At 71.1% G+C, this 51,642-nt stretch carries 49 protein-coding genes and 1 pseudogene (1 of these 50 cut by a window edge); 20 read left to right on the forward strand and 30 right to left on the reverse strand.

The annotated features are described in order from the left end of the window. A protein-coding gene (locus IEY79_RS12985) for a glycerol-3-phosphate dehydrogenase/oxidase (RefSeq protein ID WP_189107593.1) crosses the window boundary here: on the reverse strand, window positions 1–1,286 show its 5' portion. 421 nt of this gene lie to the left of the window's left edge; the window shows 1,286 of its 1,707 coding nt (coding positions 1–1,286); it begins with the start codon at window positions 1,284–1,286; the stop codon falls past the left edge of the window. A 257-nt stretch (window positions 1,287–1,543) separates the two neighbouring features. On the opposite strand from IEY79_RS12985, the gene IEY79_RS12990 reads away from it, so the two are divergent. Together IEY79_RS12990 and IEY79_RS12995 are read left to right on the forward strand one after the other, a co-directional pair. Beyond that, a complete protein-coding gene (locus IEY79_RS12990) occupies window positions 1,544–2,806 on the forward strand; it encodes a nucleotide sugar dehydrogenase (protein ID WP_189107594.1) in 1,263 nt (420 codons plus the stop codon). A 118-nt stretch (window positions 2,807–2,924) separates the two neighbouring features. Continuing rightward, entirely contained in the window at window positions 2,925–3,413 is a 489-nt protein-coding gene (locus IEY79_RS12995) for a hypothetical protein (RefSeq protein WP_189107595.1), read from the forward strand. A 73-nt stretch (window positions 3,414–3,486) separates the two neighbouring features. On the opposite strand, the gene IEY79_RS13000 is transcribed toward IEY79_RS12995, so the two are convergent. From IEY79_RS13000 to IEY79_RS13015, 4 genes are all read right to left on the reverse strand, one after another. Beyond that, the gene (locus IEY79_RS13000; RefSeq protein WP_189107596.1) at window positions 3,487–4,611 is read right to left on the reverse strand and encodes a GuaB3 family IMP dehydrogenase-related protein; all 1,125 of its coding nucleotides are present in this window, start codon (window positions 4,609–4,611) and stop codon (window positions 3,487–3,489) included. 114 nt (window positions 4,612–4,725) lie between these two features. Continuing rightward, window positions 4,726–6,228 carry an IMP dehydrogenase gene (guaB, locus tag IEY79_RS13005; RefSeq protein ID WP_189107597.1) on the reverse strand — a complete coding sequence of 501 codons (1,503 nt, stop codon included), beginning with the start codon at window positions 6,226–6,228 and terminating at the stop codon, window positions 4,726–4,728. Window positions 6,229–6,355: 127 nt separating this feature from the next. Next, window positions 6,356–6,931 (reverse strand): sigma-70 family RNA polymerase sigma factor, encoded by a 576-nt coding sequence (locus IEY79_RS13010; protein WP_189107598.1) that lies wholly within the window; start codon window positions 6,929–6,931, stop codon window positions 6,356–6,358. A 278-nt stretch (window positions 6,932–7,209) separates the two neighbouring features. After that, entirely contained in the window at window positions 7,210–7,821 is a 612-nt protein-coding gene (locus IEY79_RS13015; protein ID WP_003948568.1) for a response regulator transcription factor, read from the reverse strand. Window positions 7,822–8,258: 437 nt separating this feature from the next. Between IEY79_RS13015 and IEY79_RS13020 the strand changes: the two genes are divergently transcribed. Continuing rightward, window positions 8,259–8,582 (forward strand): WhiB family transcriptional regulator, encoded by a 324-nt coding sequence (locus IEY79_RS13020; RefSeq protein ID WP_189107599.1) that lies wholly within the window; start codon window positions 8,259–8,261, stop codon window positions 8,580–8,582. A 162-nt stretch (window positions 8,583–8,744) separates the two neighbouring features. On the opposite strand, the gene IEY79_RS13025 is transcribed toward IEY79_RS13020, so the two are convergent. Beyond that, the gene (locus IEY79_RS13025; RefSeq protein ID WP_189107600.1) at window positions 8,745–9,641 is read right to left on the reverse strand and encodes a LysR family transcriptional regulator; all 897 of its coding nucleotides are present in this window, start codon (window positions 9,639–9,641) and stop codon (window positions 8,745–8,747) included. Window positions 9,642–9,735: 94 nt separating this feature from the next. Here IEY79_RS13025 and IEY79_RS13030 point away from each other — a divergent pair, with 94 nt between their 5' ends. The 7 genes from IEY79_RS13030 (at window position 9,736) to IEY79_RS13060 (ending at window position 17,091) form a co-directional block, all read left to right on the forward strand. Next, complete coding sequence (locus IEY79_RS13030) at window positions 9,736–10,491, forward strand: MOSC domain-containing protein (protein ID WP_189107601.1); 756 nt, start codon at window positions 9,736–9,738, stop codon at window positions 10,489–10,491. A gap of 107 nt (window positions 10,492–10,598) precedes the next feature. Continuing rightward, the gene (locus IEY79_RS13035; protein WP_189107602.1) at window positions 10,599–11,402 is read left to right on the forward strand and encodes an SDR family NAD(P)-dependent oxidoreductase; all 804 of its coding nucleotides are present in this window, start codon (window positions 10,599–10,601) and stop codon (window positions 11,400–11,402) included. A 133-nt stretch (window positions 11,403–11,535) separates the two neighbouring features. Next, window positions 11,536–12,627, forward strand: a complete 1,092-nt coding sequence (locus IEY79_RS13040) for a substrate-binding domain-containing protein (RefSeq protein WP_189107603.1) — start codon at window positions 11,536–11,538, stop codon at window positions 12,625–12,627. A gap of 159 nt (window positions 12,628–12,786) precedes the next feature. Beyond that, a complete protein-coding gene (locus tag IEY79_RS13045; protein WP_189107604.1) occupies window positions 12,787–14,127 on the forward strand; it encodes an ABC transporter substrate-binding protein in 1,341 nt (446 codons plus the stop codon). Further along, window positions 14,124–15,074: a carbohydrate ABC transporter permease gene (locus IEY79_RS13050; protein ID WP_189107605.1), complete on the forward strand. Its 951-nt coding sequence runs from the start codon at window positions 14,124–14,126 to the stop codon at window positions 15,072–15,074. The genes IEY79_RS13045 and IEY79_RS13050 overlap by 4 nt, the downstream gene beginning before the upstream one ends. Continuing rightward, on the forward strand, window positions 15,071–16,000 hold the full coding sequence (locus tag IEY79_RS13055) for a carbohydrate ABC transporter permease (protein WP_229700841.1): 930 nt from the start codon (window positions 15,071–15,073) through the stop codon (window positions 15,998–16,000). The genes IEY79_RS13050 and IEY79_RS13055 overlap by 4 nt, the downstream gene beginning before the upstream one ends. A gap of 56 nt (window positions 16,001–16,056) precedes the next feature. Next, complete coding sequence (locus IEY79_RS13060) at window positions 16,057–17,091, forward strand: hydroxyacid dehydrogenase (protein ID WP_189107606.1); 1,035 nt, start codon at window positions 16,057–16,059, stop codon at window positions 17,089–17,091. Window positions 17,092–17,223: 132 nt separating this feature from the next. On the opposite strand, the gene groL is transcribed toward IEY79_RS13060, so the two are convergent. The 3 genes from groL to IEY79_RS13075 all read right to left on the reverse strand — a co-directional run bounded on the left by groL (window position 17,224) and on the right by IEY79_RS13075 (window position 20,490). After that, a complete protein-coding gene (gene groL, locus IEY79_RS13065; protein WP_189107607.1) occupies window positions 17,224–18,849 on the reverse strand; it encodes a chaperonin GroEL in 1,626 nt (541 codons plus the stop codon). Between the two features lie 100 nt (window positions 18,850–18,949). Further along, the gene (gene groES / locus IEY79_RS13070) at window positions 18,950–19,258 is read right to left on the reverse strand and encodes a co-chaperone GroES (protein WP_189107608.1); all 309 of its coding nucleotides are present in this window, start codon (window positions 19,256–19,258) and stop codon (window positions 18,950–18,952) included. Between the two features lie 233 nt (window positions 19,259–19,491). Beyond that, window positions 19,492–20,490 (reverse strand): polysaccharide deacetylase family protein, encoded by a 999-nt coding sequence (locus tag IEY79_RS13075; protein ID WP_189107609.1) that lies wholly within the window; start codon window positions 20,488–20,490, stop codon window positions 19,492–19,494. 57 nt (window positions 20,491–20,547) lie between these two features. Here IEY79_RS13075 and IEY79_RS13080 point away from each other — a divergent pair, with 57 nt between their 5' ends. The 4 genes from IEY79_RS13080 (at window position 20,548) to IEY79_RS13095 (ending at window position 25,505) form a co-directional block, all read left to right on the forward strand. Continuing rightward, window positions 20,548–21,819: a THUMP-like domain-containing protein gene (locus tag IEY79_RS13080; protein WP_189107610.1), complete on the forward strand. Its 1,272-nt coding sequence runs from the start codon at window positions 20,548–20,550 to the stop codon at window positions 21,817–21,819. Window positions 21,820–22,023: 204 nt separating this feature from the next. Continuing rightward, window positions 22,024–24,246 carry a Tox-REase-5 domain-containing protein gene (locus tag IEY79_RS13085; protein ID WP_189107611.1) on the forward strand — a complete coding sequence of 741 codons (2,223 nt, stop codon included), beginning with the start codon at window positions 22,024–22,026 and terminating at the stop codon, window positions 24,244–24,246. 36 nt (window positions 24,247–24,282) lie between these two features. After that, the gene (locus tag IEY79_RS13090; RefSeq protein ID WP_189107612.1) at window positions 24,283–24,996 is read left to right on the forward strand and encodes a hypothetical protein; all 714 of its coding nucleotides are present in this window, start codon (window positions 24,283–24,285) and stop codon (window positions 24,994–24,996) included. Then, entirely contained in the window at window positions 24,993–25,505 is a 513-nt protein-coding gene (locus IEY79_RS13095) for a hypothetical protein (protein WP_189107613.1), read from the forward strand. Before IEY79_RS13090 ends, IEY79_RS13095 begins: the two co-directional genes overlap by 4 nt. 219 nt (window positions 25,506–25,724) lie before the next feature. Here the strand turns inward: IEY79_RS13095 and IEY79_RS13100 are convergent. Together IEY79_RS13100 and IEY79_RS13105 are read right to left on the reverse strand one after the other, a co-directional pair. After that, window positions 25,725–26,081, reverse strand: a pseudogene (locus IEY79_RS13100) (hypothetical protein); the annotation flags it as partial. 143 nt (window positions 26,082–26,224) lie between these two features. Beyond that, window positions 26,225–26,863: a hypothetical protein gene (locus tag IEY79_RS13105; RefSeq protein WP_189107614.1), complete on the reverse strand. Its 639-nt coding sequence runs from the start codon at window positions 26,861–26,863 to the stop codon at window positions 26,225–26,227. A 155-nt stretch (window positions 26,864–27,018) separates the two neighbouring features. Between IEY79_RS13105 and IEY79_RS13110 the strand changes: the two genes are divergently transcribed. Next, window positions 27,019–27,822: an ArsR/SmtB family transcription factor gene (locus tag IEY79_RS13110; RefSeq protein WP_189107615.1), complete on the forward strand. Its 804-nt coding sequence runs from the start codon at window positions 27,019–27,021 to the stop codon at window positions 27,820–27,822. Window positions 27,823–27,849: 27 nt separating this feature from the next. Here IEY79_RS13110 and IEY79_RS13115 read toward each other — a convergent pair whose 3' ends face one another. From IEY79_RS13115 to tsaB, 6 genes are all read right to left on the reverse strand, one after another. Next, on the reverse strand, window positions 27,850–29,112 hold the full coding sequence (locus tag IEY79_RS13115; protein ID WP_373292532.1) for an RNA polymerase sigma factor: 1,263 nt from the start codon (window positions 29,110–29,112) through the stop codon (window positions 27,850–27,852). A gap of 51 nt (window positions 29,113–29,163) precedes the next feature. Further along, the gene (locus IEY79_RS13120; RefSeq protein WP_189107617.1) at window positions 29,164–29,517 is read right to left on the reverse strand and encodes a YciI family protein; all 354 of its coding nucleotides are present in this window, start codon (window positions 29,515–29,517) and stop codon (window positions 29,164–29,166) included. A 105-nt stretch (window positions 29,518–29,622) separates the two neighbouring features. After that, window positions 29,623–29,874: a hypothetical protein gene (locus IEY79_RS13125; protein ID WP_189107618.1), complete on the reverse strand. Its 252-nt coding sequence runs from the start codon at window positions 29,872–29,874 to the stop codon at window positions 29,623–29,625. After that, window positions 29,871–30,968: a tRNA (adenosine(37)-N6)-threonylcarbamoyltransferase complex transferase subunit TsaD gene (tsaD, locus tag IEY79_RS13130; RefSeq protein WP_189107619.1), complete on the reverse strand. Its 1,098-nt coding sequence runs from the start codon at window positions 30,966–30,968 to the stop codon at window positions 29,871–29,873. Before tsaD ends, IEY79_RS13125 begins: the two co-directional genes overlap by 4 nt. Next, window positions 30,961–31,446, reverse strand: a complete 486-nt coding sequence (gene rimI, locus IEY79_RS13135) for a ribosomal protein S18-alanine N-acetyltransferase (protein WP_189107814.1) — start codon at window positions 31,444–31,446, stop codon at window positions 30,961–30,963. Before rimI ends, tsaD begins: the two co-directional genes overlap by 8 nt. Window positions 31,447–31,466: 20 nt before the next feature. Then, window positions 31,467–32,126: a tRNA (adenosine(37)-N6)-threonylcarbamoyltransferase complex dimerization subunit type 1 TsaB gene (gene tsaB, locus IEY79_RS13140; RefSeq protein WP_189107620.1), complete on the reverse strand. Its 660-nt coding sequence runs from the start codon at window positions 32,124–32,126 to the stop codon at window positions 31,467–31,469. Window positions 32,127–32,240: 114 nt separating this feature from the next. On the opposite strand from tsaB, the gene IEY79_RS13145 reads away from it, so the two are divergent. Then, the gene (locus tag IEY79_RS13145) at window positions 32,241–32,798 is read left to right on the forward strand and encodes a hypothetical protein (protein ID WP_229700842.1); all 558 of its coding nucleotides are present in this window, start codon (window positions 32,241–32,243) and stop codon (window positions 32,796–32,798) included. 49 nt (window positions 32,799–32,847) lie between these two features. Here IEY79_RS13145 and IEY79_RS13150 read toward each other — a convergent pair whose 3' ends face one another. After that, window positions 32,848–33,015, reverse strand: coding sequence for a hypothetical protein (locus tag IEY79_RS13150; RefSeq protein WP_189107621.1), 168 nt, complete (start codon window positions 33,013–33,015; stop codon window positions 32,848–32,850). A 179-nt stretch (window positions 33,016–33,194) separates the two neighbouring features. Here IEY79_RS13150 and IEY79_RS13155 point away from each other — a divergent pair, with 179 nt between their 5' ends. Next, window positions 33,195–34,073 (forward strand): RNA polymerase sigma factor, encoded by an 879-nt coding sequence (locus IEY79_RS13155; RefSeq protein WP_189107622.1) that lies wholly within the window; start codon window positions 33,195–33,197, stop codon window positions 34,071–34,073. A gap of 17 nt (window positions 34,074–34,090) precedes the next feature. Here the strand turns inward: IEY79_RS13155 and tsaE are convergent, their stop codons facing one another. The 7 genes from tsaE to IEY79_RS13190 form a co-directional block, all read right to left on the reverse strand. Next, on the reverse strand, window positions 34,091–34,663 hold the full coding sequence (gene tsaE / locus IEY79_RS13160) for a tRNA (adenosine(37)-N6)-threonylcarbamoyltransferase complex ATPase subunit type 1 TsaE (protein WP_189107623.1): 573 nt from the start codon (window positions 34,661–34,663) through the stop codon (window positions 34,091–34,093). Then, window positions 34,635–35,891, reverse strand: a complete 1,257-nt coding sequence (locus IEY79_RS13165; RefSeq protein WP_189107624.1) for an alpha/beta fold hydrolase — start codon at window positions 35,889–35,891, stop codon at window positions 34,635–34,637. The genes tsaE and IEY79_RS13165 overlap by 29 nt, the downstream gene beginning before the upstream one ends. Further along, window positions 35,888–37,123: an alanine racemase gene (gene alr / locus IEY79_RS13170; protein WP_189107625.1), complete on the reverse strand. Its 1,236-nt coding sequence runs from the start codon at window positions 37,121–37,123 to the stop codon at window positions 35,888–35,890. The genes IEY79_RS13165 and alr overlap by 4 nt, the downstream gene beginning before the upstream one ends. A gap of 53 nt (window positions 37,124–37,176) precedes the next feature. Continuing rightward, on the reverse strand, window positions 37,177–37,515 hold the full coding sequence (gene cutA, locus IEY79_RS13175) for a divalent-cation tolerance protein CutA (protein WP_189107626.1): 339 nt from the start codon (window positions 37,513–37,515) through the stop codon (window positions 37,177–37,179). A gap of 40 nt (window positions 37,516–37,555) precedes the next feature. Then, window positions 37,556–38,659 carry a COG1470 family protein gene (locus IEY79_RS13180; RefSeq protein ID WP_308426667.1) on the reverse strand — a complete coding sequence of 368 codons (1,104 nt, stop codon included), beginning with the start codon at window positions 38,657–38,659 and terminating at the stop codon, window positions 37,556–37,558. A 74-nt stretch (window positions 38,660–38,733) separates the two neighbouring features. Then, a complete protein-coding gene (locus tag IEY79_RS13185; RefSeq protein WP_189107627.1) occupies window positions 38,734–40,710 on the reverse strand; it encodes a purple acid phosphatase family protein in 1,977 nt (658 codons plus the stop codon). A gap of 167 nt (window positions 40,711–40,877) precedes the next feature. Beyond that, window positions 40,878–42,119 (reverse strand): HupE/UreJ family protein, encoded by a 1,242-nt coding sequence (locus tag IEY79_RS13190; protein ID WP_189107628.1) that lies wholly within the window; start codon window positions 42,117–42,119, stop codon window positions 40,878–40,880. A gap of 188 nt (window positions 42,120–42,307) precedes the next feature. Between IEY79_RS13190 and IEY79_RS13195 the strand changes: the two genes are divergently transcribed. Then, window positions 42,308–42,976 carry a type 1 periplasmic-binding domain-containing protein gene (locus tag IEY79_RS13195; protein ID WP_189107629.1) on the forward strand — a complete coding sequence of 223 codons (669 nt, stop codon included), beginning with the start codon at window positions 42,308–42,310 and terminating at the stop codon, window positions 42,974–42,976. 67 nt (window positions 42,977–43,043) lie between these two features. Here IEY79_RS13195 and IEY79_RS13200 read toward each other — a convergent pair whose 3' ends face one another. The 3 genes from IEY79_RS13200 to glmS are packed head-to-tail and all read right to left on the reverse strand — an operon-like array spanning window position 43,044 to window position 46,788. After that, window positions 43,044–44,498, reverse strand: a complete 1,455-nt coding sequence (locus IEY79_RS13200; RefSeq protein ID WP_189107630.1) for an NAD(P)H-hydrate dehydratase — start codon at window positions 44,496–44,498, stop codon at window positions 43,044–43,046. Between the two features lie 30 nt (window positions 44,499–44,528). Next, a complete protein-coding gene (locus tag IEY79_RS13205; protein WP_189107817.1) occupies window positions 44,529–44,897 on the reverse strand; it encodes a holo-ACP synthase in 369 nt (122 codons plus the stop codon). A gap of 43 nt (window positions 44,898–44,940) precedes the next feature. Beyond that, the gene (glmS, locus tag IEY79_RS13210) at window positions 44,941–46,788 is read right to left on the reverse strand and encodes a glutamine--fructose-6-phosphate transaminase (isomerizing) (RefSeq protein ID WP_189107631.1); all 1,848 of its coding nucleotides are present in this window, start codon (window positions 46,786–46,788) and stop codon (window positions 44,941–44,943) included. A 175-nt stretch (window positions 46,789–46,963) separates the two neighbouring features. On the opposite strand from glmS, the gene IEY79_RS13215 reads away from it, so the two are divergent. After that, window positions 46,964–48,862, forward strand: a complete 1,899-nt coding sequence (locus tag IEY79_RS13215; RefSeq protein WP_229700843.1) for a hypothetical protein — start codon at window positions 46,964–46,966, stop codon at window positions 48,860–48,862. Between the two features lie 52 nt (window positions 48,863–48,914). Here the strand turns inward: IEY79_RS13215 and IEY79_RS13220 are convergent, their stop codons facing one another. Both IEY79_RS13220 and IEY79_RS13225 read right to left on the reverse strand, forming a co-directional pair. Continuing rightward, complete coding sequence (locus IEY79_RS13220; RefSeq protein WP_189107632.1) at window positions 48,915–50,090, reverse strand: sensor histidine kinase; 1,176 nt, start codon at window positions 50,088–50,090, stop codon at window positions 48,915–48,917. Further along, window positions 50,087–50,761, reverse strand: coding sequence for a response regulator transcription factor (locus IEY79_RS13225; protein WP_189107633.1), 675 nt, complete (start codon window positions 50,759–50,761; stop codon window positions 50,087–50,089). The genes IEY79_RS13220 and IEY79_RS13225 overlap by 4 nt, the downstream gene beginning before the upstream one ends. A gap of 149 nt (window positions 50,762–50,910) precedes the next feature. Between IEY79_RS13225 and IEY79_RS13230 the strand changes: the two genes are divergently transcribed. Further along, window positions 50,911–51,621 (forward strand): M15 family metallopeptidase, encoded by a 711-nt coding sequence (locus IEY79_RS13230; RefSeq protein WP_229700844.1) that lies wholly within the window; start codon window positions 50,911–50,913, stop codon window positions 51,619–51,621. The last annotated feature ends 21 nt before the right edge of the window (window positions 51,622–51,642 follow it).

A 51,642-nucleotide genomic window follows, 5' to 3' on the forward strand; every position in this document is an offset into this window, starting at 1 on the left:
GCGGCGATCCCCGCGCGCGCGTTCCACAGGGCGCGGTAGCCCTCGGCGCCGAGCAGCGGGGTGTCCTCCGTGACACAGTCCGCCACCCGCTGGTCGAGGCCGTGCACCACCTCGTCCACCGCGTCCTTGGCCATGACGCGGTACGTCGTGTACTTGCCGCCCGCGACGACGACCATGCCCGGCACCGGGTGCGCCACCGTGTGTTCGCGCGACAGCTTGCTCGTCGCGTCGGACTCGCCGGCCAGCAGCGGGCGGAGTCCCGCGTACACCCCCTCCACGTCGTCACGCGTCAGCGGTACGGCCAGGACCGAGTTGACGTGTTCGAGGAGATAGTCGATGTCCGCGCTGGAGGCGGCCGGATGCGCCTTGTCGAGGTCCCAGTCGGTGTCGGTGGTGCCCACGATCCAGTGCCTGCCCCACGGGATGACGAACAGCACCGACTTCTCGGTCCGCAGGATCAGCCCGGTGGAGGAGTGGATGCGGTCCTTGGGGACGACGAGGTGGATGCCCTTGGACGCCCTGACGTGGAACTGTCCGCGCTCGCCGATCAGCGCCTGGGTGTCGTCGGTCCACACGCCGGTCGCGTTGACGATCTGCTTCGCCCGGATCTCGTACTCACCGGCGCCGTCCACGTCCCGCACACGCGCCCCCACGACCCGCTCGCCCTCGCGCAGGAAGCCGACCACGCGGGCCCTGCTGGCGACACGCGCGCCGTAGCTCGCGGCCGTACGCACCAGGGTGGCCACATAACGCGCGTCGTCCATCTGCGCGTCGTAGTACTGCAACGCGCCCACCAGCGCGTCCTTCTTCAGCGCGGGAGCCGCGCGGAGCGCGTGGCGGCGGGAGAGATGGCGGTGCGCCGGCAGGCCCCGGCCGTGGCCCGAGGAGAGCGACATCGCGTCGTACAGCGCGACGCCCGATCCCGCGTAGAGCCGCTCCCACCCCTTGTGCCGCAACGGGTAGAGGAACGGCACCGGCTTCACCAGGTGCGGGGCCAGCCGCTCCAGCAGCAGGCCGCGCTCCTTGAGCGCCTCCCTGACGAGGCCGAAGTCGAGCATCTCCAGATAGCGCAGACCGCCGTGGATCAGTTTGCTCGACCGGCTCGACGTGCCCGAGGCCCAGTCGCGCGCCTCCACGAGCCCGGTCGAGAGTCCGCGGGTCACGGCGTCGAGCGCGGTCCCGGCACCGACCACGCCCGCGCCCACGACCAACACGTCCAGTTCACGCTCGGCCATCTCCGCCAGAGCCGTGGCACGCTCCTCCGGTCCCAGTGTCGCTGTCCTCACCGCTGCCTCCCGTCGCCCCCCGTGTTGTTCGGGCTCTTCGATTCTGTCCGCACTCACCGACTTCAGCCACCGGCTGTGGACAACACCGGCTGAAGATCGGATCGGACCCAATAATTCGGCAGACATGTCCACCAATATCCGGCCATGTAATGACGCATATCGGTCATATTTACGCCTAGTCTGACATTGCGCTCGCTCGTTCTGTCCACAGGGGTTGCGCTCTCTGTCCCCTCCGGTTAAGGGAAAGGACGGCCCACATGCCCGCAGACCTCGCCGTCATCGGACTCGGCCATCTCGGCCTCCCCCTCGCCCAGGCCGCCGTGGCCGCCGGCATCGAGACCATCGGCTACGACTCCGATCCACGGCCCGTCGCCGAACTCGCGGCGGGCCGCACCCCGGTCGACGGCTCGCTCACCGCCTCCGACGTGCGCCGTATGCTCTCCGGCGGCTTCCGGCCCACCACCAACCCGACCGAACTGGGCCGGGTCCGTACCGCCGTCATCTGCGCGCCCACCCCGCTGGGCCCCGACCGCACGCTGGATCTCACCGCCGTCGGCGAGGCCGCGCACGCCCTGGCCGCCCGGCTGCGCCCGCACACGACCGTTCTCCTCGAATCACCGGCGGGCCCCGGCACCACGGAGGGGTTTCTGCGCACGATCCTGGAAGAGGGCTCGGGCCTGCGCGCCGGACGCGACTTCCACCTCGCGTACTCCCCCGGCCGTCTCGACCCCGGCCGGCGCACCCACGGCCACACCAACACCCCCAAGGTGATCGGCGGACTCACCCCGGCCTGCACCGAATCGGCCGCCGCCTTCTACGGACGTCTCACCGACAAGGTGGTCCGCGCGCGCGGCCCGCGCGAGGCGGAGACCGTCAAGCTCCTCGAAACGAACTTCAGACACGTCAACATCGCCCTGGTCAACGAGATGGCCGTGCTCTGCCACGATCTCGGCGTCGACCTCTGGGACGTCATCCGGTGCGCCGAGACCAAGCCGTTCGGCTTCCAGGCCTTCCGCCCCGGCCCCGGCGTGGGCGGCCACGGCGTCCCCATGGACCCCAGCTACCTCCCGCACGCGGGCCGCACCCCCGGCCACCCGCTGCGCATGGTCGGGCTCGCGCAGGAGATCAACACACGCATGCCGCAGTACGTGATCCAGCGCTGCGCCACGCTCCTCAACGAGCACGGCAAGTCCGCGCGCGGCGCCCGTGTCCTGCTGCTCGGCGTCACCTACAAGCAGGACCACGCCGACCAGGAGAGCTCACCGGCCACCGAGATCGCCTGCCGGCTGATGGACCTGGGCGCGACGGTCAGCTACCAGGACCCGTACGTCCCCGACTGGCGCGTACGTGATCTGCCGGTCCCGCGCGCCGACTCTCTTTACGAGGCCGCGGCGCAGGCGGATCTGACGGTGCTGCTCCAGCACCACCGTACGTACGACCTCCAGGGCCTCGCCGTGAAGGCGCAGTTGCTGCTCGACACCCGGGGAGCGAGCCCGGCGGGCGCGGCGCACCGGCTCTGAGACGGCGGGCCCGTCCGCCGTCCACCTCCGGACAATTGCCTGGGGCGGTGTCGTAGCGGACTGCTATGGTCCAGGGCGCTCGCACAACGGTGCGAGCTTTCCTTGGGGGATTCTTCACATGAGCCAGCAATTCCAGCCGCCCGGAAACCCGTTCGCCGGCGGTCCGGTCCCGCCCGGCCCGGGCAACCCCTTCGCGCCGGCCCCGCCGGTCCGCGACAACGTGGGCCTCGGGCTGGCGGCGGCGGCCGTCACCGCGATCGCCGCCGCCGCGATCTACGGCGGCATCGCCGGTGCGATCGAGAGCGAGATCGGTTTCGCCGCGATCGCTGTCGGCTTCGTCATCGGTCTGGTCGCGGGCAAGGTCGGTGGACCCAACCCGATCCTCGGCGTCGTCAGCGCCGTATTCGCGCTGGCAGCTGTCTACCTGGGCCAGATCTTCGGCATCGCGATCATCGGGGCCGAGGAGCTGGGCCTGTCGACGACCGAGATGCTGTTCGACCACTTCAGCCTGCTGACCGACGCGTGGAACGCGGGCAAGGAAGCGATGACGTTCCTCTTCTTCGCCCTCGCCGCGTTCGCCGCGTTCTCGGCGGCCAAGAAGGCCTGACCGCGCGGCGGCAGCGGTCCACGAACGCGAAGGGTGCCCCGGACACGTACGGTCCGGGGCACCCTTCGCGCGTTCAGCGGCTGTGCTGCGAGTCCGCGACCGTCACCTCGACGCGCTGGAACTCCTTGAGTTCGCTGTAACCGGTCGTCGCCATCGCCCTCTTGAGCGCGCCGAAGAAGTTCATCGAGCCGTCCGGGCTGTGCGAGGGGCCGGTCAGGACCTCCTCGGTGGTCCCGACGACGCCCAGGTCCACCAACTTGCCGCGCGGCACGTCCTCGTGGACCGCCTCCATGCCCCAGTGGCGCCCCTTGCCCGGCGCGTCGCTCGCGCGCGCCAGCGGGGAGCCCATCATCACCGCGTCCGCCCCGCACGCCACGGCCTTGGGCAGATCGCCGGACCAGCCCACGCCGCCGTCGGCGATCACGTGCACGTACCGGCCGCCGGACTCGTCCATGTAGTCGCGCCGCGCGGCGGCCACGTCCGCGACGGCGGTCGCCATCGGCACCTGGATGCCCAGCACGTTGCGGGTGGTGTGCGCCGCCCCGCCGCCGAAGCCCACGAGCACACCGGCAGCGCCGGTACGCATCAGGTGCAGCGAGGCGGTGTACGTGGCGCAGCCCCCGACGATGACCGGGACGTCCAGCTCGTAGATGAACTGCTTCAGGTTCAGCGGCTCGGCCGCGCCCGACACATGCTCGGCGGAGACCGTCGTCCCCCGGATGACGAAGATGTCGACCCCGGCGTCCACAACCGCCTTGGAGAACTGGGCGGTTCGCTGCGGCGACAGCGCGGCGGCCGTGACCACGCCCGAGTCGCGCACCTCCTTGATGCGCCGGCCGATCAGCTCCTCCTGGATCGGCGCGGAGTAGATCTCCTGGAGCCTGCGGTTGGCGGTCGCCCGGTCCAGCTCGGCGATCTCGTCCAGCAGCGGCTGCGGGTCCTCGTAACGGGTCCACAGACCTTCGAGGTTGAGCACCCCGAGACCGCCCTGCTCACCGATGCGGATCGCGGTGCTCGGCGAGACGATGGAGTCCATGGGGGCGGCCAGGAACGGCAGCTCGAAGCGGTAGGCGTCGATCTGCCAGGCGATCGAGACCTCCTTCGGGTCGCGGGTGCGCCGGCTGGGGACGACGGCGATGTCGTCGAAGGCGTACGCCCGGCGTCCGCGCTTGCCGCGGCCGATCTCGATCTCAGTCACGATGTGTGGCCTTTCCTCTGCGTCTGCGGCTTCAGTATCCCCGACCCGCCCCGGCACACCGGTGAGGGGCGGCCCCGAATCGAGCGGGGCCGCCCCTCACCGACGAGCCGGAGGTCAGCGCCTGGTGTAGTTCGGCGCCTCGACCGTCATCTGGATGTCGTGCGGGTGGCTCTCCTTGAGACCCGCGGAGGTGATCCGTACGAAGCGGCCGTTCTCCTGAAGCTGCGGGACGGTGCGGCCACCGACGTAGAACATCGACTGCCGCAGTCCGCCGGTCAGTTGGTGCACGACCGAGGAGAGCGGACCGCGGTAGGGCACCTGGCCCTCGATGCCCTCGGGCACCAGCTTCTCGTCGGACGCCACACCCTCCTGGAAATACCGGTCCTTGGAGAACGAACGCTGCTCGCCGCGGGTCTGCATCGCGCCCAGCGAGCCCATGCCGCGATACGACTTGAACTGCTTGCCGTTGATGAACATCAGCTCGCCCGGCGACTCCTCGCAGCCCGCGAGCAGCGAGCCGAGCATCACCGTGTCGGCGCCCGCGACCAGGGCCTTCGCGATGTCGCCGCTGTACTGGAGACCGCCGTCACCGATGACCGGGACGCCGGCGGCCTTCGCGGCCAGCGACGCCTCGTAGATCGCCGTGACCTGCGGGACGCCGATACCGGCGACGACGCGCGTCGTACAGATGGAGCCGGGGCCCACACCCACCTTGATGCCGTCGACACCGGCGTCGATCAGGGACTGGGCGCCGTCGCGGGTGGCGATGTTGCCGCCGATGACATCGACGGTGCTGTTCGACTTGATCTTGGCGACCATGTCACCGACGAGCCGGGAGTGGCCGTGCGCGGTGTCGACGACGATGAAGTCGACGCCCGCCTCGACGAGCGCCTGGGCTCGTTCGTACGCGTCACCGGCGACACCGACGGCCGCGCCGACGAGGAGCCGGCCGTCCGCGTCCTTGGCCGCGTTGGGGTACTTCTCGGCCTTGACGAAGTCCTTGACCGTGATGAGGCCCTTGAGGAGACCGGCGTCGTCGACGAGCGGCAGCTTCTCGATCTTGTGGCGGCGCAGCAGCTCCATGGCGTCCACGCCGGAGATGCCGACCTTGCCGGTGACCAGCGGCATCGGCGTCATGACCTCGCGCACCTGGCGCGTACGGTCCGACTCGAAGGCCATGTCACGGTTGGTGACGATGCCGAGCAGCTTGCCCGCGCGGTCGGTGACCGGGACGCCGCTGATCCGGAACTTGGCGCAGAGCTGGTCCGCCTCGCCGAGCGTCGCGTCGGGGTTGACCGTGATCGGGTCGGTGACCATGCCGGACTCGGAGCGCTTCACGAGGTCGACCTGGTTCGCCTGGTCGGCGATCGACAGATTGCGGTGCAGTACGCCGGCGCCGCCCTGCCGCGCCATGGCGATGGCCATGCGCGCCTCGGTGACCTTGTCCATCGCCGCGGAGAGCAGCGGGATGTTCACCTTGACGTTCTTCGAGATGTGCGAGGAGGTGTCGATCTCGTCGGGCGTCATGTCGGACGCGCCCGGGAGCAGCAGCACGTCGTCGTATGTCAGCCCGAGCGTCGCGAACTTCTCGGGCACTCCGTCGACGTTTGCAGTCATGACACCTTCCCCAAATGGCCTTGATCGGTGCGGATGTCCATGCTAACGGGAAGCGGAGGCGTCTGATTCCACGGTCCCCGCTCCCGCGGAGTCGCCCGCCGTCGTCCGGCCCGGCGGCCGGGTGCGGCTACTGCTCGGCGAGCGCGCGCAGTCTGCTGAGCGCGCGGTGCTGCGCGACCCGTACGGCGCCGGGCGACATCCCCAGCATCTGGCCGGTCTCCTCGGCGGTCAGCCCCACGGCGACCCGCAGGACCAGCAGTTCGCGCTGGTTGTCCGGGAGGTTGGCGAGGAGCTTCTTCGCCCACTCGGCGTCGCTGCTGAGCAGCGCGCGCTCCTCCGGGCCGAGGGAGTCGTCGGGCCGCTCGGGCATCTCGTCCGAGGGCACCGCCGTCGATCCGGGGTGCCGCATGGCGGCCCGCTGGAGATCGGCGACCTTGTGCGCGGCGATGGCGAAGACGAAGGCCTCGAAGGGCCTGCCGGTGTCCCTGTAGCGCGGGAGCGCCATCAGGACCGCGACGCAGACCTCCTGCGCGAGGTCCTCCACGAAGTGGCGGGCGTCACCCGGCAGTCGGTTGAGCCGGGTGCGGCAGTAACGCAGCGCGAGGGGGTGTACGTGGGCCAGAAGATCGTGCGTGGCCTGCCCGTCCCCCTCGACGGCACGGTGAACGAGCGCACCGATCACCGTGGTCTCGTCATCGCGCATCCGCCCATGGTGCCTCGGAGCCTGCCGATCCGTGGCGCCGCGTTCATAGTTGTGCACCGAAGCGTTATGAGCAGGTGCGCCGGAACTCATCTCCTGCGCCCTCCTCTTCCGCTCGCCCGACTCGTCCCCGAGGAACTCCACATCTCAAGGATGCGGCATCGGGCGGGAAACTGTGGCGGGCGGGCACCGGTGACCCTCTCCGCCGCCCCGTCCGCCGCACGGGCAGACGGGGTTACGCGACTGTCCGGACGAGCTGCCCGTACGGCTCCGACCAGCGCCTAACGGACCAGACCCCAGCGGAATCCGAGGGCCACCGCGTGTGCGCGGTCGGATGCGCCGAGCTTCTTGAAAAGCCTCCGGGCGTGTGTCTTGACCGTGTCCTCCGAGAGGAAGAGCTCGCGCCCGATCTCCGCGTTCGACCGGCCGTGGCTCATGCCTTCGAGCACCTGGATCTCACGCGCGGTGAGCGTGGGCGCGGCGCCCATCTCGGCCGACCTGAGCCGGCGCGGGGCGAGCCGCCACGTCGGGTCGGCGAGCGCCTGTGTGACGGTCGCGCGCAGCTCCGCGCGGGACGCGTCCTTGTGCAGATAGCCGCGGGCGCCGGCGGCGACCGCGAGCGCGACACCGTCCAGGTCCTCGGCGACCGTGAGCATGATGATCCGGGCGCCCGGGTCGGCGGACAGCAGCCGGCGGACGGTCTCGACGCCGCCCAGACCGGGCATGCGTACGTCCATCAGAATCAGGTCCGAGCGGTCGGCGCCCCAGCGGCGGAGGACTTCCTCACCGTTGGCCGCGGTCGTCACGCGCTCGACGCCGGGCACGGTCGCAACCGCGCGGCGCAGCGCCTCTCGGGCAAGCGGGGAGTCGTCGCAGACGAGGACGGATGTCATGGCCGCCCTCCGCAGCTGATGCGCGTCACCTTGAGCCTCCAGGCTGAGTACATGTGGTCACCTGTGCGATTGACGCCACCGGACATGTGCCCGATCGCTTCTTCCTTCAACCGCCTCGATCACTCAACGACGGTCACTCGAAAGAGTTACGGGTCCTGAATCGCCTTCGGCACTCTACGTGAGGAGGTGCACACAGAGCAGAGCCTCGCAGGTCATCGCGCGATCACTCCGAGCCATGCCCCATTTAGCGCCATTTCTTCCCTTTTGCTGGTGTCTGTGGCTAGATTCGCAATGAGTCATATTTACATCTACTTACACAGGAGATGTACGGTCGTGAGCAGGTGTGGTCGGCACGTCGGGCTCGTACCGGCGTCTCGGGGCGCGTCTGACGGCTTGGCGACCCATATCCGCCTCCACGGATGCAAGGGACATGAGCAATGGCAGATTTCTCCCGCCTTCCCGGACCGAACGCAGATCTGTGGGACTGGCAGCTCCTCGCGGCCTGTCGCGGCGTCGACAGTTCACTGTTCTTTCACCCCGAGGGAGAGAGGGGTGCGGCACGCAGCGCTCGCGAAACCTCCGCGAAAGAGGTGTGCATGAGATGCCCGGTCCGCGCGCAGTGCGCGGCGCACGCGCTGGCGGTGCGGGAGCCGTACGGCGTGTGGGGCGGGCTGACGGAGGACGAACGCGAAGAACTGATGGGGCGCGCGCGCACCCGGCTGATCACGACCACGGGGACGAACGGGTCGGAACGCACCTGACCTGCGACAAACATTGCGCAGAAACGTTTCTGCACTGACCGCGCCGCACACGCTCCGAGAATCGCGCTCCCGTCACCGGCGGGAGCGGGGCAGAGGGCGGGGGCAGGGGCGGGGGTGGGGGCGGGACCGGCGGGTTGGGGACAGGGCCCGCGGTGGACGGTGTCAGCGCGACGCGGCCCGTTCCAGTTCATCCAGCGTCGCCGCCACCGCAGGGACCCGCGCCAGATCGGGCAGGGTGAGCGCGACGATCTCCCGCCGGACCGCGGGCTCGACAGTGACCGTACGGGCGGCCTTCGGCAGCACCGACTCCATCGCCAGCTCCGGCAGGAAAGCCACCCCGAGCCCGGCCCCGACCAGGCCGATCACCGCGGGGTAGTCGTCCGTCGCGAAGTCGATACGGGGGGTGAAGCCCGCCTTCTCGCAGGCTTCCACCAGTTGGTGACGGCAGCGCGGACAGCCCGCGATCCAGGACTCGTCGGCGAGGTCCCCGATGGAGACGGTCGTGGCCCCGGCCAGCGGATGGCCCACGGGGAGCAGCCCCACCAGCCGGTCGGTGAGCAGCGGGCGTACGACCAGGTCGTCCCACTCCTCGAATCCGCCGGCGGAGTCGTAACGGAACGCCAGCGCCACGTCGCAGTCGCCGTCGCGCAGCATCTCGACGGAGCGTGGCGGTTCCGCGTCGACCAGCGAGACCTGGGTGCCGGGGTGGGCGGCGCGCAGGGCGGCCAGTGCGGCGGGGACGAGTGTGGAGCTGCCGCTCGGGAACGAGACCAGCCGGACCCGGCCTGCCCGCAGGCCCGCGATGGCGGCGACCTCCTCCTCGGCGGCGGTGAGTCCCGACAGGATGCCCGTCGCGTGCCGTACGAGTACTTCGCCGGCCTGGGTGAGGCGCATCTCCCGGCTGGTCCTGATCAGCAGGGTCGTACCGACCGAGGCTTCGAGGACCTTCATCTGCTGGCTCACGGCGGGCTGGGTGCAGCCCAGCTCCCGCGCCGCCGCGGAGAAGGAGCCGGTGGCGGCGACGGCGCGCAGGACACGGAGATGACGGGCTTCGAGCACCCTCCAAACATAAGGGATGCTTGGGGGGACGAAGAAATTGGAGGCGGAGCATTTGAGAGGCGTGGGACCGGGGCGGCGGGTTAGCGTGCCTGGCATGAGAGTTCTGACCGTCAATGTGGGCCGTCCCAAGACCGTCGCGTACACGGACGCGCCGGGGGGCGAGACCGGTATCGACAAACAGCCGGTGGACGGCCCGGTCGCGGTGCGCGATCCCGGCCGGAAAGGCACGGGCGCGAGCGGTCTCGTCGGGGACACGGTGTGCGATCTGCGCCATCACGGCGGCAGCGACCAGGCCGTGTACGTGTACGCGCGGGAGGATCTCGACTTCTGGGAGCGGGAGTTGGGGCGCCCGCTGGCCAACGGCGGCTTCGGCGAGAATCTCACGACGTCCGGTCTCGATCTCAACGGGACAAAGATCGGGGAGCGTTGGCGGGTCGGTCCCGATCTGGTGCTGGAGGCCACGAGCGGCCGGATCCCGTGCCGTACGTTCGCCGGCTGGCTCGGTGAGAGGGGATGGGTCAGGCGGTTCACCCAACAGGGCGTCACCGGTGCGTACTTCCGGGTCCTGGTGCCCGGTGAGGTCCGGGCGGGCGACCCGGTCGAGATCGTGCACCGGCCCGACCACGAGGTGACGGTGGCTCTCGCCTTCCGGGCCGTGACCACCGAGCGTGAGCTGCTGCCGCACGTGCTGGCCGCCGGAGAGGCGCTGCACATCGAGGAGTTGAGGACCGCGCGGGAGTACGTGGCGAAACACGGCGGCGGGGCGGTCGGCGCCGGGAGGGTCCCGGGCCCGGCCGGCGGTGGTGCCGACGGCGCGGTCGGCAGCACCGAGAGTGCCGGGGCCGTGTAACGCGAAGCCCGGGGACAGCAGCGGGACGGCGAGAGGTACGCCGGGGGCGCCTTCCGCCCGTCGGACAGCCGTTCGCGCCGGGCGCGCGACCGTCTAACGTGCCGCCTATGACGACTGCTTTGATTACGGGCGCGACAGCGGGGATCGGCGCCGCGTTCGCGCGGCGGCTGGCGGCGGGCGGGACCACCCGGTCCGGCGGGGTGGGAAGCGGCCACAACCTGGTCCTGGTCGCGCGCGACACCGAGCGCCTTCAGCACCAGGCGACCGAACTCCACGACCTGCACGGCATCGAGGCGGAGGTACTGACCGCCGACCTCTCCACGGACCTGGGCATCGCCGCGGTCGAGGAGCGTCTCGGGGACCGTAAGCACCCCATCGATCTGCTGGTCAACAACGCGGGGTTCGGGAACAAGGGCCGGTTCCTCGACGTCTCGATGGCCGACGAGCTGACGATGCTGAAGGTGCACTGCGAGGCGATGCTGCGGCTGACGTCGGCGGCCGTCATCGGAATGAGGGAGCGCGGGCGGGGCGGGGTGGTGAACGTCTCGTCGGTGGCCGCGTTCGTGCCGCGCGGGACGTACGGCGCGTCGAAGGCGTGGGTCGTGCAGTTCACACAGGGCGCTGCCCGGGACCTGGAGGGAACAGGGGTGCGGCTGATGGCGCTCTGTCCCGGCTTCACGCGGACGGAGTTCCACGACCGGGCGGGCATGGGGACGGAGAACATCCCCAACTGGATGTGGCTGGACGCCGACAAGCTGGTGACGGCCGCGCTGGACGACCTGGCGCGCGGCAAGGTGGTGTCGGTGCCCGATCCCCGGTACAAGGCGCTGATGAGCGCGGTGAAGCTGGCGCCCCGCGGGCTGCTCGGCGGGCTCACGTCGAAGACCGGGCGGAAGTACGGCCCGCAGTAGCGCGGGGCGGTCGGAGCGGCCGAAGGGCGATCACTTGGCGATCGAATGACCGGAACTTCCGTCGTTCGATCACGCTGCACTAGAGTCGTCGCGCCGGGCCATCACCGCATCACCCTCCGGAGGGACTGCCACCGTGCGCGAAGGTGCCGCCGAACGTCATGACCGACTGCTGAATCTGGTGCGTGAGCGCGGCACCGTACGGGTGTCGGATCTCGCCGAGCGACTGGGTGTCGCGCCCGTCACCGCGCGCCGGGACGTGGAGGCTCTGGCCGCCCGCGGGCTGCTGGACCGTGCGCACGGCTCGGTGTCCTGGCCGCGCGGGCAGGGGCCGGCCGGGAGCGCGCCGGGGGCCGGCAGCCCGGTGATCGGAATGCTGGCGCCGGCCGCCGCGTACTACTTCGCCGAGGTGATCCGCGGCGCCCACGAGGCGGCGGCCCGGCTCGGCGCCCGCCTCATCCTGCGCGTCTCCGACTACCGGTCCGAGGACGACGCCTCGCACGCGGCCGGGCTGCTCGCCGCCGGTGCGCAGGGGCTGCTGGTCGCCCCCAGCTGGACGGCGCCGGACCACCCCGAACGGTACGGCGACTGGGTCGCCGCGCTGCCGGTCCCCACGGTGCTCGTGGAGCGGCTCGGTGTGCCGGGCGGGCCGCTGGACGATCTGGACCGGGTCCGTTCCGACCACGCGCACGGGGTGCTCCTGGCCGTACGGCATCTGATCCGGCTCGGGCACGGGACCCCGCTGCTGGTGGCCAGGGCCGACAGCCCGACCGCGATGGCCGTGCGCGCCGGATACGCGCGGGCGCTGGACGCCATGGGGCTGCGGGCGCCGCTGCCCGTACTGGACTCGTCGTCGGCCGAGCGGCGCCCCGCGCTCTTCGAGGAGGCGGCGCGGGGGCTGGCCGCCGCCGTACGGGCCGGGCGGGCGACGGCGGCGCTGATGCACAACGACGAGGACGCGACCTGGATGGTGCGGCGCCTGGCCGAGCTGGGCGTACGGGTGCCGGACGACCTCTCCCTGATCACGTACGACGACGAGGTCGCCGCCCTCGCGGACACCCCGCTGACCGCCGTGGCGCCGCCGAAGCGCGCGGTGGGGCGGCACGCGGCGGAACTGCTGGTCGGACGGTTGACGGTGCCCGCCGACGAGGCCGAGCCCCGGGTCCATCTGGACCTGCTGCCGAGCCTCCGGGTCCGCGCCTCGTGCGGCGGCCCGCCGGCCCGCTAGGGCGTGTTTCAGAAGCCCCGTCCGGCCCGCCGCTCCGGCCCCGCACCCAGGCAAGTTCGATCATTTTTCGATCAATCAATCTTTCGCTCTTGACTCCGCTCACGACGGATCGAAGTATCACGGCCACCGCCTGTCCCCCGCCGTACAGGAGCCCGAGCCGTGAGCCATCCGTGGTCCCGTCCCATCCGCACCGTCGTCAGCGCCCTCACCGCGCTGTCCGCTCTCGCCGCCCTCGGGGCGTGCAGCGGTGAAGGCGGCCAGGCACCCGCCCGAGGCACCGCCGAAGACCCCGTGACCCTCACCTTCTGGGCCTGGACGAAGGGGTCGAAGGAGGTCGTGGACGCGTTCAACGCCTCGCACGACACGATCAAGGTCAAGTTCGAGGAGATACCCTCCGGCGGTCTCGGCGGCTATCCCAAGATCGCCAACGCGGTGAAGGCGGGCATCGCGCCGGATCTGCTCTCGATCGAGTATCCGCAGCTGTCGCAGTTCGTCAGCCAGGGTTCGCTCCAGGATCTGAGCGGCTTTCTCACCGAGGACGTCAAGAAGAAGTTCCTGCCGCAGGCCGTGGAGCTGACCACGCTGGGCGGCCGGAACTGGGCCATCCCCTTCGACGCCTCGCCCCAGGTCTTCTACTACCGCAAGGACTTCTTCGAGAAGCACGACATCGCGCCGCCGAAGACGTGGGACGAGTTCCGCACGGCGGCCGAGAAAATCAAGAAGGCCGAGCCGAAGACCCGGATCGCCACCTTCTTCCCCGACGACCCGACCTTCTTCCAGGCCATGGCCTGGCAGGCCGGCGGCCAGTGGTTCGACACCGCCGGGGACAGCTGGCGGGTCGACACGACGGACCCGGCGAGCGTCAAGGCCGCGGAGTACTGGCAGGGGATGATCGACGACCAACTGGTCTCCACCGCCTCGTCGTTCAGCCCCGAATGGACCGGCTCGCTCAAGCAGGGCACCACGGTCGGCTATCTCGGTGCCTCGTGGGGCGCCGGTGTCCTGTCGGGCATCGTGACGGAGCAGAAGGGCAAGTGGGCCGCCGCGCAGGTGCCGAGCTGGGACGCGGGCCGGCCGGCGAGCGGCATGATCGGCGGGTCGACCTTCGCCGTCAGCAAGGACAGCCGGAAGACCGCGGCGGCCGTCGAGTTCGCCCTCTGGATGTCCACCACCGAGGCCGGTATCAAGGCCCGGATCGGCGCGAGCACATCGAGCGCCCTGCCCGCCGCGCCCGGTCTGGTGCCGGTCGCCAGGAAGGCCTTCGACACCAGCTTCTTCGGTGGTCAGGACCTCTACTCCCTGTACGAGAAGGCCGGTGCGTCCGTGGACCCCGACTGGCTCTGGGGCCCGAGCACGGGCGCCACCAACAACGCGCTCGGCGACGAACTCAGCAATGTGGTCGGCGGCAGCTCGACCCTCCGTAAGGCGCTCGGGACAGCACACGACGCGACCGTGGCCGACGCGAAGAAGCGCGGACTGAATGTCGAGGACGCCTCATGAGCAGCAAGACCGCCGGGACCGGCACCACGAAGGCCCGCACCACCAAAGCCCGCACCACCAAAGCCCGTACCGGGATCGCCGCGGCCGCCCTCCTCACCCCCTTCTTCGCGCTCTTCACCGTCGCGATGATCATCCCGGTCGGCTACGCCGTCTATCTCAGCCTCTTCACCGAGAAGCAGTCGGGCCTCGGCTTCGACGGCCCGAGGACCGTCTTCCACGGCCTCGGCAACTACACGGCCGCCCTCGGCGACGAGGCGTTCCGTGACGGCTTCTGGGTGCTGCTCGGCTACTGCGCCCTCTACATCCCGCTGATGGTCGGCGGCGCGCTCGTCATCTCGCTGCTGCTGGACACCGCCATGGCCCGCGCCCGCCGGTTCTTCCAGCTCGCGCTCTTCCTGCCGCACGCGATCCCCGGTCTGATCGCCGCCCTGATCTGGATCTATCTCTACACACCAGGACTCAGCCCGGTCGTTTCCGCGATGGAGTCCGGCGGCATCGGCTTCGACTTCTTCTCCTCCGAGGGCACCCTGCCCGCGATCGTCAACATCGCGCTGTGGGAGTGGCTCGGCTACAACGTCGTGATCTTCTACGCCTCGCTCCAGGCCGTCGACCGCTCCCTGCTGGAGGCGGCGACCGTGGACGGCGCCGGCAACTGGCGGCTCGCCTTCGCCATCAAGATCCCGCTGATCCGCTCCTCGCTGATGCTCGTCCTCCTCTTCACGGTCATCGGCTCGCTCCAGCTCTTCACCGAACCGCTGATCCTCAACCGGGGCAGCGGCTCGGCCGTGACCAGCACCTGGACACCCAACATGTACGCCTACAGCGCCGCGTTCGAACGCAACGACTACGGGCTCGCCGCCGCGGCGTCCGTCCTCATCGCGCTCGTCGCCGCCCTGCTCTCCTTCGTCGTCACCCGATTCTCCAACCGGAAGGGGGCACGGGCATGACGTCCCCGACCGTGGTCGACCCGACCGCCCAGCTCCAGACCCCGAACCACCGCACCGGCCGCGCCCCCGTACCGGCCGGCCGGCCGACCGCCAACCGCTGGCTGTCGAAGACCGCGGTCAACGGCGTGCTGCTGATCGCCGCCGTCTACACGCTCTTCCCGCTGATCTGGCTGGTCACCGCCGCCACCAAGGACGCCGGCAACCTCCTCGGCGGCGACGTCTTCTCCTTCGAGGGCTTCGACCTCGGCCACAACCTCTCCGAGCTGACGTCCTACCAGGACGGCATCTACTTCCAGTGGTACGGCAACTCCCTGCTCTACGCGGGAATCGGCGCCCTCGGCTGCTCGCTGGTGAGCGTCGCGGCGGGCTACGCCTTCGACAAATACCGGTTCCGGGGGAAGGAGAAGCTGTTCGCGCTCGTCCTGCTGGGCGTGCTGCTGCCGTCCACGGCGCTGTCGCTCCCCCTGTATCTGCTGGCCGTCGAGACGGGCACCGTCAACACCTACTGGTCGGTGCTGATCCCGGCGCTGGTCAACCCGTTCGGCGTCTATCTGGCCCGGATCTTCAGCGCGGGTTACATCCCCGACGAGGCCCTGGAGGCGGCCCGTATCGACGGGGCGGGCGAGCTGCGCGCCTTCTGGTCGATCGGGCTGCGGATGATCATGCCGGGCTTCGTGACGATCTTCCTCTTCCAGTTCACCGCGATCTGGAACAACTTCTTCCTCCCCCTCGTGATGCTCTCGGACCGCGAGCTCTACCCCCTGAGCCTCGGCCTCTTCAACTGGCACAGCAACGCCAACGCCGACCCGACCTTCTACCCCATGGTCGTCACCGGCTCCCTGCTCGCCGTCACCCCGCTGATCATCGCCTTCGTCACCCTCCAGCGACACTGGAAGGCCGGACTCACCGCCGGCAGCGTCAAGTAGCGTCGTCCGACGCCCGAAGTGACCCACGCGGACCCACGAGGAGACCGACTTCCACCATGCACGACGCCACTGACAATCGGCCTTCCGCACTGCTCTCGATGAGTCCCGGCATCGCGGAGCGGCTGTTCTCGCCGGACCGTCTCTCCCGGCTGACCGGCCTCGTACGCACCGATCCGCGGCTCGTCGCCCACACCCTCACCGGCCCCGGTCTCGACCCGGCCGTCGCCGCCGCGCTCGCGGACGCCGAACTGCTGATCACCTGCTGGGGCGCGCCCCCGATCACCGCCGAGGTGCTCGACGCCGCGCCCCGGCTGCGCGCCGTCGTGCACGCGGCGGGCACCGTCAAGCACCACATCACGGACGCCTGTTGGGAGCGGGGCATCGTGGTCGCCTCGGCGGCGGCGGCCAACGCCAGGCCCGTCGCCGAGTACACGCTGGCCGCGATCCTCTTCGCGGGCAAGCGCGTCTTCGGCACGGCCCACCGCCACCGGGAGCTGCGCGCCCCCCACGACTGGCACCAGGAGCTGGGCGGGGCGGGCAACTACCGCCGTACGGTCGGCATCGTCGGCGCGTCCCGGATCGGCCGCCGGGTGATCGAACTGCTCCGGCCGTTCGACCTCGACGTCCTGCTGTACGACCCGTACGTGGACGCCGCCGAGGCCGCCGCGCTCGGTGTCGAACCGGTGACGCTGATCGAGCTGTGCGCGCGGAGCCAGGTGGTGTCCGTCCACGCTCCGCAGGTCCCGGCGACGGACGGGATGATCGGCGCCGCCCAGCTCGCGGCGATGCCGGACGGGGCCACGCTGATCAACACCGCGCGCGGCTCGCTGATCGACGAGACCGCGCTGCTCCCGCAGCTGGTCTCCGGCCGGCTGAGCGCGGTGCTCGACGTGACGGACCCCGAACCGCCGTCGCCGGACTCACCGTTGTACGACCTGCCGAACGTGCTGCTGACCCCGCACGTCGCGGGCTCACTGGGCGGCGAGGTCCACCGGATGACCGATCAGGCGCTGGACGAGGTGGAGCGGTACGCGAAGGGGCTGCCGTTCGGGGATCCCGTACACCCCTCGGCGCTGCCGCACTCGGCCTGAGCCGTACACCGGAACGCGCGCCGGACACGCGAAGGTCGGCCGGACACGCGAGGATCCAACGGACACGCGCCGAGGCCCGGCACCCCCGAAGGGGCGCCGGGCCTCGGCGCGTGTACCACGGAGCTGCTTGCCTCAGTGGCTGTGGCCGTGACCGCCGTGACCGGCGTCGGCCTCTTCCTCGGCCGGCTTCTCGACGACCAGGGTCTCGGTCGTGAGGAGCAGGGAGGCGATGGAAGCGGCGTTCTCCAGCGCGGAACGGGTGACCTTGACCGGGTCGATGACGCCGGCCTTCACCAGGTCGACGTACTCGCCGGTCGAGGCGTTGAAGCCGTGACCCAGGTCGAGCTCGGCGACCTTCGCGGTGATGACGTAGCCCTCAAGACCGGCGTTCTCGGCGATCCAGCGCAGCGGCTCGACCACGGCGCGGCGGACGACCGCGACACCGGTGGCCTCGTCGCCCGTCTTGCCCAGGCCGTCCTCCAGCACCTTGGCGGCGTGCACCAGGGCGGAGCCACCACCGGAGACGATGCCCTCCTCGACCGCGGCGCGGGTCGCGGAGATGGCGTCCTCCAGACGGTGCTTCTTCTCCTTGAGCTCCACCTCGGTGGCGGCGCCGACCTTGATCACGCACACGCCGCCGGCCAGCTTCGCGAGGCGCTCCTGGAGCTTCTCGCGGTCCCAGTCGGAGTCCGTGGACTCGATCTCGGCCTTGATCTGGTTGACACGGCCGGCGACCTCGGTGCTCTCGCCACCGCCGTCGACGATCGTGGTGTCGTCCTTGGAGACCGTGACGCGGCGGGCGGTGCCCAGCACGTCGAGACCGGCCTGGTCGAGCTTGAGGCCGACCTCTTCGGCGATGACGGTCGCGCCCGTGAGGGTGGCGATGTCGCCGAGCATGGCCTTGCGGCGGTCACCGAAGCCGGGGGCCTTCACCGCGACGGCGTTGAAGGTGCCACGGATCTTGTTGACGACGAGGGTGGAGAGCGCCTCGCCCTCGACGTCCTCGGCGATGATCAGCAGCGGCCGGGAGCCACCCGCCTGGATGACCTTCTCCAGCAGCGGGAGCATGTCCTGGATGGAGCCGATCTTGCCCTGGTTGATCAGGATGTACGGGTCGTCGAGGACGGCCTCCATACGCTCCTGGTCGGTCACCATGTACGGCGAGAGGTAGCCCTTGTCGAAGGCCATGCCCTCGGTGAACTCCAGCTCCAGGCCGAAGGTGTTGGACTCCTCGACGGTGATGACACCGTCCTTGCCGACCTTGTCCATCGCCTCGGCGATGAGCTCGCCGACCTGCGGGTCCTGGGCGGAGAGCCCGGCGACGGCGGCGATGTCGGTCTTGTCGTCGATCGGGCGGGCCGTGTCCAGCAGCTGCTTGGAGACGGCGGCGACCGCGGCGTCGATGCCCTTCTTCAGGGCGGCCGGGGAGGCACCGGCGGCGACGTTGCGCAGGCCCTCGCGGACCAGCGCCTGGGCCAGCACGGTGGCGGTGGTGGTGCCGTCACCCGCGATGTCGTTGGTCTTGGTCGCCACCTCCTTCACGAGCTGGGCGCCGAGGTTCTCGTACGGGTCGTCGAGCTCGACCTCGCGGGCGATCGTGACACCGTCGTTGGTGATGGTCGGCGCGCCGAACTTCTTGTCGATGACGACGTTGCGGCCCTTGGGGCCGATCGTCACCTTCACCGTGTCGGCAAGCTTGTTGACGCCGCGCTCAAGGGCGCGACGGGCGTCCTCGTCGAACTTCAGGATCTTCGCCATGGGAGCTTTCTCTTGTCCTCTCGAACGAACAACGAACTACGCCCCGGGCCGCCCGGCGATGCGGGGGCCAGGGGCGCAGTTCACAGCGGACTGTGTGGAATTACTTCTCGATGATCGCGAGCACGTCGCGAGCCGAGAGGACGAGGTACTCCTCGCCCGTGTACTTCACCTCAGTACCGCCGTACTTGCTGTACAGAACGACGTCGCCGACGGAAACGTCGAGCGGAAGACGCTCGCCGTTCTCGAAGCGACCCGGACCGACGGCCAGGACGACGCCCTCCTGGGGCTTCTCCTTGGCCGTGTCCGGAATAACCAGGCCAGAGGCCGTGGTCTGCTCTGCGTCGAGCGGCTGGACCACAATGCGGTCCTCGAGCGGCTTGATGGCAACCTTGGTGCTGGCGGTCGTCACGATCCGACCTCCCCCTTCGGAGATCTCACGGGGTTAACTGTCTGGGTGGCGCGACCGGGCTCGATCCGTCGTCGCGGGTGCCGGACCTGTCCTGTCACGCATTGGCACTCTCCAGTGGGGAGTGCCAGACATGACACTATGACCGCGATTAGCACTCGGTCAAGCTGAGTGCCAGTCGGGCTCCGCGCGCCGCCGCCGTCCGACCCCCCGAAGAGGGCCCCTCGGGCCGTGAACTAGACGTAGTCCTCCAGCTTCGCCACCGCGTAGCCCTTGTCCGTGATCGTCTTCATGACATGCCGGATCATGTCGGGCATCGAGCCCTTCCACTCGTCCTTCCCGCGGAAGTGCGTGAGGACGATGTCGCCGGGATGCAGGTCCCGGTCCCACTCGCGCCACTCCATGTGGTCGGGGAACGCCTCGGACGACCACAGCGGGACCGCCTTGACGCCGCAGGACTTGGCGGCGCGAAGGGTGCCCGCGTCGTAGTTGCCGTACGGCGGCCGGAAGAGCTCGGGCCGCTTCCCGAACCGCTTCTTGATCTTCTCCTGCTGGCCGCAGATCTCCCGCTTCTGCTCCTTGTAGGACAGCCCCGGGAGGTAGGGGTGGGTGAGCGTGTGGTTGTGCAGGGAGACGCCGCGGGACTGCATCTTCTTGAAGTAGGCGTAGTCGTCGTTGATGACGTAGTCGCTGAGGAAGGCGCTGTACGGGATCCTCAACTCGCCCATCATCCGCAGCAGTTCGGGGTCCTTCTCGGCGCCGTCGTCGATCGTCAGGAAGACGACTCTCTCCTTCGTCGGGACGGAGGTGAAGACCGGCGGCAGGGTCGCGCCGCCCGTCACCTCGAAGCCCTTGCGGGTGGTGATCCGCGGCTTCACCGCGGGGGGCGGGGGCGCGGCGAGCGGGGTCTTCGCGAGCTTCCACTTCTTGGCGGCCACGGCGCGCAGGGCCTGGGCCTTGGCGACGGCGGCGACCTCGGCCTTCTTGCCGGCCTCGGCCCCGGGCCCGGCCCGGCCGGGTGTCCCCGGGGCGGACTCCACGGGTCCACCGCCACCGCCGCCACCGTCCCCGCTCCGCCCGCCCGAGCCACTGCCGTCACGGCCGCCGGACTCCCCCGCGCAGGCGGCGGCGAGCACGGCGATCAGGAGTGCGGCGGCGAGGGTCCGTGTCCGCCCGCCCGGGTGCCTTTTCGGATGCTCTGAGGGCTTATCTTCGTTTTGTCGTACTAGTTGCATGGCGCCGCATCCTGTCAGCGCCCGGTCCACGCGCCCGGCCGACACCGCCGGGGAGCGATGACGGTCCCCCGGCTGGCCCACAATGGCCGGGTGAACGACCGCACCCCCGCACCCCTGTCCCCGCTCCTCTCCGAGGAGGGCCAGGCCCTGCTCGCCGCCCTTCGCGACCACGACCCCGCGCAGGAGCTGGCCCTGGCGACCCGGCTGCGCCGCGACCACCCCGCCGAGCTGGTCTCGTCGGCCCTCGCGCAGGCCCGGCTGCGACAGCGGGCGGTCGCGAAGTTCGGCGAGCGGGACGCGTACCGCATGTACTTCACGCCGGACGGCGTCGAGCAGGCCACCCGCACGACGGTCGCGGCCCACCGGGCGGCCCGGTTCCGGGACATCTGCCCGAGGGACGGGGGCCCGGCGCGGATCACGGATCTGTGCTGCGGCATCGGCGGCGACGCGATCGAGCTGGCCCGCGCGGGGTTCGCCGTGACCGCCGTCGACCGTTCGCCGGCGGCCTGCGAGATCGCCGCGCACAACGTCCGTACGCTCGCGCCCGACGCCCCGCCGCCGGCCGTCGTGTGCGCGGACGTCATGACGTACGACCTGACGGCGGCGCCCGCTCCCGACGCCCTGTTCATCGACCCGGCGAGGCGCGGCGGCCGGGGGCGGATCTTCGACCCCGAGGCGTACTCGCCGCCACTCTCCTGGGCGATCGAGGCGGTACGTGGTGTCGGCGCCGGCGGTATCAAGATCGCGCCTGGCATCCCGCACGAGTTGGTCCCCGACGATTTCGAGGCCGAGTGGATCTCCGACGGCGGCGACGTCAAGGAGGCGGTGCTCTGGTACGACGCGAGTGCCTCCGAGGGTCCTCGCCGGGTCACGCCCGGCGCCCGGCGCGCCACCCTGCTCCCGGCGGGAGTCACCCTCACCGGCCGCGGCCTGCCGGACCCCGGGGTCAGAAAGGTCGGCCGCTATCTGTACGAGCCGGACGGCGCCGTCATCCGCGCCCATCTGGTCGCCGAGGCCGCCGACGAGCTGGACGGCGGGCTGATCGACGAGACGATCGCGTACATCACGGCGGACGAGGCGCGCCCGACCCCGTACGCGACCGCGTACGAGATCACCGACGAACTGCCCTTCAGCCTCAAGCGGCTCAAGGCCCTGCTCCGCGAGCGCGAGGTCGGCGTCCTGACGGTCAAGAAGCGCGGCTCGCCGGTCGAACCGGAGGAGCTGCGGCGGAAGATGAAGCTCAAGGGCCGGAATTCGGCCACGGTCTTCCTCACCCGGGTCGCGGGCGCGCCGACGATGCTGCTCGGCCGGCCCGCCGTGAGGGCGTGAGGTCCGGCACACTCACGGCTCGGGTCCACCGCCGCCGATCCTCGCCAATCATCCCGAACCGCCCTGCGCCGGGGCACATTTGAGAGGGTTTTGGGTCTCTGGGCCCATGCCTACTGACGTGCTCAGGTCATAAGCTCCGCTGTGGGGCGGCCTGTTACGTGCTGCCTGAACGCTGTGGTTCGTAAAGGTGGTTGGGGGCTCGGAATGGCTGGTTACGGGGGAGCATCGGCGTACGGCGGTGTCTGGACACCGCCCGATCCGTCCGGGCGGCGCGACATGCCCCAACCGCTGTACGTCGCGCGGTGGTTGATCCACGCGCTCTTCGGCTTCACCGTGCTGGGCGGGATCGGCCTGCTTCTCTCGGCCGCCGACGCCGACGCGGTGGACGCGGAGATGCTCGGCCTCGTGGTGTGGGCCGCGGCGCCCGGCACGGCCGGCTGGCTGCTGTCCCGGCGGCTGTGGACCGGCGGCGTGTGGGAGTGGCGAGCGCTGATCGCCGTCCAGGCGTGGCTGATCGCCGGAGGCATCTCCAACATCACCGAGGGCTCCGTCCAGGGCTTCACCCAACTCCTGCTGCCCATACTGATCCTCGTCTTCCTGAGCCGCTCCGAGAGCCGGGAGTGGACAAGGCTCGCCGTGGAACGGCGGGCGGAGCGCCGGCCGTTCTCGTACAGCCGGTTCATCAGGTGGCGGAGCGACGGGGGCCAGACGGCGCTCGAATACCTCGGGCTGTTCGTCCTCGTCGCCGCGATCATCGTCGGGCTCACCTTGAGCGGTGTCGGCGGACAGATATCCAACGGCCTCCAGTCCGCGGTCTGTTCGATCACGGGTACGGCGTGCCCGGCCGCCGACGGCGACTCGGTCGAGGCGGGCGACGGCCAGGACGAACCCGGCGGTGACCCCGGGGACCCGGGAGACCCCGGCGGCCCAGGTGATCCCGGCGACGCGCGGGACGGCGAGAACGGCGGCATCGTCCCCGTGGGCGTCGAGACCGACGAGGACCGGACCGACGCCGCCGCCGACGAACCCGGCTGGGAGGAGGACCAGGCCGCCGCCGACGACGGGGACGACGGTGGCGACGGGGAGGAGCAGGAGGACTGCGGAGGCTGGGGCTTCTTCTCCTGCGCGGGCGACCGGATCACCCAGGTCGTCAAGGGCGTCGCCGTGGACGGCTTCTGGGGCGACGTCACCGGCGTCTGGGACATGGTCACCGACCCCGGCGGCACCTGGGACGGGCTGAAGGACTACGGCAGCGGCCTGGGCGACAAGTGGTCGGAGGACGCCAAGGACGCCGGGGACAAGTGGGCGAAGGGTGACTACCTCGACGCGCTGACCGACTGGGGCGGTGCGTCCGTGAACACGGTCGTCGGCGTCGGCGACGACATCTTCGTGGGCGACGAGGTCCGCGACCGGTGGAACAACGGCGAGAAGACGCGGGCCGTCACCGACGTCGTGTGGAACGTCGGTTCGATCTTCATCCCCGGCTACAACGCGGCGAAGGTCGGCGGAAAAGTCGGCAAGATCGGCAAGTTGGGCAAGCTCGGAAAACTGGGCAAGGCGGCGGACAAGGCCGGGGAGGCCGCCGACCGGGCCCGGAAGGCCGCGGAGAAGGGCGACGTCAAAGCGGCCGACGACGCGGCGAAGGAGGCCCAGAAGCACGCCGACGACGCCCGGAAGGAGCTGGCGGAGAAGGGCTGTCTGATCAGCTCCGGCCCGATCGGGGGCCGGCTCCCGGGCGGATCGGGCGGGCCCGGCGCCGGGACCCCCTCGCTCAGCGGCGGTGTCAACGCCGCCGGGCGGACCGCGGCGGTCTACCGCGCGAACGGTGTCCCCGTACTCCTGCCGTTCGAGAAGAAGTGCGACGGCGCGAGCCAGGAGGAGATCGACGCCGCCGAGCAGGCCAAGAAGGACGCCGACGCGGCGAAGGAAGCGCAGAAGGAGGCCGGCCGCAAGGCGGTCTCCAAGTGGAAGAAGCCGTCCTGGTACGGCGACCTGAAGAACCCCCGCAAGGGCTCGGCGGATCTCGGCGACGGCAAGTGGAAAACGAAGAAGTCGGTCGCGTACAACCCCGCCATGGAGCGCTGGATGCGGTTCCAGGAGCAGGTCTCGGGGGTGAAGCGCGGCAAGGAGTACGCCGTGAAGGACCCGGACACCGGCCGGGACGTCGACTTCGACGGCTGGGACTCCGCCGGGCAGAAGTTCAAGGAGGCAAAGTTCGGTTACGGGGGCAAGGTCCGCCCGGATGGCACTCTGGAACCCGCACAGGCCACCAAGTGGGTCGAACAGGCCAGGCGCCAGGTGCGGGCGGCGAACGGCAAGCCGGTTGAATGGAACTTCTCCAACAAGCAGGCCGCCGACGCCGCACAGAAGGCGTTCGACGATGCTGGGGTGGACGTGGACGTCGTCCACACGCCCTGGAAGAAGTGAGAAGCGGGAAGCAGGAGCACGATCGGAGTGTCGAGCATGGCGAGCGAAACCATCGTGAAGGCGTCCTGGGGACCCAGGCCCGAGTCCTCCCAGGAACTGGCCGGGCGCTGGCTGGACCTGCTGGGGCGGCTGACCGGCCTGTCGGCGGGTGACCTGGCCGAGTGGCGGTGGGACACGGACGGCGCCGCGCCCGGCGAGGCGGTGCCGGACGACGTCGGCGCGTTCACCACGGCGATCGAGGCGGCCAACCCGCACGACGACGCGGACATCATCGGCCGCACGGCCGTCGTCGTGGCCCGGCGCCAGGACGGCGGATACGCGCAGCTCAAGGTGGGGGCGGGCGGTACGGACGGATACACCCCGTTCAGCGCGACGCTGCTGCTCTTCCCCGGCTCCCCGGACGCCCCCGCGCCGCTCGTGGACCGGCTTCCCGAGGCTCTGGCCGCCGTGGCGGACGTCTGGGACGCGGACACGGGGAGCGCTCACGACCGCGAGTTGTTCAACGCGCTGAAGTCGGCGTACGGCCTGCGGGCCTCGCACCCGCGCTGCGGCTGGTCGGTCTTCGTGTCGGCCAACCGGGCCGCGCGGGTGCCCGCCGACCTGGCCGCGCCACGCCTGGAAGCCGGGCCCGGCGGAGTCGTACTGAACATCGGTGCCACCACGGACGCGGTGCTCGCGGCGCACAAGACGCTCGCCGACGCGGGCGCGCTGGAGCCGCTGCCCACACCGGCGGACCGGCCGAAGCTGTGACCTCGGGGGCTCCGGCGGCCACGGGCGGGGAACGCGACCCGCTCGATTTCAAGGCGGCGGTCGACGCGCGGACCGCCGCCGTCGAACGGCTCGCCACCGCGCCGTACGCCCCGCCCTGGCCGGACGGCGTGGACCCCGGCCGCTCCGGCGCCGGCGCGGACTTCGCGATCGTCGCGCTACGGGTCAGCCCCGACTTCTACGAGGACGAGGACGGCGACCTCCACGCGGCCGTCACCGACGAGTACGAGACGGAGCTGTGGGGAGTGGTCCTCGCCCTCGACACCCGGTGGGGCACGCACCTGACCGTCGGGCTGGAGGAGTACGGCGACCGGCATCTGGCCGGGGAGCCGGTGCCGCCGTTCTACGCGGCACTGTTCGACCTGGGCTACTTCGGCGACCTTCAGACGTGGCGGGTGGGCGGGCGGCTGGTCGCCGTCGGGGTGGGGCAGATGGACGCGGAGGAGCCCCTGGTGCTGTTCGCGGCGGTCAGCGGCGCGCCGGGCACCTGAGGGCGCGCGGCCAGGACCCCCCGGCGGCGCCCGTCAGTCCTGGTCCGGGTCCTTGCCCTTGTCCCCCGGCGCCTTGGGCTGCTCCGGCTTCTTCTTCAACATCTCCGGGATCTCGGACGTCTCGGGCGTTTCGGCCTTCTCGGACGCCTTCGGCGCCTCGGGCCCGCCCGGCCTCAGCTCCGCGTCCCTGATCCGGGCGTCGAGAAGCAGCTGGTCCAGGTCCGTGATCTCGTCCGCGTAGATCCGCGACAGCGGTTGCGGTCCGACGTACTGCTGGCAGTTGCACTGCGCCAGCTCGTACCGCTTCGGCTTCTTGTTCTCGTCCCAGGCAGTCGCCACCTCGACGTTCTCGTGGCACTTGCCCTGCTTGTCATGCTTGGCGAGATGGTGCGTACACCCGCAGACGGGCTCCGGCGGCCTGTGTGACTCCTCCAGGGCGAGCCGGCCGCCCTCAAGGAGCTTGATGCGCTCCACTCTTCGCTCGTGCCGGGTGCGCAGCGCGCTCCGGCCCGTATCGGCGACCCAGCTGAAGCCACCGACCATGAAGAAGACGAAAATCCACCACAGCCAGTTCATCCGCCGCCCCTTCACCCAATGAATTGGCGCATGCGTTCCCCCCAGGATAGAACGGACCGCGTAGGAACGGCCTCAGAGAGCGGGGGGCGACTTCGGGCCACATCCGGACATCACGCGCCACTCACGTCCCGTAAATCACATTTTCAGCGGTGCGCACCGCCGCGCCCACGCTCCGGCGCCGGGCTGAGTACGTGCCCGGCCCACCGCTGGTGGAGTACGACCCGGAGTGCGCCGAGCACGCCGATGACCAGCGCTATCACACCGATTCCGACGAGATACGCCACCTCGCCGAGGCCCGCGGAGTCCGGCTGGCCACCGCCCGTCAGGGCCAGCCCCAGCCCTATGACACACAGCGCGACGGACATTCCCAGCCACACTCCGCTCCGGGTGCCCGCGCGCAGCCCGTGGTCGCTCCCGGGATCCGGCGCCAGCTCGGCCCAGGCGTCGAGCCTCTCGCGCACGGCACGGTCCTTGGCGACGCCGAATCCGGCGCCGATCACGGCGGGGACCAGGACGACAAGAGCGAGGCCCAGTTCGACCAGCCCAGTGATGTAGTCGGCCGTCCGGTCCTCGAAATGGCCGAGCCCGAGGCTGAACAGGACCCACCCCAGCCCCGCGCCGAGCCCGAGCGACCAGAGCCGCAGCATCCGCACGAGGGAGAGCCCGCGCCGCTGCAACTCCGTCATCGCGGCCGCACGCTCCGCGAGCAGCGACTCACGGTCGGGCCAGTCACGCAGGTGCGCGGGCGGCGGAGGGGGCGGTAACGGCGCACGACGGAACATCCGGGGAGGCTATCGCCCGTGATCATCACCGATCCGCCGGGGATCACCACCACCGCTCCACGAGAGGGGCCCGCACCGATTGACATGCAGCCACTTGGCTGCCTAACTTATAGGCAGCTGAATGGCTGCATATCAAGGGTCGAGGGTGACGCGTGATGGACGAAGTCTTCAAAGCGCTGGCCGATCCCGGCCGGCGCCGCCTGCTGGACAGTCTCGACGCCCGCGACGGGCAGAGCCTGCGGGAGCTGTGCGCCGAGCTCGACATGGCCAGGCAGTCGGTCAGCAAGCACCTGGCGGTGCTCGAAGCGGCGAACCTCGTCACCACCCTGCGGCGCGGCAGGGAGAAGCTCCACTACCTCAACGCCGTGCCGATCAACGCCATCGCCGACCGCTGGATGGACAAGTACGACCGCGGGCGGGCGAGCGCCCTCGCGGACCTCAGAACGGCACTGGAGGACACCACCATGACCACGAACGGCAACGGCGACCCCGCGTTCGTCTACCGCACCTACATCAGGACCACCCCCGAGAAGCTCTGGCGGGCACTGACCGACCCGGCCTTCACCACGCGCTACTGGGGCGTGACGTTCAAGTCGGACTGGCGGGCGGGGTCGGAGATGTCCTGGGAGCAGTTCGGCGTGAGGATCACCGACCCCGAGCAGGTCGTGCTGGAGTCGGAGCCGTACCGCCGCCTCTCCTACACCTGGCACACCATGACGCCGGAGTTCGCCGAGGCGGCCGGGCTGGGCGAGGAGTACCGCGCCAGGGCGGCGGCCGAGGAGCGGTCGAAGGTGACCTTCGAGATCGAGCCGATGGGCGCCATGGTCAAGCTGACCGTGATCCACGACGGCTTCGGGCCCGGATCCACCATCCTGTCGAGCGTCAGCGAGGGCTGGCCGGCGCTGCTGTCGAGCCTCAAGACCATGCTGGAGACGGGCGAGACGCTGCCCGAGGCATGAGGAGGGCAGATCGGGCGGCCGGCCGGCTCAGAGCCCGGCGGCCCGCTCCTCCAGCAGCGTGCGCTCCCGTTCGTTGCGGGTCAGCCCGGCCGCCCGTACGAACTCCGCCCGCGCCTCCTCCGTACGCCCCAGCCTCGCGAGCAGATCCCCGCGCACGCTCGGCAGCAGGTGGTAGCCCTTGAGCGCCGGCACCGCCGCCAGCGCGTCGACCAGCGCCAGGCCCGCTTCCGGCCCCTCGGCCATCGAGACGGCGACCGCGCGGTTCAGCTCCACGACGGGCGAGGGCGTGAGCGCGGCGAGCCGCCCGTACAGCGCGGCGATCGTGGCCCAGTCCGTCTCCTCGTACGTCGCCGCCCTCGCGTGACACGCGGCGATCGCGGCCTGGAGTGCGTACGGGCCCGGGACGCCGTCCAGCGCGCTCGCCCGGGTCAGGGCCTCCACACCACGGCGGATCAGCAGCCGGTCCCAGCGGGCGCGGTTCTGGTCGGCGAGCAGGACGGGCGCGCCGTCGGGGCCGGTACGGGTGGCGATACGGGACGCCTGAAGCTCCAACAGGGCGGCCAGGGCGTGCACTTCGGGCTCCTTTGGCATCAGCCCGGCCAGCACGCGCGCGAGCCGCAGCGCGTCCTCGCACAGGCCGGGGCGCAGCAGGTCGTCCCCGGCGGTCGCGGAGTAGCCCTCGTTGAAGACGAGATAGATGACCTCCAGCACGGACGCCAGGCGCGCCTCGCGCTCCGCGCCGTACGGCACCTCGAAGGGGACGCCCGCCTTGGCGAGACCGCGCTTGGCGCGCACGATGCGCTGGGCGACGGTCGGCTCCGGCACCAGAAAGGCGCGGGCGATCTCCTCGGTGGTGAGGCCGCCGAGCAGCCGCAGCGTGAGGGCGACCCGCGCCTCGGTGGACAGGACCGGGTGGCAGGAGACGAAGACGAGGCGCAGCAGGTCGTCGTCGATGTCGTCCGCCTCGGCGGGTTCGGGCGGCGGAGCGGAGTCCTCAAGAGTGCGGCCGACCTCGGCGAGCTTGCGCGCGTAGGTCTCGCGGCGGCGTACGAGATCGATGGCGCGGCGTCTGGCCGTGGCCATGAGCCATGCGCCCGGATTGTCCGGAACCCCTGATTCCGGCCACTGTTCCAGGGCGGCGACCAGGGCGTCCTGCGCCAGTTCCTCGGCGATGCCCACATCGCGTACGACGCGTGCGACGGCGGCGATGATCCGGGACTGCTCGATCCTGAACACCGCTTCCACCGCGCCCGCGCTGCCGCCGCCCTCGCCGTCTGCCGTCACGGCCACCCATCAGAACACCGGGGCGGACGGACGGCAAACGGACGCCGGGGGCGCCGGCTATTCGGCGATCTGACGGGTCTCGGCGGTCAGGGTCCAGTAGTCCTCGTGGATCTGGAGGAACCGCTTGGCCCACTCGACGGCCTCGGCCTGTGTCTTGGCCTGGACGATCGAGTAACCGCCGATGACCTCCTTGGACTCGGTGAACGGCCCGTCGGTGACGGACAGCTTGCCGCCCGACCAGGTCACCCGGGTCCCCTCGGCGGACGGGTGCAGCCCGCCGGTCTCCAGCATGGCGCCGGCCTTGTTCATCTCCTCGGCCAGCTTCCCCATCCGCTCGCCCAGTTCGGCGCTGTGGCCCTCGACCGGCTGGTTGGACTCGTCGAGGTGGATCAGGGTCATGAAGCGCGGCATGGTGACTCCTCGGTGTGCGGTGGCGGGCTGTTTCCCGCCTCTCACCCTTGCGTCGAACGGGCCGGGCCAGGATCGACACACGCCGCGATTTATTTCTCCGGTCCGTCAGTCGGCCGTCTCGAACCGCCAGCGGTGCACGGCCCGCGCCACCAGATCGCCGGCCGGCTCCGGGATCTCGGGCAGGTCCGCACCGTACGGCGCCTCCCACCAGGTCATCACCAGCACCCGGCCGCCGGGCGCGGTGAGCGTCTCGCGGCGCTGCGGGGCGGGGGTGAGAGCCCGCGCACGGGCCCACTCCAGCAGCTCCTCGCCCCGGCCGGGGGCGGCCTTGGCCTCCCACATCAGCGCGACGGTCATGAGTAGAGGTTCTCCTTGCCGACCTCGTGCACATGGTCGTGAGGATGCCGGTGGCCCGGTACGTGGGTCGCGGTCACCGGCAGCGAGGAGTCCGCCGAGAGGTCCCAGTCAGACGCGGGCCGGTTCCGCGCCACCATCTCGGCGCCGAGCGCGGCGACCATCGCACCGTTGTCCGTGCACAGCCCCGGCCGCGGCACCCGCAGCCGGACTCCCGCCCGCTCGCACCGGTCGGCGGCCAGCGCGCGCAGCCGGGAGTTGGCGGCGACACCACCGCCGATCATCAGATGGTCCACGCCCTCGTCCTTGCAGGCGCGCACCGCCTTACGCGTCAGCACGTCCACCACCGCCTCCTGGAAGGACGCGGCCACGTCCCGTACGGGAACGTCCTCGCCCGCCGCGCGCCTCGCCTCGATCCACCGCGCGACCGACGTCTTGAGGCCGGAGAAGGAGAAGTCGTAGGGCGCGTCGCGCGGACCGGTGAGTCCGCGCGGGAACGCGATCGCCGCCGGGTCGCCCTCGCGGGCGAGCCGGTCGATCACCGGGCCGCCGGGGAAGCCCAGTTGAAGCACGCGCGCGATCTTGTCGAAGGCCTCGCCCGCCGCGTCGTCGATGGTCGCGCCCAGGGGCCGTACGTCGGCGGTGATGTCCGGCGCCAGCAGCAGCGACGAGTGCCCGCCGCTGACCAGCAGCGCCATCGTCGGCTCGGGCAGCGGTCCGTGCTCCAGCTGGTCGACGCAGATGTGCGAGGCGAGGTGGTTCACGCCGTAGAGGGGCTTGCCGAGCGCGTACGCGTACGCCTTCGCGGCCGACACCCCGACCAGCAGCGCCCCGGCCAGCCCGGGACCGGCCGTGACCGCGATCCCGTCGAGGTCGCGGGCGCTCACCCCGGCCTCCTTCAGCGCACGCTCGACCGTCGGCACCATGGCCTCCAGGTGCGCGCGCGAGGCGACCTCCGGTACGACGCCGCCGAAGCGGGCGTGCTCGTCGACGCTGGAGGCGATGGCGTCGGCGAGCAGGGTCGTACCGCGGACGATGCCCACGCCCGTCTCGTCGCACGAGGTCTCGATGCCGAGGACGAGAGGTTCGTCAGCCATTGATCTCTGTTCCTTGTCTGGGGACGCCCCGTTCGTCGTGCATCGACAGGCGCATGACGAGGGCGTCGACGTTGCCCGGCTGGTAGTAGCCCCGGCGGAAGCCGATGGGCTCGAAGCCGAACCGCTCGTACAGCTTCTGCGCGCGGGGGTTGTCCACCCGCACTTCGAGCAGGACCTCCTCGCACTCGAAGGCGGTGGCGTGCTGGAGGAGATCGGTGAGCAGCCGCGAGCCGAGCCCGGTCCCCCAGCGGTCGCGGGCGGCGGCGATGGTCTGTACGTCGCCGAGACCACCGGCCGCGGCGAGTCCGGCGTAGCCGACGATCCGGCCGTCGTCGGCCTCGGCGACCACGTAGCGGCGGGTGGCGGCGGGCCCGCGCGCGTGGGCCAGCTCGGACCAGAACATCCCCGGTGACCAGGCGTCCTCGGGGAACAGCTCGTACTCCAGGGCGAGCACGGCCTCGATGTCCCACCAGCGCATCTCGCGCAGCGTCGTGTCGGTCACTTCGGGGTGACCACCTTGTAGTTCTTGGGTACCTGCGCGTCGGGACGGCGCAGATAGAGGGGCAGCGCGGGGAGGAACGCGTCGCCGTCGCCCGCCGCGAGTCTCCCGGCGGCGAGGGACGCGAGCGCGGCGGCCGACTGGTGCTCGGGTCCGCGCGCGTCCGGGAACGCCTCCGGGTAGAGCGTGCCGCCGGCCCCGACGACCGGCAGCCCGGCCAGCTCGGCCGCGATGTCGGCGGGCCGGTCGACGGCGGGCTCGGTCAGCCGCGTACGGGAGTCGGCGTAGCGCGCCCAGTAGACCTCCTTGCGGCGCGCGTCCGTCGCGACCACGAAGGGCTCGTCGAGCCCGGCGGCGTACGCGAGTCCGTCCAGCGTGCACAGGCCGTGGACCGGCACCCCGAGCGTCGAGCCGAAGGCCGCGGCCGTGACGAGGCCCACGCGCAGTCCGGTGTACGGGCCGGGGCCGACGCCGACGACCAGGTCCGTCACGGCTCCGAGCGGGAGACCGGCCTCGGCGAGGACGCGGTTTACGGCGGGCAGCAGCAGTTCGCCGTGGCGCCGGGAGTCGACCTGGCTCTCGGCGGCGAGGACGGAGACACCGTCGTGCAGGGCGGCGGTGACGGCGGGCGTGGCGGTATCAACGGCGAGCAGGAGCACACAAACAGCCTACGGCTCCCCCGGGCGCCCCTGGGGCCGGGCACGGCAGCCCGGCCGCCCCGCCGGCTGCTGCTAACGTCACCACGCATACGTACGTACGAGAGGTGGATCAAGGTGTCCAGGAGCAGCTCGGGATTTGTGGCCGGGCTCACCGCGCTGGCCGTGGCCGCCGTCGGTTTCCTCGCGTACCAGGCTTCGGCGAACGTGCCGGACGACCTCGCGTCGCCCAAGAAGCCGGGCACCTCGGCGTCGGGCGCCCCCGCGGCCAAGGAGAAGAAGAAGGACGCGCACCCGGTGCCCGCGCGGTCGGGCACCGGCCAGCGCGTCGTGTACGCGCTGGCCGCCAAGCGCGTGTGGCTGGTGGGCGAGGCGGCGGGTCGGAAGCCGCGGACCTTCGTGGTCATGCCGAGCACCGTGAACCCGCCCCCGGGGACGTATCAGGTCACCTCACGCTCCGGGCAGGTCACCGGATCGGACGGCGTGGACATCGAGCACGTGGTGCGGTTCGCCGATGTCGAGCAGGTCGCGATCGGCTTCAGCGCGGCCGTGGACGGGACGATGGCGAAGCCGGACCCGAATCTGCGGACGGGCGGCGTGCGGATGACACCGGCGGACGGCGACGCGATGTGGGCATTCGCGACGATCGGTTCGAAGATCGTCGTCGTCCCGTAGCCGGATTCCACGGCCGGTCCCGCAAACGCGGTACCGGCTCCTCGCTCGACTACGCCGCTTCGTCGTCCTCGTCCGCCCCGGACCCGGTCGGAGGCGTCGACACAGCACTGGCCGCCGCGCACGATGCCAGCAGATCGCTCATCGACACGGACGACGGGTCCGGGGACGGGATCGTCGGCTGCGACGGTCGCGCTCCGGTGCTCTCTGTTGCCGGCATGGATGCCTCCTGAGGCTCCGGGGGCAGGTTGGTTAGGTAGACCTAACCAAGTCTCGTACACCATGTGACCACGGCCGCACGGCGTAGGCAACAGTTTACCGACATCGCGTCGGAATCGACGCGGCCCACGTGACCCGGCTCACAGGGAACCCCAGGGCCAACGGTTGGCGGAACGAGACATGGACCCTGGATTCCGCGCCCGCGTCCGGGCGGGCGACGAGCGGGCATTCGCCACGCTGTTCCATGAACACGGCCGCCCCGTGTACAACCACTGCTTCCGGCTGACCGGGGACTGGTCGGTCCCCGAGGACTGCACCTCACTGGTGTACCTCGAAGCCTGGCGCCTGCGGCACAAGGTCGATCCCGAAGGCGGGAGCCTGCTGCCCTGGCTCTACGGGACAGCCGTGCACGTGGTGCACCGAAGACGCCGGGGCGCCCGGCGGCACCGGGAGTTGATGGCACGGATGCCCGTGCCGCGCGCGCTGCCCGACATCGCCGACGACATCGCGGGACGGGTGGACGACCGGCGGCGGATCGCCGCCGTCCGTACGGCACTGGAGCGGCTCTCACGTGCGGACCGGGAGGTGCTGGCCCTGTGCGTCTGGGGCGGTCTGGACTACGCGGCGGCCGCCGAGGCGCTCGGTGTCCCCGTGGGCACCGCTGATGCCCGAAGGGCTTCGGCCCGCCGCCTTCGAGGCGCTGGCGAAGGTGCCCGGCATCCGGAAGACGAACGGCGTGATGGTCCCTGGGGCGCAAGAGCGTCGGCATCACGCGGCCGGGCGATCCGCGGCTGGGTGACAGCACACTCCTCTTCGACGCCCGGTCCAACGCCTGTCACGGGACGCACGAGAAGCGTCCGTACGCCGATGGCGGCGGCACGTACGACCGTACGACCACGTTCCGGTCGTTCGCCGTCGTGGACAAGGCCAAGCAGCGCCCGTCCGACCGCTGCGTCTTCGACCTCGTCAAGAAACCGTCGAGGGCTGGGGTCTCGGATGCCGAGTCCTGCGGGTTTCTTCGGACCGCGGAGGGTCGAGCGGGGCAGCGGTGACGGGTGACGGAACGACGGACCTGTTCACGCGCTGATCGCGGTGAGGTCCACGTCCGACCAGCGCGTGCCGATCCCGGTGAGGGTGACCACGCGCTGGTCGTGCTCCGTCGCGGCGAGCGGGTCCGCACCGGCCCCGGGCCCCGCCCCCACGGCACGGTCGATCACCACGTGCAGCCGGTCCTCCGACAGTTCCTCGACCTTCCCGTCGCCCCACTCCACGACCACCACCGACTCCGGCAGCGACACGTCGAGGTCCAGGTCCTCCATCTCGTCCAGACCGCCGCCGAGCCGGTAGGCGTCCACATGGACGAGGGGCGGGCCCGCGGTGAGGGAGGGGTGCACCCGGGCGATGACGAATGTCGGGGACGTGACCGCGCCGCGCACGCCGAGGCCGGCGCCCAGGCCACGGGTCAACGTCGTCTTGCCGGCGCCGAGTTCACCGGTGAGCATGACCAGATCGCCGGGGCGCAGCAGGGCGGCGAGCCCCCGGCCCAGCTCGCTCATCCGTTCGGGTGAGTCGACGGTGAATCGCGCGGTGACCGAGGGGGCGGGGCGTACGGCGCCGGACTCAGCTGCCGGGCTGTGCGGTGCTTCCATACGAACCCACGTTAGTGGTTGCCGGCACGGCACCCGCCCGTACCAGCAGGTCGGCGAGCCGGTCCGTGACGACCTCCGGATGCTCCAGCATCACCAGATGGCCGGCGTCCGGCACGATCACCAGCTCGGAGTCCGGCAGCAGGTCCGCCATGGCCTCGCTGTGCGAGCTGGGCGTGATGAGATCGCGGTCACCGGCCAGCACCAGCACCGGGACCTCCATGAAGACCGGCAGCGCGGCCGACTCGTCGTGCTCGGTGAAAGCCGGGTAGAACTCCGCCACCACGTCGATCGGCGTCCCCTCGATCAGCCGCTCGGCGAACCGCGCGACGGCCGGGTCCACGTCCTTGGAGCTGAACGAGTAGCGCTTGATCAGTCCCGCGAAGAGATCGGCGGTGGCGCGCCGCCCGCGCTCGACCAGTTCGGTCTGCGAGCCGAGGGCCTTCAGAACGCCGGGCAGTACACGGCGTACGGCGTTCACCCCCGCCACCGGGAGCCCGAAGCTGACCTCGCCGAGCTTGCCGCTGGAGGAGCCGACGAACGCGGCGCCGACGACGCGGTCCTGTATGAACTCGGGGAAGTTGCTCGCGAGGGCCATCATCGTCATGCCGCCCATGGAGTGGCCGACGAGGACGAGCGGGCCCTCGGGCGCCGCCTCGTCGATGACCGCCCTGAGGTCGCGGCCGAGCTGGTCGATCGAGACGGGGACACCGTCCGGCCCCTGCTGGGCCGTGCCCCGGGCGGAGCGGCCGTGGCTGCGCTGGTCCCAGAAGACGGTCCGCACGAGACCGCGCAGGGCTGCCCGCTGGAAGTGCCAGGAGTCCTGGTTGAGGCAGTAGCCGTGGCTGAAGACGACGGTGACGGGTGCCGGGGCCTTGCGGCCGAAGAGTCTGCGGCGGCGCGGGGTGCCGGCCCCGGACTCGGGGTCGACGTCGTCGACCTCGAAGTACAGCTCGGTCCCGTCGTCGGCGAGCGCCGTGCCGGGAGTGCCGCGCAGGGAGCCGTACGGTCCCGTCGAGTCGAGCGCCAGCCGCGCCTTCTTGCGCATGCCGCGGCCGACCGTCATCCGCTCGATCGCGACGCCGGCCGCGGCCCCGGCGGCGATCACGCCTATCGCCGTACCGGCGATGCCGGCCAGTCGCCAGGTGCCGCCGGCGGTCGCGGCCTTGGCGGCGTCGGCGGCGGCCGACACCATGTCCCCCGCGATCTCCCCCGCGTTGCTCTCGCTCAACGTCCCGCTCCCGCTTCTCGATGTCCCGCGCCGTCCCGGTCTCCGGCGGCCCCGTCCTCATGCCCTTCCTGCCCATTCACATGGACGCGGGGAACACGGGGACCGATACGGGTCACGATCTCGTACGCGATGGTGCCGGCGGCCTCCGCCCAGTCGGCGGCGGTCGGCTCGCCCCGGTCGCCGGGCCCGAAGAGGACGGCGGGCGCGCCCTCCTGGACGGCGTCGGCGTCCGGGCCGGTACCGAGGTCCACGACGAACTGGTCCATGGCGACCCGCCCCGCCACCCGCCGCACCTTCCCACCGACGAGTACGGGGCCCCGGCCGGACGCGTGGCGCGGGACGCCGTCCGCGTAGCCGAGGGGGATCAGGCCGAGGGTCGTCTCGGCGGGTGTGTGGTACCGGTGGCCGTAACTGACGCCGTGCCCCTCCGGTACGCGCTTCACCAGCGCCACGGACGCGGCGAGGGTCATGACGGGCCGCAGGCCGAGCTCCGCGGAGGTGCCGAGCTCGGTGCTGGGCGAGATGCCGTAGACGGCGATGCCGGTCCGTACGAGATCGAAGTGCGAGTCGGGGAGGGTGAGGGCGGCCGCGGAGTTCGCGATGTGCCGGACCTCGGGCTCGACACCGGCCTTCTCCGCGTACGCGACCAGCTCGTGGAACACGTCGAGCTGCGCGGTGATCGAGGAGTCGCCGGGCTCGTCCGCACGGGCGAAGTGCGACCACAGACCAGTGACGCGGACGGTGCCGGCGACCTCGGCGGCGCGGGCGGCGGCGACGAGTTCGGGCCAGTCGGCGGGCTGGCACCCGTTGCGGCCGAGCCCGGTGTCGGCCTTGAGCTGGATCCGCGCGGTCCGCCCGGCCGCGCGCGCGGCGTCGGTCACCTCGCGCAGCGCCCACATCCCGCTCACGGACATGTCGAGGCCGGCCTCGATGGCCTCCCGCCAGGGGTCGCCGGGGGTCCACAGCCAGCAGAGGACGGGAGCCCGGATCCCGGCGGCGCGCAGGGCGAGCGCCTCGTGCGGCGTCGCGGTACCGAGCCAGCTCGCCCCGGCGTCGAGTGCGGCCCGCGCGCAGGGCAGCGCGCCGTGCCCGTAGGCGTCGGACTTCACGACGGCCATGAGGCCCGCGCCGGGCGCGAGACGTGCCCGCAGGGCGCGGACGTTGCCCCGGAGAGCGCCGAGATCGATCTCGGCGCGGGCGCGAAGGGTCGAGGTGGGTACGGTTCCGGTCATCCCCGACAGTCTCTCAGAGCCGCCCGCGCCCCCCGGAACACGAAGCCCCGCGGTCACCCTGGAGAGGGCGCCCGGGTGTTCGTCTCCGACCTCAGCCAGGAGAGGTACTCGTCGCTGCCCCCGGTGATCGGCGTCACGACGATCTCGGGGGTGTCGTAGTCGTGCACGCTCTTGATGTGAGCGGCGAGTTCGTCGTACCGGGCGGCTGTGGTCTTGTAGAGCACGCGCCACTCGGTTTCGGTCGCGACGCGGCCCTCCCACCGGTAGACGCTTGTGACCGGCCCGTCGATCTGCGCGCAGGCGGCAAGACGCTTCTCCACCGCGGTCGCGGCGAGGTTCCGCGCTTTGTCCTCGGCGTCGGTCGTGGTGAGTACGGCGAGAAAGTCGGCCACGAGGTCCCCTCCCTGATAGGTCGCCCGGCGAACGTACCGCCTAGGGTGCCGTCCGCTCCTTGTCGCGCAGCGCCTGTTCGACGGCGTTCTGTACGCGGGCGTCCTCACGTGCCTTGCGGCGGGCGCGGGAGCGGCGGGTGAGGACGAACGCGACCACGACGGCCACGAGCAACACGACGACCAGCAGCAACAGCGTCCACGGGACGGCCCAGCCGTGCGCGGTGGCCTCGACCGGTTTGAGGGAGGCGGTGGAGCCCGATGCCTCGGTGAGCACGGGCGTGAGGGTCGCCTTCGCGGTCAGGCTGACTCCGGGTGTCACCCCGTGCACCGGCACCTTCATCTTCCAGCTCTCGCCCGGAAGCAGTTCGGGCGGCGGGGCGATGTCGCCCGCCTGTGCCCGCAGCCATCCGAACGGACCGGAGACCGACACTTTCTGCCGGCCCGACAGCAGCGCGTTGCCCGTGTTGTGGATCGTGTACGTGACGGTGGCGTCGCCCTCGGCGAACGGGTTGGCCGAACCGGCGTAGTCCACATGGAGGTTCTCGACCGCGAGCTTCGGCTTCAGTTCGCCGCCGACCCGCAGCTTGACCCGGATACCGAGGCGCCGGTCGACGTTGATGCCCTCGGCGTCGTCGGCCTGCTTCAGGGAGGTGAGAATGCCACCCACGTAGTCGCCGGGCGTGGCATTGCCCGGGACGCCGACCGTGAAGGGGATCTCGGCGGACTTGCCGGGCTTGATCACGACGCTGTCGCGGCCGGCCCGGGCCCAGGCGCCGATGCCGACGGACTTCGTGTCCCGGGTGAGCAGGTCGAGTTGGCCCGTGTCGGTGGTGAATCCGTCGGCGGCGTACACGGTGAGTTCGAGCGGGGACCTGCTGCGGTTGGCGACGACCATGGCGTCCTTGACCTGGCCGCCGGGGCTGACGGTGTAGTTGTAGCTGGGCCGGTCGTCGCCGTACCCGTTCGCGGCCGTCCGGACCGTCCAGGTGACGTCGCCGTCGGCCGCCTGCGCGGGTCCGGCGCACAGGCCGGCGATCGCGAAGGCCATGAGCAGGGGGAGAGCGACGACACGGACAAGGGCGGTGACGCCGGTCCCGGCGCCGGTCCTGACGCCGGGCTTGAGGCGCGTTGCGGGCGTGAGCATGGTGGGTTTCCTCTGGAACGGGAGGCGGGGCAGACCACCCGAAGGCGCCTGCCCCGCCAGTGGAGCGGGTCGGATCAGCTGCTCAGGGCAGTGATCGTGAGAGTGGCGCGGTAGCCACCCTTGTCGACGCTGTCCGGGATCTTCAGACCCAGGTCGGCGCCCAGCTTGGCGGTACCCCGGGCGTGGCCCTGCTCGGCCGAACCGAGGCCGCGCGAGACGGAGAGACCGTCACCCTGGTCGTCGTAGCCGGAGGCAACCTTCGCGCCCGCCTTCGACCCCGCGCCGTTCACGAGCACGCGCGGCGTCCAGCCGAGGTAGGAGCCGGAGAACGTCTTGGCGGCGTCCTTGAAGTCGGTCACGTTGGCCGAGATCGACCAGGGAGCGAGCGAACGGCGGCTGTCCGAGACGGCGATCGGGTTGATCTTGCCCGCCGCCTCGAAGTGGGTGCCACCGGTCTCCTTGGCGGTACCGAGGTCCACCAGGCCGTTGTAGCCGTCAATGGTCCAGCCGAACTCGCCGGGCGCGACGTCGGGTACGTCGACCTGGAGGTCCTGGCCGTCACCGTGGAACGGGTGCACCGTGACCTTGTCGACGAGCGAGCCGACCGGCTGGCCCTCGGTCGTGTTGTTGCACCAATTGCCTGTCTCGACGTCCGCGTTCGGAGCGGCACAGGTGCCGCTGCGGACGTTCTCGACGACGAGCTTGTCGTTGCGCACCTGGACCTTGACGTAGGTGCGGACGTGCTCCTGGTTCTGGACGGAGTTGTACCAGTAGCCGTCCGGGTTCAGCGGGTCCGGGCCGTTGCCGGCGCCGCTCGTGCCACTGCTGTCCGGCTTGGTGATGTCGTAGTACTTCGAGCCCGAGGCGGAGTTGCCCGTCACGTACAGGACACCGCCGGGACCGGCGTACACGTCGGAGGCACCGGGCTGCTCGGCCGGGTCCGCCTTCTCGCCGTTCTTGATCAGGTAGCTGCGCGAGTAGCTGTGGTCGTGGCCCTGGAGCACCAGGTCGACGCCGAGCTTGGAGAACGCGGTCGGGAAGTCCGTACGGCGGATCTTGTTGTCGCCGTCCTTGGCGTGGGAGGCCGGCGAGTAGATGGCGTGGTGGTAGGTGAGCACCTTCCACTTGGCCTCGGCACCGTGCTTGTTGATGACGTCGGTGACGTAGGCGAGGTGCGCAGCGTCGCCGCCGCCACCCTGGGCGGTGGCGTAGCTGTTGCTGTTGAGGTCGATGAACAGCACATCCTTGTAGATGTACCAGTAGTCACCGCCGGAGGTGTTGGACGCCGGGTTGCCGTTGGAGTACAGCGGCCCCGAGCGGTCCGTGTTCGGGGTGGAGAAGTGCTGCTCGTACGCCTTGCCGCCCACGTCGTGGTTGCCGATGGTGGCGGCCCAGGGGTACTGGCGCAGCTTGTCGGGTGCCAGGAAGGAGTTCCACTGCGCCTCGTTGTTGGCGCTCTCGACCTGGTCACCGCCCGACACCAGGAGTTCTGCGTTCGGGTTGGCCGCCAGTGAGACGTCCACGGTGTCCTGCCAGCCGGCCTGGTCCTTCGCCAGATCGCCGGACGCGCCGATCTGCGGGTCACCGTAGAACAGGAAGTCGTAGTCGCCCTCGAAGTCCTGCGTCTTGAAGGCGTACGCCTTCGACCAGTCGCCGTCGGTGCCGACGCGGTACGAGTACTGCGTCTGCTCCTTCAGGCCGGTGATCGTGGCGTGCCGGTTGAAGCCGCCGCTCGTGGCGATGTTCGCCCCGCCGATGGCGTCGAAGGTGGCGGCGCCGGCCGGGAATTCACCGTCGGCCAGCTCCGCGGTCGGGGCGACCTGGAGCTTTTGCGCGGTGTCGGCGGAGGAGTACCACGACACCGTGCGCTGGGACTCGTTGGCGCCGACGCCGAGGATGATGCCGGTGAGCGTCGTGGGCTCGGCGGCGCCCGCGGGGGACACCATGCCGCCGCCGAAGGCGACGGCCAAGCCCAGGACTGCCGCTGCGGCCCCGGTGGCCACGCGGCGTCGCGCGGGCCGGGGGGCCCGCGCAGAAGGTCTGATTGTCATTTGTTTACGTTCCTTTTACCCACATGGGTGGATGTATTGGGCATCGATAACTTGGCGGTCGTTGGTGAACCGGAAACGACCACGACCTTCGCACCAGCTGAACTTATGGACTTCCGGGTACTTCTGGACTTTCCACAGAACCCGCGCGGACGCCCTCACCTGCGACGTCAGAGTCCGAACAGCCGTTGTGCGAACCAGATCAACCCCATGACGCACACACCCGCGGAGATGGCGCCGGTCGCCCGGAGAGCGGCCCTCGGCGCACGGTGCCGGAGCACGGCCAGCAGCGGGAACACCAGGGCGATGATCGCCAACTGCACGGCTTCGATACCGACGTTGAACACCAGGAGCGACCAGAGCAGGGTCCACGAGAACGCCTCGTCGATGCCCAGCGCCCCCGCGAAGCCCAACCCGTGCACGAGGCCGAAGCAGAACACCACCGCGAGACGGAGCCGGCCGGCCCGGTCCAGGCCGAGGCGACCGCCTGCGGCCGGCCCGCCGGAGCCGGGTATCGCGCCGGGGCCCAGGTCGAGTTCACCCGCGTGATCGCCGCGCCGCCGGATCCGCCAGAGGTACCAGCCGGCCACCACGGCGATCGACAGAGCGATGACCGGCTCCACGACCCTCGACGGCACATCGACCAGACCGAGCGCGGCGAGCATGAACGTCACCGAGTGCGCCAGGGTGAAACTGGTCGCCGCGAGCACGATCTCGCGCAGCCGCCGGGACCCGGCGATGAGGGCCAGCAGGAACAGGATGTGGTCGATCCCGCCCAGCAGATGCTCGGCGCCCAGGCGGAAGAACTCCCAGAACCGCTCGTACCACGACTGCCCCACGGAGAACGACGGATGACCGGCGTCGAGCGCGGCGCTGCCCGACCGGCCGTCGATCTCGTAGGTGACGATCGTCTTGGTGCCGGTGACAAAGGTCTCCGCGTCGGGGAAGAGCTCGCTGCGCACCTCGCGGTCGCCGCCCTCCCCCGGACAGGTCCAGTCGAGCAGCAGACCGGCGTACGGCACGCCCTCCTGCCGGCCCATCGTGAAGTCCCCGACCCGGGCCGGGGTGCAGGCGGCGCCGCCCGAGGTGACCGAGAAGCGCTCGGTGACGTACGAGAGAGCCGACTTCGCGTGCGTGTTGAGCGCCGCGGCCTGCGCGGCGGTGTCACCGTCCTCGAACGCGGCGTTCCCGGTACGGAAGAGGGGATCGTCCCCCTCGGTGTCGGCGGCGGACACGACGAAGAGGTCGTACTCAAGCTTCAATGCCGTGCGTATATGGCCCTCTTCGCCCGAGGTGACGTCGGCGTAGACGGTCGAGGTGAATCCGTGGGCCTGCGCCGACGGGCCGAGGCTCAGAAGAGCGATCACCGCGGCGGTGATCCCGACGAGGGTGCGGCGGACGTGTCGTGACATGTGACTGGCTCCTTCAGGTTGCCAGTGCACGGTGGACGTCATGGGTGAACACGGACCGGCCGGTCGGCGAATACCGGAAAAACAAGCGCGATGACGACACCTACTGATGAAGCAGTCAGAAGACGGGATAGCAGGATGTAGGCGAACCGTGCACCACCACGTCCCTCACATCTCGGAGGAAGATCGCCTTGCGCTTCCCGCTTCGGGCCGTCGCCGCGCTGGCCGCGACCGCCGCGCTGGTCACCGGATGCAGCTCCGGCGACGACTGGTCCCAACCGCACCCCGAGCCCACCGCCGTCGGCACTCTCGGCGGGGGATTCGTCCCCTCCCCGTCACTGGCTCCGGAGGCGACCGCGACGCCCCGGCCCGGCTCCTGGGACGGCGTCCACCCGTCGGAGGACTACCGCGTGGTGCTGCTCACCACGGGTGACGACCGCCCGACCAGGGCCCTGGTGACGGCGGTCGAGAAGTGGGGCGAGGAGGAGCACGTCGACCTCAGAACGGTCGTCGCGGACAACCCCCACGACTTCATACCCAGCATCACCGAGGCCATGGAGATGCGACCCGACCTCATCGTCAGCGCGGGCAACGACCTCATCGACCCCCTCGCGATGGTCACCCCCAACCACCTCTCGCAGCCGTTCCTCGTGGTGGGGGCGGAGCTGGCCGAGCCCACCGGCAACGTCACGGCGGTCGACTGGTCCGGCGCCTCGTTCCGCGGCGAGGGGCTCGGCGCGTCATCGGCGTACGACCCCGCCTCGTTCACCGCCGAGCGCTGCGCGGCGGCCATCAGGGCCGGCGTCGCGGCCGTGCTCAACGACCTGACCGGGATAGTGATCTGGCTCGACAAGGTCTAGGGCGTGTCCGGCCCTGTCCGGCCCTGGGCCGGTCCGCCGATGGTGAGGAAGGCGATGGCGGCCGGCCTCACTCCCCCGACACCACGTCCCGCCAGGCTCCCCGCAGCCCCGCCGCCACATCCTCCGCGCTCACCGGCGCCCCCCGCGCCGCCGTCCGGGCCGCCAGGCCGTGGAGATACGCGCCCACCGAGCCCGCGTCCCGCGCCGGCAGGCCCGACGCCAGCAGAGACCCCGTCAGGCCCGAGAGGACGTCGCCGCTGCCCGCCGTCGCCAGCCAGGGGGTGCCGGTCGGGTTGACGCGGACCGGGTCCGAGAGGTCCGGGGAGGCGACCAGGGTGGTGGAGCCCTTGAGCAGTACGGTCGCGCCGTACCGCGCCGTCAGTTCCCGTACCGCCGCCAGCCGGCCCGCCTCCACCTCGCCGCGCGGCACTCCCAGCAGCGCCGCCGCCTCCCCCGCGTGCGGGGTGAGCAGCGTCGGGGCCGTACGCGCCCGTACGGCGCCGGCGTCCAGACCGCGCAGGCCGTCCGCGTCGACCAGGACCGGTACGTCGGAGGCAAGGGCGTCCCGTACGCCCGGCTCGTCCCCGAGGCCGGGCCCGACCACCCACGCCTGGACGCGCCCCGCCTTCGCCGGCGGCCCCGCGTGGACCAGGGTCTCGGGGAAGCGGGCGATCACCGCGTCCCCGGCGGGCCCCACGTACCGCACCGCGCCCGCGCCCCCGTGCAGTGCGCCCGCCACCGCGAGCACCGCCGCCCCGGGGTAGCGCGCCGAGCCGGCGACGACACCCACGACACCCCGCCGGTACTTGTCGCTCTCCCCCGTCGGCACCGGCAACAGCCGTGCCACGTCCGCGTGTTGGAGCGCCTCCAGCTCCGGCACCGACGGCAGCACCGAGCCGAGCCCGATGTCGACGAGCCGCGTCGCGCCCGCGTACTCCCGCGCCGGGTCGATCAGATGGCCCGGCTTGTACGTTCCGAACGTCACCGTCGCGTCCGCCCGAAGCGCCTCTCCCACCACCTCACCGCTGTCCGCCTCGACCCCGCTCGGCAGATCGACGGCCACCACCACCGCGCCGGAGCCCCGCGCGGCCCTCGCCACCGGCACCGCGTCGGGCCGCAGTCCGCCGCGGCCGCCGATGCCGGTGATGCCGTCCACGACGAGATCGGCGGCGGCCAGTACGTCGAACGGGTCGGACGAATTGTCGAGGGATCGTCCGCCCGAGCCCAGCAGCGCCGCGAGTCCGCCCGCGTGCGCCCGTTCGGGGGCCAGCAGCACCGCCGCGACCCCGGCCCCGCGCCGCGCGAGAGCGGCCCCGGCGTACAGGGCGTCGCCGCCGTTGTCGCCGCTGCCGACGAGCAGGACGACCCGGGACCCGTACACCCGGCCCCGGCGCCGCAGCAGATCCACGCAGACGGCGGCCAGCCCGGCCGCCGCCCGCCGCATGAGTGCGCCGTCGGGGAGCCGGTCCATCAGCTCCCGTTCGGCGGTCCGTACGGTCTCCACGCTGTACGCGATACGCATGGCATCGAGTCTGCCGCACCGGACACCGGCTCACCCCTCCGCGATCACCACCGCCGACGCGATCCCCGCGTCATGGCTGAGCGACACATGCCAGGTCCGTACGCCCAGTTCCGCCGCGCGCGCGGCCACCGTGCCCCGTACCCGCAGCCGCGGCTGGCCGGTCTCCTCGACGTACACCTCGGCGTCCGTCCAGTGCAGCCCGGCCGGCGCGCCCAGCGCCTTGGCCAGCGCCTCCTTGGCCGCGAAGCGCGCGGCCAGCGAGGCGACGCCGCGCCGTTCCCCGCTGGGCAGCAGCAACTCCCGTTCCGAGAAGAGCCGGTCGGCCATGGCCGGCGTGCGCTCCAGTGACGCCGCGAAGCGTTCGATCTCCGCCACGTCGATCCCCACCCCGATGATCACTGCGGTCCTGCCTCTCACTCCACCGTGTCTCACTCCCGGTGGCTCACTCCACCGTCACGGACTTCGCCAAGTTTCGCGGCTGGTCCACCTCGTTGCCGCGGGCGGTCGCCAGTTCGCACGCGAAGACCTGCAACGGCACCGTCGAGACCAGCGGCTGAAGGAGCGTCGGCGTGACCGGGATCCGGATGAGATGGTCCGCGTACGGCACCACCGCGTCGTCCCCCTCCTCCGCGATGACGATCGTCCGCGCCCCCCGCGCCCGGATCTCCTGGATGTTGGACACGATCTTGTCGTGCAGCACCGAACGCCCGCGCGGCGACGGTACGACGACCACCACCGGCAGGTCCTCCTCGATCAGCGCGATCGGACCGTGCTTCAGCTCACCGGCCGCGAAGCCCTCGGCGTGCATGTACGCCAGTTCCTTCAGCTTCAGCGCGCCTTCCAGGGCCACGGGGTGGCCGACGTGCCGCCCCAGGAAGAGCACCGTCCGCTTGTCGGCGAGTGAGCGCGCCAGCTCCCGTACCGGTTCCATCGTCTCCAGCACGCGCTCGACCTCGTGGGAGATGCGCGACAGTTCGCGGATGACGGCCCGGATCTCGTCGCCGTACTTCGTGCCGCGCAGCTGCCCCAGATACAGGGCGACCAGATAGCAGGCCACGAGCTGCGTCAGGAACGCCTTCGTCGACGCGACCGCGACCTCGGGTCCCGCGTGCGTGTAGAGGACGGCGTCCGACTCCCTCGGGATGGTCGAGCCGTTGGTGTTGCAGATGGCGAGGACCGTGGCGCCCTGGTCGCGCGCGTGCCGCAGTGCCATCAGTGTGTCCATCGTCTCGCCGGACTGGGAGATCGCGATGACGAGGGTGCGGGTGTTCAGGATCGGGTCCCGGTAGCGGAACTCGCTCGCCAGCTCCACCTCGCAGGGGATACGGGTCCAGTGCTCGATGGCGTACTTCGCGATCAGCCCGGCGTGGAAGGCGGTCCCGCACGCCACGATGACGACCTTGTCGGCCGCGCGCAGCACACGGGGCGGGATGCGTACCTCGTCCAGCGTCAGCGAGCCCTCGGCGTTGATGCGGCCGAGGAGGGTGTCGGCGACGGCCTTCGGCTGCTCGGCGATCTCCTTGAGCATGAAGTAGTCGTAGCCGCCCTTCTCGGCGGCCGACGCGTCCCAGTCGATGTGGTACTCGCGCACGTCGGCGTCCGCGCCGTCGAAGTCGGTCACCCGCACGCCGTCCCGGCGCAGCTCCACCACCTGGTCCTGGCCCAGCTCGATCGCGGAGCGCGTATGGGCGATGAACGCGGCGACATCGGAGGCGAGGAAGAACTCGCCGTCGCCCACGCCCACCACGAGCGGCGAGTTGCGGCGGGCGCCGACGACGACGTCCGGCTCGTCCGCGTGCACGGCGACCAGCGTGAACGCGCCCTCCAGCCGCCCGCACACCTGCCGCATCGACTCGGCGAGATCACCGCGGGACGAGAACGCCTCCGCGAGCAGATGCGCCACGACCTCGGTGTCGGTCTCGGACGACATGTCGTGCCCGCGGTCGGTCAGCTCGGTGCGCAGGGCGGCGAAGTTCTCGATGATCCCGTTGTGCACGACGGCGACACGGCCCGCGTTGTCGATGTGCGGATGGGCGTTGATGTCGGTCGGGCCGCCGTGCGTGGCCCACCGGGTGTGGCCGATACCGGTGGTGCCGCTCGGCAACGGCCTCTCCACCAGCGCCTTCTCCAGATTGACGAGCTTGCCCGCCTTCTTCGCCGAGGCCACCTGGCCATCGGCGAGCACCGCGACACCGGCCGAGTCGTACCCCCGGTATTCGAGCCGCTTGAGACCGGCGATGACCACGTCGAGCGCCGACTGTCCACCGACATAACCCACGATTCCACACATGTCCGGCAGCCTACGGCGGGCGGTCGCGAGGTCCCGGGAGCGCTCGCGGGAGACATCCACGAAGCTGGGCCGACCGCCCCCGACCTGGGGCGACCGCCCGGTGCCGCTACTCCATGCGATACGGCTTTGTCACCGAAAGCCTCTGGTGGCGGCCACCTCCCACAGCCTTCAATGGATGACCGTGACGATGACCGCGACGCTGCGCACCTTGATCACCCTGCCGCGGATGCTCCGCCACGGCGCGGCCGTCGGCGCGCATCTGCCCCCCGACGCGTCCGTCGTCCTCGACCCGCCGACGCCGGAGCTGCGGACCGCGCTCACCGCCGCGTACGCGGGTGATCACGCCCCGGCCAGGGACCTGCTCGCGGCCACCCGCCTCGGCGCCGAGTGGGAAAGGCGCGGCGGATACGTACCCCGGCTGGCCGAGAGCGCGCTGCACAGCCCGGGCTGGCTGGACGCGTGGCTCGCCGAGTCGCCGCGGGATCCCGACGCCCTGCTGGTGAAGGCGGAGCACCGCGTCCAGCAGGCGTGGGAGATACGGACGGGCGCCCGCGCGAGCGACGTCTCGCCCGACCAGTTCCGGGCGTTCTTCGCCCTGCTCGACGACGCGGTCCCGGTGATCAGCGCGGCGACCGAGCTGAATCCCACCGACCCCGTGCCGTGGCAGGTCGCGCTCACCCACGCGCGCGGCAGCCAGGCGCCGCGCGCGGTCTTCGACGCGTACTGGGCGGAGGCCACCGCCCGCGCGCCGCACCACTACGGCTGCCATCTCTCGGCGCTCCAGTACCTGTGCGACAAGTGGTACGGCTCGCACGAGGAGATGTTCGACTTCGCCGAGCGCGCGGCGGCCGAGGCCCTGCCGGGCTCGAAGCTCAACGCGCTGCCGCTGCTGGCGGCCGTCGAGTACGACGTGGTGGCCGACGGCGCCCCGTCGGAGGGCGGCGGCCCGATCGACCGGTCCCGGATCCACGCGGCGCTGAGGCGCGCGCAGGAGCTGTCGGACGCGTACCCCCATGACGACCCGGAGGTGGCCGGGGTCCGCAATCACCTGGCGCTGATGCTGATCCTGGCGGACCGGCACGGGGAGGCGCTGGAACAGTTCCGGGCGGTGGGGGTGCACGCGACGGAGTACCCGTGGGCGTATCTCGGGGACGCGCGGGGGGAGTTCCTGGACTTCCGGGCGGGCGTGCGGATGCAGGTGGCGGCGCGGGTGCCGTTCTTCTCCCGTCCGAAGCCGTACGAGTCGCAGGCCGGCCCTTCCGCCGTCTCCCCCTCCTCCCCTTCCGTCCCGTACTGTCTGGCGCTGGTCGCGGCCCCGCCGCACGCCGTCGTGGACGCGGCGCTGATGTGCGGCGTCCCGCTGCGGATAGCCCCGGCGCCCGGAAGGTCCTCGTACGTCGAACTCGCCGCCGACCCCGATCCGGGCGTCCGCGCCACGCTCCTCGGCGAGGACCGGCTCACGTCGGCGGCCGACAACATCACCACCGGCGAACCGTGGCCGGCCCTGATCCTGCGCCGGACGGGCGACCGCTGGGGCTTCACGCTGCTCCAGGGGGGCAAGAAGGTCGCCGACCACAACTGGGACCCGGCGGCGCCGGTCCCGGACCACGCGACGGTCACGGCCACGGCGGCCGCACTCGCGGAGGCGTACGGCGTCAAGGACACCCGCCCGCTCACCAACCTGCTCCGCGGCTCCGACGCCCCGGCCCGCCGCCAGTCGGCCCTGGTCGCGGCGCTCGGACTCCCGCCGATCCCGCCGGGGTTCGGCACCCGCGACGAAATCCTCACCACCCTCCCCGACGCCCAGATCCTGGCCCGCCGCGGCTTCCTGGCGGGCATCCTCGACACCCTCTCCGGCGACCCGGCGGGCCGCCCACCGCTCCCCCGCCGGCGCCGCTGGTGGGCCCTGCGCATCACGGCCCTGCTGCTGTTCACACCGGTGACGGCGTACGCCTGGTGGTCCCCGGACATCGGCTGGCTCCGCGCCTCGCTCTCGACGATCGCGACGTGCTACGTCGCGGGGCAGCTGGCGGGGGCGTGGCGACGCCGGCGGGGGCGGGTCGGGAAGGGCTGAGGCTCACACGGAGGACCGAAGCACGCGCGGACGAGCGGTCACCGGCAATCGGTCACCGACCAGCCCGCGCCGGCAGCGACACCCTCGCGGTCAGACCGCCCTCGGGATTGGCGGCCAGGTGGAGTTCGCCCTCGTGCACACTCACGATGCTCGCGACGATCGAGAGCCCCAGGCCGTGCCCCCGCCGTTCCGAGCCTGAGGCGGCGGTACGGCCCTCGCCCCGCAGGAACGGCTCCGTGAACGAGCCGATGGACCCGGGCAGGACCGGGCCCGTGTTGCTGATGGTCAGCAGGAAGCGGCCCCGGTCGTCGGGATCGACCCCCACCGTCACGGTGACCGACCCGCCGGTGGTGAGGTTGTGCCGCAGGGCGTTCTGGAGCAGGTTGACCGTCATCTGGCGCAGGAGTACGGGGTTTCCGCTGACCGGGGCGGGGCCGTACCGGCTGTGCACGGCGATGCCGTGGGTGCCGGCCTCCTCGGCGACGAGGGCGACGGCCTCGGCCGTCGTGTCGGCCAGGTCCACCGGTTCGGTGTCCGGCCGGACGTGGCCGAGCGTCGCCAACTCCAGCAGCGCGTCGACGATTTCAATGCCGCGTCTGTTGGTCTCCCGCAGCCGGGAGACGAGTTGACGGTAGTCCTGGCCGTCAGGATCGGCCGCGGCCACGTCGAGCATCGTGTGGGTGATGGCGAGCGGGGTGCGCAACTCGTGCGATGCGTTCGCCGCGAAGCGCTGCTGGGACTCGAAGGACTGCTGCAAGCGCCCGAGCATATGGTCGAAGGCGTCCGACAGGTCGGTGAACTCGTCGCGCCTGCCGGGCAGGGCGATGCGGTGTTCCAGCGAGCCCTCCGCCGCCCGGTTCGCCGCCCGGGTGATCGCCCGCAGGGGACTCAGCACCCGGCCCGCGATCAGCCAGCCGCCCGTCAGACCGATGACCGCGAGGAGCAGCAGGGCGTATCCCGACGCCCGCAACAGCGTGTCCAGGATCTGCCCGCGAGTGGCGACGACCGGCGACTCCCTGGGGTTCGCGGCGGTCAGCGGGTAGCTGGGGATGAAGCGCAGGGCGAGATAGATGATCGTCAGGGTGCAGGCCCCGGCCACGACCAGGAACAGGGCGTACGTGAGGGTGAGCCGCCACCGCGCCGTCGGGCGCCAGGTGCGGGCCGCGGGCGCCTGAGGCACGAAGGGGGCGGCGGGAAACGGGGCCGGGCGATGCGCCGTGCCGCTCATCGCGCCGGGTCCACGTCGTCGAGGCGGTAGCCGACCCCCGGCACCGTGAGGATGGCCCGCGGATCACCGAGGCGCTTGCGCAGCGTCGAGATGGTGATGCGCACCGCGTTGGTGAAGGGGTCGGCGTTCTCGTCCCAGGCACGTTCCAGCAGGGTCTCCGCGCTGACGACTCCGCCCCTGGCGGTCAGCAGGATTTCCAGAACGGCGAACTGCTTGCGGGTGACGGATATATGGCGTCCCGAACGGAACACCTCTCGCCGGAACGGGTCCAGACGAATTCCCGCGTATTCGAGAACGGGCTGTCTGCCGACCCGAGTTCGACGGGCGAGTGAGCGGATACGCACGACAAGTTCCCGCAATTCGAAAGGCTTCGTGAGGTAATCGTCGGCGCCCAGCGCGAAGCCGTCGACCTTCTCCTGGAGGCGGCGGGCCGCGGTCAGCATCAGCACCGGGCACCCCAGCTGCCGCTCGACGATGAGACGGCACACGTCGTCCCCGTGGGTGCCGGGGATGTCGCGGTCCAGGACCACCACGTCGTATTCGTTGACGTCCAGCCGTTCCAGGGCGGAATCGCCGTCCCCGACGATGTCCGAGGCGATCGCCTCAAGCCGCAGTCCCGCGCGAACCGCCTCGGCGAGGTACAACTCGTCCTCGACCACCAGAACACGCATACGGCCCTTCCCTTCTCGTGTTAGTCCGCCCGCCGCGGGCCGTTTCAGCGTACTGCGGGGCCTGCCACCCCCTCATGGAACTCCCGCGGGCATATCGCCGGCGTATCGGAAATCCGAGACGGCCCCGAAACACCGCCTCTGCTGCACTGGTGGCATTCCCAGACATCCCGGAGGGCACCATGCAGCGCATTTTCCGCGACGAGACTCAGCACACGGCCGGTTCCACCGCCGGGCCCGAGCCCGGACATCGCCGGCACCGCTCCTGGCTGGTCGGCGGGGCCGGTGCGCTGCTGGTCCTCCTGGTGACGGGCGGTACGGCCATGCACACCGCGCTCACGTCCTCGCCCTCCGTGGCGGACGCCGGACCGGCACAGCGGCCGACAGGCTCCACGCAGAACACGCGGAACATGCCGCACACCGGCGCCGAGGACGACGGCGACATCCCCGACGACCGCACCGTCACTCCCTACGACACCCACTACTCCGCCGTCTCACGCCTCGATCCGGCACTCCTGAAGGCCGTACGGAAGGCGGACGCCGACGCGAAGGGCGCGGGGATCACCTTCCGTGTCACATCGGGCTGGCGCAGCCGCGCCCACCAGCAGCGGCTGCTGGACGTGGCGGTCGAGGAGCACGGGAGCCTCCGGGCGGCCAGGCAACTCGTCAGCACCCCCGAGAAGTCGATGCACGTCCGGGGCAAGGCCATCGACATCGGCCCCACCGACGCGGCCGACTGGCTCGTCCAGCACGGGGCGGACTACGGCCTGTGCCAGGTGTACGCCAACGAGATGTGGCACTTCGAACTCCTCACCTCCCCCGGCGGCACCTGCCCGCCCCTCTCGGCCGACGCCGCGGGCTAGGGTCCGTCGTTTGGATCTCGC

It is taken from the genome of Streptomyces camponoticapitis (assembly GCF_014646115.1).
Lineage (GTDB): Bacteria > Actinomycetota > Actinomycetes > Streptomycetales > Streptomycetaceae > Streptomyces > Streptomyces camponoticapitis.

What these genes read in the sequence shown, in the direction of transcription:
- IEY79_RS12990 (WP_189107594.1), top strand. Translation starts at nt 1,544, where the DNA reads ATGCCCGCAGACCTCGCCGTCATCGGACTCGGCCATCTCGGCCTCCCC.
- IEY79_RS12995 (WP_189107595.1), top strand. Translation starts at nt 2,925, where the DNA reads ATGAGCCAGCAATTCCAGCCGCCCGGAAACCCGTTCGCCGGCGGTCCG.
- guaB (WP_189107597.1), bottom strand. Translation starts at nt 6,228, where the DNA reads ATGACTGCAAACGTCGACGGAGTGCCCGAGAAGTTCGCGACGCTCGGG.
- IEY79_RS13010 (WP_189107598.1), bottom strand. Translation starts at nt 6,931, where the DNA reads ATGCGCGATGACGAGACCACGGTGATCGGTGCGCTCGTTCACCGTGCC.
- IEY79_RS13015 (WP_003948568.1), bottom strand. Translation starts at nt 7,821, where the DNA reads ATGACATCCGTCCTCGTCTGCGACGACTCCCCGCTTGCCCGAGAGGCG.
- IEY79_RS13020 (WP_189107599.1), top strand. Translation starts at nt 8,259, where the DNA reads ATGGCAGATTTCTCCCGCCTTCCCGGACCGAACGCAGATCTGTGGGAC.
- IEY79_RS13030 (WP_189107601.1), top strand. Translation starts at nt 9,736, where the DNA reads ATGAGAGTTCTGACCGTCAATGTGGGCCGTCCCAAGACCGTCGCGTAC.
- IEY79_RS13035 (WP_189107602.1), top strand. Translation starts at nt 10,599, where the DNA reads ATGACGACTGCTTTGATTACGGGCGCGACAGCGGGGATCGGCGCCGCG.
- IEY79_RS13050 (WP_189107605.1), top strand. Translation starts at nt 14,124, where the DNA reads ATGAGCAGCAAGACCGCCGGGACCGGCACCACGAAGGCCCGCACCACC.
- IEY79_RS13055 (WP_229700841.1), top strand. Translation starts at nt 15,071, where the DNA reads ATGACGTCCCCGACCGTGGTCGACCCGACCGCCCAGCTCCAGACCCCG.
- IEY79_RS13060 (WP_189107606.1), top strand. Translation starts at nt 16,057, where the DNA reads ATGCACGACGCCACTGACAATCGGCCTTCCGCACTGCTCTCGATGAGT.
- groL (WP_189107607.1), bottom strand. Translation starts at nt 18,849, where the DNA reads ATGGCGAAGATCCTGAAGTTCGACGAGGACGCCCGTCGCGCCCTTGAG.
- IEY79_RS13075 (WP_189107609.1), bottom strand. Translation starts at nt 20,490, where the DNA reads ATGCAACTAGTACGACAAAACGAAGATAAGCCCTCAGAGCATCCGAAA.
- IEY79_RS13080 (WP_189107610.1), top strand. Translation starts at nt 20,548, where the DNA reads ATGACGGTCCCCCGGCTGGCCCACAATGGCCGGGTGAACGACCGCACC.
- IEY79_RS13085 (WP_189107611.1), top strand. Translation starts at nt 22,024, where the DNA reads ATGGCTGGTTACGGGGGAGCATCGGCGTACGGCGGTGTCTGGACACCG.
- IEY79_RS13090 (WP_189107612.1), top strand. Translation starts at nt 24,283, where the DNA reads ATGGCGAGCGAAACCATCGTGAAGGCGTCCTGGGGACCCAGGCCCGAG.
- IEY79_RS13105 (WP_189107614.1), bottom strand. Translation starts at nt 26,863, where the DNA reads ATGTTCCGTCGTGCGCCGTTACCGCCCCCTCCGCCGCCCGCGCACCTG.
- IEY79_RS13110 (WP_189107615.1), top strand. Translation starts at nt 27,019, where the DNA reads ATGGACGAAGTCTTCAAAGCGCTGGCCGATCCCGGCCGGCGCCGCCTG.
- IEY79_RS13120 (WP_189107617.1), bottom strand. Translation starts at nt 29,517, where the DNA reads ATGCCGCGCTTCATGACCCTGATCCACCTCGACGAGTCCAACCAGCCG.
- IEY79_RS13125 (WP_189107618.1), bottom strand. Translation starts at nt 29,874, where the DNA reads ATGACCGTCGCGCTGATGTGGGAGGCCAAGGCCGCCCCCGGCCGGGGC.
- tsaD (WP_189107619.1), bottom strand. Translation starts at nt 30,968, where the DNA reads ATGGCTGACGAACCTCTCGTCCTCGGCATCGAGACCTCGTGCGACGAG.
- rimI (WP_189107814.1), bottom strand. Translation starts at nt 31,446, where the DNA reads ATGCGCTGGTGGGACATCGAGGCCGTGCTCGCCCTGGAGTACGAGCTG.
- IEY79_RS13150 (WP_189107621.1), bottom strand. Translation starts at nt 33,015, where the DNA reads ATGCCGGCAACAGAGAGCACCGGAGCGCGACCGTCGCAGCCGACGATC.
- IEY79_RS13155 (WP_189107622.1), top strand. Translation starts at nt 33,195, where the DNA reads ATGGACCCTGGATTCCGCGCCCGCGTCCGGGCGGGCGACGAGCGGGCA.
- tsaE (WP_189107623.1), bottom strand. Translation starts at nt 34,663, where the DNA reads ATGGAAGCACCGCACAGCCCGGCAGCTGAGTCCGGCGCCGTACGCCCC.
- alr (WP_189107625.1), bottom strand. Translation starts at nt 37,123, where the DNA reads ATGACCGGAACCGTACCCACCTCGACCCTTCGCGCCCGCGCCGAGATC.
- IEY79_RS13180 (WP_308426667.1), bottom strand. Translation starts at nt 38,659, where the DNA reads ATGCTCACGCCCGCAACGCGCCTCAAGCCCGGCGTCAGGACCGGCGCC.
- IEY79_RS13185 (WP_189107627.1), bottom strand. Translation starts at nt 40,710, where the DNA reads ATGACAATCAGACCTTCTGCGCGGGCCCCCCGGCCCGCGCGACGCCGC.
- IEY79_RS13190 (WP_189107628.1), bottom strand. Translation starts at nt 42,119, where the DNA reads ATGTCACGACACGTCCGCCGCACCCTCGTCGGGATCACCGCCGCGGTG.
- IEY79_RS13200 (WP_189107630.1), bottom strand. Translation starts at nt 44,498, where the DNA reads ATGCGTATCGCGTACAGCGTGGAGACCGTACGGACCGCCGAACGGGAG.
- glmS (WP_189107631.1), bottom strand. Translation starts at nt 46,788, where the DNA reads ATGTGTGGAATCGTGGGTTATGTCGGTGGACAGTCGGCGCTCGACGTG.
- IEY79_RS13215 (WP_229700843.1), top strand. Translation starts at nt 46,964, where the DNA reads ATGACCGTGACGATGACCGCGACGCTGCGCACCTTGATCACCCTGCCG.
- IEY79_RS13220 (WP_189107632.1), bottom strand. Translation starts at nt 50,090, where the DNA reads ATGAGCGGCACGGCGCATCGCCCGGCCCCGTTTCCCGCCGCCCCCTTC.
- IEY79_RS13225 (WP_189107633.1), bottom strand. Translation starts at nt 50,761, where the DNA reads ATGCGTGTTCTGGTGGTCGAGGACGAGTTGTACCTCGCCGAGGCGGTT.